Origin of the sequence: Phytopseudomonas punonensis, assembly GCF_900142655.1 — a bacterium.
Taxonomy (GTDB): Bacteria; Pseudomonadota; Gammaproteobacteria; order Pseudomonadales; family Pseudomonadaceae; genus Aquipseudomonas; species Aquipseudomonas punonensis.
The window spans coordinates 1-57,457 of record NZ_FRBQ01000012.1; the positions used below are offsets into that span (position 1 = coordinate 1).

General features: G+C 61.8%; 49 protein-coding genes. 28 read left to right on the forward strand and 21 right to left on the reverse strand.

Annotated features, from left to right (window positions below):
• On the forward strand, positions 1–909 hold a 909-nt coding region (locus BUC40_RS20645), incomplete at its 5' end, for a calcium-binding protein (RefSeq protein WP_139272217.1).
• A gap of 348 nt (positions 910–1,257) precedes the next feature.
• On the opposite strand, the gene BUC40_RS20650 is transcribed toward BUC40_RS20645, so the two are convergent.
• Positions 1,258–1,611 carry an NADH:ubiquinone oxidoreductase gene (locus BUC40_RS20650; protein ID WP_073268361.1) on the reverse strand — a complete coding sequence of 118 codons (354 nt, stop codon included), beginning with the start codon at positions 1,609–1,611 and terminating at the stop codon, positions 1,258–1,260.
• Between the two features lie 153 nt (positions 1,612–1,764).
• Here BUC40_RS20650 and BUC40_RS20655 point away from each other — a divergent pair, with 153 nt between their 5' ends.
• A complete protein-coding gene (locus BUC40_RS20655; protein WP_073268363.1) occupies positions 1,765–2,724 on the forward strand; it encodes a CobW family GTP-binding protein in 960 nt (319 codons plus the stop codon).
• Between the two features lie 19 nt (positions 2,725–2,743).
• Here the strand turns inward: BUC40_RS20655 and BUC40_RS20660 are convergent, their stop codons facing one another.
• The 3 genes from BUC40_RS20660 to BUC40_RS20670 all read right to left on the reverse strand — a co-directional run bounded on the left by BUC40_RS20660 (position 2,744) and on the right by BUC40_RS20670 (position 5,670).
• Positions 2,744–3,178, reverse strand: a complete 435-nt coding sequence (locus BUC40_RS20660; RefSeq protein WP_073268365.1) for a DUF3301 domain-containing protein — start codon at positions 3,176–3,178, stop codon at positions 2,744–2,746.
• A gap of 100 nt (positions 3,179–3,278) precedes the next feature.
• On the reverse strand, positions 3,279–5,003 hold the full coding sequence (gene ybaL / locus BUC40_RS20665; protein WP_073268367.1) for a YbaL family putative K(+) efflux transporter: 1,725 nt from the start codon (positions 5,001–5,003) through the stop codon (positions 3,279–3,281).
• A gap of 184 nt (positions 5,004–5,187) precedes the next feature.
• A complete protein-coding gene (locus BUC40_RS20670) occupies positions 5,188–5,670 on the reverse strand; it encodes an acyl-CoA thioesterase (RefSeq protein ID WP_073268369.1) in 483 nt (160 codons plus the stop codon).
• A 154-nt stretch (positions 5,671–5,824) separates the two neighbouring features.
• On the opposite strand from BUC40_RS20670, the gene BUC40_RS20675 reads away from it, so the two are divergent.
• Entirely contained in the window at positions 5,825–6,568 is a 744-nt protein-coding gene (locus BUC40_RS20675; protein WP_073268371.1) for a tetratricopeptide repeat protein, read from the forward strand.
• Positions 6,569–6,850: 282 nt separating this feature from the next.
• Positions 6,851–8,614, forward strand: coding sequence for a cation:proton antiporter (locus tag BUC40_RS20680; RefSeq protein WP_073268373.1), 1,764 nt, complete (start codon positions 6,851–6,853; stop codon positions 8,612–8,614).
• Positions 8,615–8,819: 205 nt separating this feature from the next.
• Here the strand turns inward: BUC40_RS20680 and BUC40_RS20685 are convergent, their stop codons facing one another.
• The 4 genes from BUC40_RS20685 to uvrD all read right to left on the reverse strand — a co-directional run bounded on the left by BUC40_RS20685 (position 8,820) and on the right by uvrD (position 14,384).
• Entirely contained in the window at positions 8,820–9,227 is a 408-nt protein-coding gene (locus BUC40_RS20685) for an SMI1/KNR4 family protein (RefSeq protein ID WP_073268375.1), read from the reverse strand.
• A gap of 276 nt (positions 9,228–9,503) precedes the next feature.
• Complete coding sequence (locus tag BUC40_RS20690) at positions 9,504–10,361, reverse strand: Tim44 domain-containing protein (protein ID WP_073268377.1); 858 nt, start codon at positions 10,359–10,361, stop codon at positions 9,504–9,506.
• Between the two features lie 326 nt (positions 10,362–10,687).
• Entirely contained in the window at positions 10,688–11,785 is a 1,098-nt protein-coding gene (locus BUC40_RS20695; RefSeq protein ID WP_073268379.1) for a TRAP transporter substrate-binding protein, read from the reverse strand.
• A gap of 397 nt (positions 11,786–12,182) precedes the next feature.
• Positions 12,183–14,384 (reverse strand): DNA helicase II, encoded by a 2,202-nt coding sequence (gene uvrD / locus BUC40_RS20700; RefSeq protein ID WP_073268381.1) that lies wholly within the window; start codon positions 14,382–14,384, stop codon positions 12,183–12,185.
• A 356-nt stretch (positions 14,385–14,740) separates the two neighbouring features.
• Here uvrD and BUC40_RS20705 point away from each other — a divergent pair, with 356 nt between their 5' ends.
• The 7 genes from BUC40_RS20705 (at position 14,741) to BUC40_RS20730 (ending at position 28,462) form a co-directional block, all read left to right on the forward strand.
• On the forward strand, positions 14,741–16,432 hold the full coding sequence (locus BUC40_RS20705; RefSeq protein ID WP_073268383.1) for a ShlB/FhaC/HecB family hemolysin secretion/activation protein: 1,692 nt from the start codon (positions 14,741–14,743) through the stop codon (positions 16,430–16,432).
• Positions 16,433–16,458: 26 nt separating this feature from the next.
• On the forward strand, positions 16,459–23,538 hold the full coding sequence (locus tag BUC40_RS23270; protein WP_073268385.1) for a two-partner secretion domain-containing protein: 7,080 nt from the start codon (positions 16,459–16,461) through the stop codon (positions 23,536–23,538).
• 5 nt (positions 23,539–23,543) lie between these two features.
• Positions 23,544–24,368, forward strand: coding sequence for a hypothetical protein (locus tag BUC40_RS22825; RefSeq protein ID WP_139272218.1), 825 nt, complete (start codon positions 23,544–23,546; stop codon positions 24,366–24,368).
• A 179-nt stretch (positions 24,369–24,547) separates the two neighbouring features.
• A complete protein-coding gene (locus tag BUC40_RS20715; protein WP_073268387.1) occupies positions 24,548–25,006 on the forward strand; it encodes an SMI1/KNR4 family protein in 459 nt (152 codons plus the stop codon).
• A 910-nt stretch (positions 25,007–25,916) separates the two neighbouring features.
• On the forward strand, positions 25,917–26,474 hold the full coding sequence (locus BUC40_RS20720; protein WP_244160672.1) for a hypothetical protein: 558 nt from the start codon (positions 25,917–25,919) through the stop codon (positions 26,472–26,474).
• A gap of 308 nt (positions 26,475–26,782) precedes the next feature.
• The gene (locus tag BUC40_RS20725; RefSeq protein ID WP_073268388.1) at positions 26,783–27,457 is read left to right on the forward strand and encodes a hypothetical protein; all 675 of its coding nucleotides are present in this window, start codon (positions 26,783–26,785) and stop codon (positions 27,455–27,457) included.
• A 363-nt stretch (positions 27,458–27,820) separates the two neighbouring features.
• Positions 27,821–28,462, forward strand: coding sequence for a hypothetical protein (locus BUC40_RS20730; protein WP_073268390.1), 642 nt, complete (start codon positions 27,821–27,823; stop codon positions 28,460–28,462).
• A 285-nt stretch (positions 28,463–28,747) separates the two neighbouring features.
• On the opposite strand, the gene BUC40_RS20735 is transcribed toward BUC40_RS20730, so the two are convergent.
• From BUC40_RS20735 to BUC40_RS20750, 4 genes are all read right to left on the reverse strand, one after another.
• Complete coding sequence (locus tag BUC40_RS20735; RefSeq protein ID WP_073268392.1) at positions 28,748–29,896, reverse strand: aldose epimerase family protein; 1,149 nt, start codon at positions 29,894–29,896, stop codon at positions 28,748–28,750.
• A 251-nt stretch (positions 29,897–30,147) separates the two neighbouring features.
• Entirely contained in the window at positions 30,148–31,218 is a 1,071-nt protein-coding gene (locus BUC40_RS20740; protein WP_073268394.1) for a hypothetical protein, read from the reverse strand.
• The gene (locus tag BUC40_RS20745; protein ID WP_073268565.1) at positions 31,215–31,868 is read right to left on the reverse strand and encodes a hypothetical protein; all 654 of its coding nucleotides are present in this window, start codon (positions 31,866–31,868) and stop codon (positions 31,215–31,217) included. Before BUC40_RS20745 ends, BUC40_RS20740 begins: the two co-directional genes overlap by 4 nt.
• A 232-nt stretch (positions 31,869–32,100) precedes the next feature.
• Positions 32,101–33,057: a hypothetical protein gene (locus BUC40_RS20750; RefSeq protein ID WP_073268396.1), complete on the reverse strand. Its 957-nt coding sequence runs from the start codon at positions 33,055–33,057 to the stop codon at positions 32,101–32,103.
• 191 nt (positions 33,058–33,248) lie between these two features.
• On the opposite strand from BUC40_RS20750, the gene BUC40_RS20755 reads away from it, so the two are divergent.
• Positions 33,249–33,797, forward strand: a complete 549-nt coding sequence (locus BUC40_RS20755) for a YcxB family protein (protein WP_073268398.1) — start codon at positions 33,249–33,251, stop codon at positions 33,795–33,797.
• On the opposite strand, the gene BUC40_RS20760 is transcribed toward BUC40_RS20755, so the two are convergent.
• Positions 33,764–34,093 carry a hypothetical protein gene (locus tag BUC40_RS20760; RefSeq protein ID WP_073268400.1) on the reverse strand — a complete coding sequence of 110 codons (330 nt, stop codon included), beginning with the start codon at positions 34,091–34,093 and terminating at the stop codon, positions 33,764–33,766. The genes BUC40_RS20755 and BUC40_RS20760 overlap by 34 nt on opposite strands.
• A gap of 29 nt (positions 34,094–34,122) precedes the next feature.
• Positions 34,123–35,025 (reverse strand): alpha/beta hydrolase, encoded by a 903-nt coding sequence (locus BUC40_RS20765; protein WP_073268402.1) that lies wholly within the window; start codon positions 35,023–35,025, stop codon positions 34,123–34,125.
• Positions 35,026–35,231: 206 nt separating this feature from the next.
• Between BUC40_RS20765 and BUC40_RS20770 the strand changes: the two genes are divergently transcribed.
• Entirely contained in the window at positions 35,232–36,482 is a 1,251-nt protein-coding gene (locus tag BUC40_RS20770; RefSeq protein ID WP_073268404.1) for an MFS transporter, read from the forward strand.
• 103 nt (positions 36,483–36,585) lie between these two features.
• On the opposite strand, the gene BUC40_RS20775 is transcribed toward BUC40_RS20770, so the two are convergent.
• The 3 genes from BUC40_RS20775 to betC form a co-directional block, all read right to left on the reverse strand.
• Positions 36,586–38,151, reverse strand: coding sequence for a SulP family inorganic anion transporter (locus tag BUC40_RS20775; RefSeq protein ID WP_073268406.1), 1,566 nt, complete (start codon positions 38,149–38,151; stop codon positions 36,586–36,588).
• 358 nt (positions 38,152–38,509) lie between these two features.
• Complete coding sequence (choX, locus tag BUC40_RS20780; RefSeq protein ID WP_073268408.1) at positions 38,510–39,439, reverse strand: choline ABC transporter substrate-binding protein; 930 nt, start codon at positions 39,437–39,439, stop codon at positions 38,510–38,512.
• A 241-nt stretch (positions 39,440–39,680) separates the two neighbouring features.
• Positions 39,681–41,189 carry a choline-sulfatase gene (gene betC / locus BUC40_RS20785; RefSeq protein WP_073268409.1) on the reverse strand — a complete coding sequence of 503 codons (1,509 nt, stop codon included), beginning with the start codon at positions 41,187–41,189 and terminating at the stop codon, positions 39,681–39,683.
• Between the two features lie 110 nt (positions 41,190–41,299).
• On the opposite strand from betC, the gene BUC40_RS20790 reads away from it, so the two are divergent.
• The 4 genes from BUC40_RS20790 (at position 41,300) to pbpG (ending at position 44,656) form a co-directional block, all read left to right on the forward strand.
• Positions 41,300–42,253 (forward strand): choline sulfate utilization transcriptional regulator, encoded by a 954-nt coding sequence (locus BUC40_RS20790; protein ID WP_073268411.1) that lies wholly within the window; start codon positions 41,300–41,302, stop codon positions 42,251–42,253.
• Positions 42,250–42,609 (forward strand): DOPA 4,5-dioxygenase family protein, encoded by a 360-nt coding sequence (locus BUC40_RS20795; RefSeq protein ID WP_073268413.1) that lies wholly within the window; start codon positions 42,250–42,252, stop codon positions 42,607–42,609. Before BUC40_RS20790 ends, BUC40_RS20795 begins: the two co-directional genes overlap by 4 nt.
• 54 nt (positions 42,610–42,663) lie before the next feature.
• Positions 42,664–43,527, forward strand: a complete 864-nt coding sequence (locus tag BUC40_RS20800) for a carboxylate/amino acid/amine transporter (protein ID WP_073268415.1) — start codon at positions 42,664–42,666, stop codon at positions 43,525–43,527.
• Positions 43,528–43,750: 223 nt separating this feature from the next.
• Positions 43,751–44,656 (forward strand): D-alanyl-D-alanine endopeptidase, encoded by a 906-nt coding sequence (gene pbpG, locus BUC40_RS20805; RefSeq protein WP_073268567.1) that lies wholly within the window; start codon positions 43,751–43,753, stop codon positions 44,654–44,656.
• A 3-nt stretch (positions 44,657–44,659) separates the two neighbouring features.
• Here pbpG and BUC40_RS20810 read toward each other — a convergent pair whose 3' ends face one another.
• Positions 44,660–45,562: a LysR family transcriptional regulator gene (locus BUC40_RS20810; RefSeq protein ID WP_073268417.1), complete on the reverse strand. Its 903-nt coding sequence runs from the start codon at positions 45,560–45,562 to the stop codon at positions 44,660–44,662.
• Positions 45,563–45,701: 139 nt separating this feature from the next.
• On the opposite strand from BUC40_RS20810, the gene BUC40_RS20815 reads away from it, so the two are divergent.
• Complete coding sequence (locus BUC40_RS20815; RefSeq protein WP_073268419.1) at positions 45,702–46,313, forward strand: NAD(P)-dependent oxidoreductase; 612 nt, start codon at positions 45,702–45,704, stop codon at positions 46,311–46,313.
• 80 nt (positions 46,314–46,393) lie between these two features.
• On the opposite strand, the gene trpA is transcribed toward BUC40_RS20815, so the two are convergent.
• Together trpA and trpB are read right to left on the reverse strand one after the other, a co-directional pair.
• Complete coding sequence (gene trpA, locus BUC40_RS20820; protein ID WP_073268421.1) at positions 46,394–47,206, reverse strand: tryptophan synthase subunit alpha; 813 nt, start codon at positions 47,204–47,206, stop codon at positions 46,394–46,396.
• Entirely contained in the window at positions 47,203–48,414 is a 1,212-nt protein-coding gene (trpB, locus tag BUC40_RS20825) for a tryptophan synthase subunit beta (RefSeq protein ID WP_073268423.1), read from the reverse strand. The genes trpA and trpB overlap by 4 nt, the downstream gene beginning before the upstream one ends.
• 351 nt (positions 48,415–48,765) lie before the next feature.
• Here trpB and BUC40_RS20830 point away from each other — a divergent pair, with 351 nt between their 5' ends.
• The 10 genes from BUC40_RS20830 to BUC40_RS20875 all read left to right on the forward strand — a co-directional run bounded on the left by BUC40_RS20830 (position 48,766) and on the right by BUC40_RS20875 (position 56,708).
• Positions 48,766–49,611, forward strand: a complete 846-nt coding sequence (locus BUC40_RS20830; protein ID WP_073268425.1) for a transporter substrate-binding domain-containing protein — start codon at positions 48,766–48,768, stop codon at positions 49,609–49,611.
• A gap of 10 nt (positions 49,612–49,621) precedes the next feature.
• Positions 49,622–50,278 (forward strand): amino acid ABC transporter permease, encoded by a 657-nt coding sequence (locus BUC40_RS20835; RefSeq protein WP_073268427.1) that lies wholly within the window; start codon positions 49,622–49,624, stop codon positions 50,276–50,278.
• 11 nt (positions 50,279–50,289) lie between these two features.
• On the forward strand, positions 50,290–50,925 hold the full coding sequence (locus BUC40_RS20840; protein WP_244160674.1) for an amino acid ABC transporter permease: 636 nt from the start codon (positions 50,290–50,292) through the stop codon (positions 50,923–50,925).
• 4 nt (positions 50,926–50,929) lie between these two features.
• Positions 50,930–51,736 (forward strand): amino acid ABC transporter ATP-binding protein, encoded by an 807-nt coding sequence (locus BUC40_RS20845; protein WP_073268431.1) that lies wholly within the window; start codon positions 50,930–50,932, stop codon positions 51,734–51,736.
• Positions 51,733–52,965: a M20 family metallo-hydrolase gene (locus BUC40_RS20850; protein WP_083593655.1), complete on the forward strand. Its 1,233-nt coding sequence runs from the start codon at positions 51,733–51,735 to the stop codon at positions 52,963–52,965. Before BUC40_RS20845 ends, BUC40_RS20850 begins: the two co-directional genes overlap by 4 nt.
• A gap of 27 nt (positions 52,966–52,992) precedes the next feature.
• Entirely contained in the window at positions 52,993–53,703 is a 711-nt protein-coding gene (locus BUC40_RS20855; protein ID WP_073268433.1) for a DUF1989 domain-containing protein, read from the forward strand.
• A gap of 143 nt (positions 53,704–53,846) precedes the next feature.
• A complete protein-coding gene (locus tag BUC40_RS20860; RefSeq protein WP_073268434.1) occupies positions 53,847–54,455 on the forward strand; it encodes a cupin domain-containing protein in 609 nt (202 codons plus the stop codon).
• A 98-nt stretch (positions 54,456–54,553) separates the two neighbouring features.
• Positions 54,554–55,222, forward strand: coding sequence for a DUF3592 domain-containing protein (locus BUC40_RS20865; protein WP_073268436.1), 669 nt, complete (start codon positions 54,554–54,556; stop codon positions 55,220–55,222).
• 1 nt (position 55,223) lies between these two features.
• Positions 55,224–56,117, forward strand: a complete 894-nt coding sequence (locus BUC40_RS20870; protein ID WP_073268438.1) for a LysR family transcriptional regulator — start codon at positions 55,224–55,226, stop codon at positions 56,115–56,117.
• Between the two features lie 96 nt (positions 56,118–56,213).
• Entirely contained in the window at positions 56,214–56,708 is a 495-nt protein-coding gene (locus tag BUC40_RS20875) for a DUF3060 domain-containing protein (RefSeq protein ID WP_073268440.1), read from the forward strand.
• Positions 56,709–56,740: 32 nt separating this feature from the next.
• Here the strand turns inward: BUC40_RS20875 and gloA are convergent, their stop codons facing one another.
• Entirely contained in the window at positions 56,741–57,268 is a 528-nt protein-coding gene (gloA, locus tag BUC40_RS20880) for a lactoylglutathione lyase (RefSeq protein ID WP_073268442.1), read from the reverse strand.
• Between the last annotated feature and the right edge of the window lie 189 nt (positions 57,269–57,457).

A 57,457-nucleotide genomic window follows, 5' to 3' on the forward strand; every position in this document is an offset into this window, starting at 1 on the left:
CTGGCCAACGTACTGGATGGCTCACAGAACAGCGCAGCCAACGAACTGCGAGGTCTGGGCGGCAACGACACCTATATCGTCGGAGCGGGCGACACGGTGATCGAAGAGGCCAATGGTGGCATCGACCTGGTGAAGGCCTACGTGAGCTACACCCTGGGCAACAACCTGGAGAACCTGAGCCTGCTGGGCAGCGACCACCTCACTGCCACCGGCAACGCCCTGGCCAACGTCATCACCGGCAACGACGGCAACAACGTCATCGATGGTGGTGCTGGCGTGGATACGTTGCGCGGTGGCAAGGGCGATGACACCTATATCGTCGACCTGACGGCCAGCAATGTGCTCCAGGATCGCGTCCTCGAAAACGCCAATGAAGGCATTGACACGATCCTCTTGCGTGGAGGCTCCATACTGCCTAAGGCCGCTACCATCGTGTTGGCCAATAACATCGAGAACATGGATGCGAGTGGAACAGGCAGTATCGCGCTCAACCTCACGGGCAACGCCGCGAATAATCTGCTGATCGGTAATCAGGGCAACAACACCCTTAATGGTGGTGACGGTAACGACATCCTTGTTGGTATGGGCGGCTTCGATACGCTGACCGGTGGCCGCGGCGCCGACACCTTCCGTTTCGACCTGAGCTGGCTTGGCCTGAATGACGGAGCTGATGCTCTAATCACCGATTTCCGCCGTCTGGATGGCGACAAGATCCAGTTGCAGGGCGATGGGGCGCAGAGTTTCAGCTTCGTCGGCCAATCATTCAATGCGGGCTCTGCCAGTAGCCATCAACTGCGTTTCGATGCTGGCACGCTCTATGGTTCCGTCGACGCGGGGGCGAGCAACGCCTTTGAAATTCGCTTGCTGGGAGTGAGCGAACTGCGCCAGGGCGACTTCCTCTTCGGTTGATTGAATCCCGGGAAATGGGTGTGCTCAATGGCAGCCTGAGCTATGGTGGCACCGCTGAGCACGCCAGGCGGCGGGCAGTTGGAGCAGCCGGTGAGATAGTATGCGAAACCTGCAGTCCACGTTGCCCATCGTCTTGGCGAATAGCGAGACCTTGCAACTGAGCATTCTGGGCGACCCGATGGGGGTCAATGATTGATTTTCGCAAGAACGCTTGGTGCTGGCAGTGCAGCGCTTAGGCAGCCGCAGACAAAAATGCTGCGCTTAAGCGCAGCAACATCGCCACCGGGCCTGTCCGGCAGCCAAGAGAGACTGTATTTACGCCGATAAAGATGACGATTGAATGACGGCTCAGTAGGCCATCCACACGCCCTTGCTCTGGCTCTCGCAGAAGGGCTTGAGGTAGGCGGCGTCTTCGGCGACGCCGTAGTAGTGAATGTCCTGCTGATACGGTGTGCCGCCGACCCGGGCGTTGCGACAGACGCCAAAGGCGCCGACCGGGCACTGCTCGACGAAGCTGACATCGACCTTTTGGCCCTTGAGCTCGGGCTGGCAGAAGCCGGTACGGAACAGGTTCGGCGGAATGCTGCGGTTCTGCTGGCAGACCTTCACGTCCAGCCGCTCGGCCTGGCTGTGCACCACACAGGCTTCGCCCCAGGCCAAGCCGGACAGACCACACAACAGCAGGGGCAGCAAACGGCGCATCGGTCCAACTCCAGAAAAGGTGCGGCGATTTTAGGGGCTGTTGACGTTTCGCGGCAACGCGGCTCGCGTTGAAACTTCAACATACTCTCGCTTGCCGCTCGATCAGCGCAAGCCGGGCTTTTCCCCGCGCTGCAGAGGCTTCACCATAGCGTCATGCTCAAACAGATACCCACCCATCTGATCGCCGGCCCGTTGGGCGCTGGCAAGACCAGCCTGATCCGTCAGCTGCTGGCGCAACGACCTGCGGATGAGCGCTGGGCGGTGCTGATCAATGAGTTCGGCCAGATCGGCCTGGACGCGGCTCTGCTGGCCCGGAACGAAGATGGCCTGAGTTTCAGCGAAGTGGCCGGTGGCTGCCTGTGCTGCGTCAATGGCGTGCCCTTTCAGGTCGGCCTGGGCCGGTTGCTGCGCAAGGCCAAACCGGATCGGCTGTTTATCGAGCCGTCCGGCCTGGGTCATCCCCTGGCGCTGCTGGAGCAACTGAGCCAGGCGCCTTGGGAAGGCGTACTCGCCGTGCAGCCGCTGCTGATGGTGCTCGATGCTGCGGCGCTGGCTGCCAATCAGCCGCTGGCCGACACCCAGCGTGACGCCTTGGCTCACGCCGGGCTGCTGGTGCTGAACAAGAGTGAGGGGCTGGATAAGGCGACACGCGCGCGTCTCGAATCAGGCTTTCAGCGAAGCTGTCACTGGACGAGCCAGGGCGCATTGCCGTTCAGCCAGCTACCGAAGGCTTCTGCGACAGCCGATGTTGCGGCTGGCCGCTCTCTGCCAGACGGCCCACCGACGCCGGCCATGGTGTGGCGTAGCACCGACGAGCCGATTTGTCTGATTCAGGATCAGCACGAAGGCTGGAGCATTGGTTGGCGCTGGCATCCCAGCCAGGTTTTCGACTTGTTGGCGATCCAGCAATGGCTGGCGACGCTGCCCTGGCGGCGCGCCAAGCTGGTGTTGCACACCAACGCCGGCTGGCTATCTGCCAATGCCCTGGAAGGCCAGGCGCTGCATTGGCAGAACAGCGAGTGGCGCAAGGATTCGCGGTTGGAGTTGATCTTTACCCATGCTCAGGACAAGACGATGTTGTGTGCCGGTATGGCCGCTTTTCTGGATTGCTGAGTGCAGCTTAGACCCTGTCTCAGTCCCGCGAAGTGGGGTGGTCGCGGCGCCATTGTTGCAGTTCGATCACCTGGCCGGATTGCCGTGGCGCCGGCGCCGGTGCTGCTTCGACAACTGGCGGTAGGGCAACTGGCGGCTCACGGAACGGGTAGGGATCGAGCTCGATATTGCCTAGATGCCCGCCGAACATGACGACACGCCCGCTATGGCGTTGTTCGCCGGTAACGGTGAACTCGAACCCGTAGACCCGCGCAAAACGGCGGTTGCCACGGCCATCGCGGACGAGGCCGAAACGCTGAAAGGCCACGTTGCCATCGAGCAGTTCGATATCCAACTTGGTGCAGTGCTGCTTGACCCGGGTTAGCGCGCGCTCGCGAATGCCGTGGCCATGCCACAGCCAGGCAGCACCGGCGGCGAGCAGCATCAGGATGAACAGGTTGCCGAGGGTCAACATGGCAGGCGAACTCGTGACGAGGAGCGCTCAGCTTACCCGATCCACGGTGACAGTTGCCGCCGTGAATCAGGTCCCGGGCTGCTTATTGCTCGCCGCCGTATCAGCTGGCCAGGCCATGCGGGTTGATGGCCAGTGGCGCGACTGGCGCGGGCGCCTGCAGGCCGAGACGTTCGAACATCACCCGGGCGATTTCTCGCTCGCCCATCACCACCAGATCGGCTTCGTGGGTCTGCAGGTAATCGACTTCATCGTCGAAATGGGCGCGGGCGATGATGTCCAGATCGGCATTCGCCTGGCGGCCGTGAATGGCGATCTGCCCGGCTTCCAGGCTGTTGGGGATGGCGATCATCAGCCAGCGCGCCGAGGTCACGTTGGCCAGTTCCAGCACCTGGGTGCTGGCGGCGTTGCCGAGCACCACGCTGAAGCCTTCCTCACGCAGTTCCTGAGCGCGGGTGCGGTTGTCATCGATGATCACCAGCGGCACGCCTTCGTCGCGCAGGCGCCGACTGATACGACTGCCCACCCGGCCATGGCCGATCAGGATGGCGTGGCCGGTTTCGGTGATTGGATGCAGGTCGTGGTCTTCGTCCGGCTCCACCACGGCCAGGTCGGCCGGCGTGGTTTTCTCGCGGCGGTCCAGCCAGGGCTGCAGACGGTCGATCATCAGGAACAGCAGCGGGTTGAACAGGATCGACAGGATCGCACCTGCCAGCACCAGATCGCGGCCTGCTTCGGGAACCAGGTTCAGACCGATGCCCAGACCGATGAGAATGAACGAGAACTCGCCGATCTGCGCCAGGCTTACCGAGATGGTCAGCGCGGTGCTCAGCGGTTTGCGGAAGGCCAGCACGATAAGCATCGCCGCCAGCGACTTGCCGAGCACAATGACCAGGAAGGTGCCGAGCACCAACAGCGGCTGCTCGAGCAGGATCGCCGGGTTGAACAGCATGCCCACCGATACGAAGAACAGCACCGCGAAGGCATCGCGCAGCGGCAGCGAATCTTCGGCGGCCTTGTGGCTGTACTCGGACTCGTTGAGGATCATCCCGGCGAAGAACGCGCCGAGGGCGAACGACACGCCGAACAGCTGCGCAGCGCCGTAGGCGATGCCCATGGCGATGGCCAGCACGGCGAGGGTGAATAGCTCCCGCGAGCCGGTGCCGGCACTGCGCTCAAGCAGCCAGGGGATGACCCGGCGGCCGACCACGACCATCAGCACCACGAAGGCGCTGACCTTGCCAAGGGTGATCAACAGCTGCATGCCGATGCTGCTGGAACCGTCGCCCTGGGGAATGCCTCCGAGCGCGCCAGACAGCGCCGGCAGTAGCACCAGGGCCAGCACCATCACCAGGTCTTCGACGATCAGCCAGCCGACGGCGATCTTGCCGCGGCGGGTATCGATCAGCTGGCGTTCTTCGAGGGCACGCAGCAGCACCACGGTGCTGGCCACCGAGAGCGCCAGGCCGAATACCAAGCCGGCGCCCCAGCCCCAACCCATCGCCCACGACAGGCCCATGCCCATCAGCGTGGCCACGGTAATCTGTACCACGGCGCCGGGAATGGCGATGTGTTTGACCGACATCAGGTCTTTGAGGGAGAAGTGCAGGCCTACGCCGAACATCAGCAGGATCACGCCGATCTCGGAAATCTCGACGGACAGCTCTTTATCGGCAACGAAGCCGGGTGTGAAGGGGCCGACGATCACGCCAGCCAGCAGGTAGCCTACCAGTGGCGACAGGCGCAGGCGGTTGGCCAGGCTGCCGAACAGGTAGGCCAGCACGAAGCCGGCAGCGATCGTCGCAATCAGGGGGGTGTGATGCGGCATGCGGTCTCCTTGGTGAGAGGGCCTGGCATGCCTGCGCGGCAGCGGATACCGCGCAGAACAGCGTAACGGCCAGGGTCGAATTGCTCGACCATAAAGACCGATAGTTTATATTAAAATACTACTTATAACTAAAAGGTCTTTATACAGGATGTGTCGAAGTGTGCCTGGCGTGTTGTGAGCCGCGTCACGCCTCGCCTTTGAGGGCTCGGTAGCGGCTTTCCAGCTCCTGGCGAATCTCCCGACGCTGACGGCCCTGCTCGAAACGCCGACGCTCCTCGGAGCTCTCCGGTTGACGCGGCGGTACTTCAATGGATTTGCCGTTTTCATCGACCGCCACCATGGTGAAGAAGCAGCTGTTGCTGTGGCGCACCGAACGCTCGCGGATGTTTTCGGTGATCACCTTGATGCCGACTTCCATGGACGTGCGGCCGGTGTAGTTGACCGAGGCCAGAAAGGTCACCAGCTCGCCGACATGCACCGGCTCGCGGAAGGTCACCTGGTCCACCGACAGGGTGACCACGTAGCGACCGGCGTAACGGCTGGCGCAGGCATAGGCGACTTCGTCCATGTACTTGAGCAGCGTACCGCCGTGTACATTGCCGGAAAAGTTGGCCATGTCCGGGGTCATCAGGACGGTCATCGACAGTTGCGCGTTTCCGGGTTCCATAACGTCTGGCTCATCAGGTTGATTTGGGGCGTGATTGTCAGCCGTCTGCGCGGCCTTGGCCTGTCGATTGTGCCTATGCACTCGATTGCTGCAACGTATGTACCGGCATTTCACTCCTAGAGCCATAGCTTATTCACTCATTCAGGACGATCTCATGAAGCGCACCTTTGCCTGCTACGCCCTGCTGCCGCTTTTGGCCGGCGTTGCTAATGCGGCGCCGCAGCCCTGCGACAGCGTCAGCCTGTGCAACGCCGCCGGCACCGCCGCCTATCAGGCGGGCCGCTACGACGATGCCGCCGAAGCCTTCGAGCGGCAGCTGCGGCGCGCCGAGCAGGAGCAGGACAGCAGCGCCGCTCGTGAGCTGGCACTGAACAACCTAGTGGTGACCAGCCTGCGCCTGGGACAGCCCGGCCAGGCACGTGCCTGGTTGAACCTCGCGCTGGTCGATGGCATGCAGGGCGCCGCCACCCGCAACAACCTGCGAACGGTGGCCGCGGCGGTGGACTACCCGAAACTGGCGGCCAGCCTCGAGGGCCGCTATCTGCGTTACGCCGGTGCGGCGGTGTGGAGCAGCCTGGACATCACCCGCCAGGCGGACGGCAGCTATCGGGCGAACTTCGCGCCGCTGCGAGCAGGTGGCAAGGTTGAAGAATATGGCCCGGCGGCCATTGGTAACCTGCAAGGCACACTGCAGGGCGACAAGGCCTACTTCCAGCTGACTGCAGCGGATTTGCCAAAGGGCTGCTCGGTGGCGCTGCTGCACGAAGGGCTGGATATCCAGGTGCTGGAGGTGATCGATCCGAGCTGCCAGGCGTACGGCGGTTTCGGTATCAGCGTGGCGGGAGGCTACCTGAAGGTCAGTGCCGAGCCACAGGCTCCACAAGCCCCCATTCAGTGATCGCAGTGCGGGAAGCGTCGTGGATTGCCGCCAACTGGTGACCCTGACGAGATACCCGGCGTCTTTTCCCTGTAGCGCTGTAACACGCACCGCCTCGCGGTTTGCGGCAAATATTTCTGAATATTTCCACGCCGCGACGTGTCTGGCCCGGATGTTAACCTGCGTTCAATGTGGCCCAGCAGCGGGCCGATCTTCCCCCATTCCAGCAGGCTTCAACGAGCCATCGAGCAGCCGCCCGCGCGTGTTCGTGCCTGCCTGCCCAAAACAAGGAGTAGTTCCGTCATGCATGCCATCAGCTTCATCCAGGATCTAGCGGTGATCATGCTGGTAGCCGGCGTGGTTACCGTGCTGTTCCACCGCTTCAAGCAGCCGGTGGTGCTCGGCTACATCCTCGCCGGTTTCCTGATCGGCCCGCATACGCCGCCGTTCGGCCTGATCCACGATGAAGAGACCATCCGCACCCTCGCTGAGCTGGGGGTGATCTTCCTGATGTTCTGCCTGGGGCTGGAGTTCAGCCTGCGCAAGCTGTTCAACGTAGGTGCCACGGCGTTCATCGCCGCGTTCCTGGAAATCATCCTGATGATCTGGATCGGTTTCGAGATCGGCCGCTACTTCGGCTGGAGTACCATGGACTCGCTGTTCCTCGGCGCGATCCTGGCGATTTCTTCGACGACCATCATCATCAAGGCGCTCGGCGACCTGAAGATGAAGAACGAGCGCTTCGCCCAGCTGATCTTCGGCGTGCTGATCGTCGAGGACATCCTCGGCATCGGCATCATCGCGCTGCTTTCCGGTATCGCCCTGAGCGGCAGCGTGGAAACCGGCGAGGTGTTCGCCACCGTCGGTAAGCTGTCGCTGTTCATGATCGTCGCGTTGGTCATCGGCATTATCCTGGTGCCACGTGTGCTTGCCTATGTCGCGAAGTTTGAAAGCAACGAGATGCTGTTGGTCACGGTGCTGGGTATTTGTTTCGGCTTCTGCCTGCTGGTAGTCAAGCTGGAATACAGCATGGTGCTGGGCGCCTTCCTGATCGGTGCGATCATGGCCGAGTCGCGCCAGTTGGTGCAGATCGAGCGCCTGATCGAGCCGGTGCGTGACATGTTCAGCGCGATCTTCTTCGTCGCCATCGGCCTGCTGCTCGATCCTAATGTACTGGTCGAATACGCGTGGCCGATCGCGGTGATCACCGTGGCCGTGATCGTCGGCAAGGTACTGTCGTGCAGCGTCGGCTCCTTCATCGCCGGCAATGATGGGCGCACCTCGCTGCGCGTCGGCATGGGTCTTTCGCAGATCGGTGAGTTCTCTTTCATCATCGCCACCCTGGGCATGACCCTGCAGGTGACCAGCGACTTCCTCTACCCGGTTGCGGTAGCCGTTTCGGTGATCACCACCCTGACCACGCCGTACCTGATCCGCTCGGCCGATCCGCTGGCGGTGAGCCTCGGCAAGGTTATGCCGCAGCGGGTATCGCGGGTGTTCTCGCTGTATGGGGAGTGGTTGCGCAGCATTCAGCCGCAAGGCCAGGGCGCGATTCTGGCGGGGATGATCCGCAAGATCGTCCTGCAGGTGCTGGTCAACCTGGCCTTCGTGGTGGCGATCTTCCTTGGCATCGCCTTCTTCGCCACGCAGATCGGCGCCTGGCTGGCCGAGTGGATCGATCAGGAGAACCTGCGCAAGGCGGTAATCTGGGGCGCCGCGCTGATCCTTTCGCTGCCGTGCCTGATCGCCGCGTACCGCAAGATCAAGGCACTCTCTATGTTGCTCGCCGAGATGGGCGTGCGCCAGGAGAAGGCCGGTCGCCATACGGCGCGGGTACGCAAGGTGATTTCCGAGGTGATCCCGCTGCTCTCGCTGGTCGGCATCATGGTGCTGCTGACCGCGCTGTCGTCGAGCATCCTGCCGTCCAACGACATGCTGCTGCTGGTCGGCGTGGTCGCGGCCGGTGTGGTAGCCGTGCTGTGGCGCTGGTTCATCCGCGTGCACACGCGCCTGCAGATCGCCTTGTTCGAGACACTCGACAAGCCCGAAACACCTGGGCATCACTGAAACGACGAGGGCGCCAATCGGCGCCCTTCTTGTATCCCTTTTCGTAGCCTGTGGCATAGCGACCTTTAGGCGCTCCCCGGGTATCGCTGCGCTCGACCCGGGCTACAGAGAGCAGCCCGTAGCCTGATGTTGAGCGAAGCGATACCCAGGGCAGCATTTCTCGGGTATCACTCTGCTCAACCCAGGCTACCAAGGCTGACCGGCATTACTCCTCCAGCCAGACTTCCCGCACCCAGTGCCACACCGAGTCCCAGCTCTCGTCGGTGAGGTCTTCTTCTTCGCCGTCCCAGAGCAGCACGGTGCCGTCCTGCTCGACGCAGTAGTAGTTGCCCCGATCTTCACAGATCGGCACCAGCTCGCGCGGCACGCCCAGCGACCAGGCCACCGAGGCCACTTCCGGCAGGTAGGTGTGCGATTGCGGGTCGGTCACGGTGACCGGCTCCAGGCGGCCGTACACCACATCGCTGACCTTGAGCAGGAATTCACGCAGCTCGAACGGCAGGTTGATGAGGATCTGCTCCTCGATCTCCACCAGCAGTTCCTCGTCGGGCAGCTCCAGCGGCACCGGCACCGGCTCGTTCAATTCACGCAGTTGTTCGATGACTTCTTCCACGGCGGCTCCACCTGAGTTCGGCGATTCTCATCAGATTCTGGAAAGCACGAAGCAGACGGGCGTTCGATTGGCCGCCGTCTACTTTACTGCTCCTTGATAACGCAGCTTTTTACGCTGAATGGAAAATAGTCACAAGCGGCGAAAAGGCAAAAAGCCATCTCCAGCCTGCGACCTGCTGCTCATCGGTTTGGGTGCTGCGCCCGGCATAGGTTCCAAAAGTCGAATACGCAAAAAACAAAACCCGGGCAAGCCCGGGTTTTGTCAGTGCGTAACGGATCAGCCGTTCTGGCGGATACCGGCGACCAGCCAGGGCTGGTTCTCGCCAACGGCACGCTCCAGGCGCCAGCTTTCGCTGAAGGCCTCGCCCTGGTCGAAGCGCGAGGTCTTCGAAACACCGCTGAAGGTCAGGGTGGCGATGGTCTTGTCGGCGTGGTCGTCGACACCGTCCAGCTGCACGTCGAGGTTGTCGATGTAGGTGGACTGGAAGCCGTCACCCAGGTCGGCGCGCTCGCGCTTGAGGAACTCCAGCAGTTGCGGGGTCACGAACTCGGCGATCTTGTCCATCTCGTTCGCGTCCCAGTGCTGCTGCAGGCTCAGGAAGTGCTCGCGACCGGCGTTGACGAAGTTTTCCTCGTTGAACCAGGCAGGTGCGTTGATCACCGGCTTGATCGCCGCGGCGCTGCTGCCGCCGAAGATCGACGGCTGAGCCGGCTGCGGCTGGCCATGGGCCTCACGCTGGAACGGAGCACCACCGGCAGCGGCGACGTTCGGCTGCTGCTTCTGGCGACGTGCGGCCAGGAAGCGGAACAGCAGGAAGGCGATCAGGCCGAAGATCAGCATGTCCATGATCTGCAGGCCTTCGAAGCCGTCACCCATGAACATGGAGGCCAGCAGGCCACCGGCGGCCAGACCGGCCAGTGGGCCGAGCCAGCGCGACGCACCGCTGGCGGCAGCAGGCGTGCGGCCTGGGGCAGCGGCATTGGCATTAGGTTGGGATGGCGGCGTGGCCTGACGGGTCTGGTGGCTCGGCGCGGCGCCAAAGGATTTGCCGCCGCCCATACGCTTGGCGTCGGCAGTCAGGCTGAAGGACAGGCCCAGGCAAACTACCAGGGCGATGCTGAGGAAACGCTGCATTATCGGTTTTCTCTTGGTTATTGAAACACTGACGGGCATCTTGCCCGTGGCAGGTCGGCATGACCAGCAACAGAATGTTTCGAGCTTTTGCCCAACGAGGCGGCTTGCGCTGCGCCAGGGCGATGGAGGTGGGAGGTGAAACGGAACCAATAGTTTCCGTTTCAGTGCTTAGCGGCTAGTGCCTTAGAGCCTGTTCACGATCTACTGCGCGTCGGCCCTACTGCGTTAAAAGCAGGCTCGGAATGCTCATTTACAGCTCGTAAACTCCGCTTCCTCGCCTGCTTTTGCCTTGTATGGCTCTAGCTCGCGAGATCGTGAACAGGCTCTTAGCGCCAGTTGTAGAGTTCTTTCTCGGTCACTTCGCCCATCGGCGTGGCTTCGTCCTGGAAGGTTTTCATGGATTTCCAGATGCGCCCATTGAGGTCGTTCTGGCTAGCCAGGTCTTCGAGTACGGTTTGCGACTCACGCTTCATCGCCGCCAGTACCTCGTCGGGGAAGCGCTTGATCGTCACGCCCTGTTCCTTCAACTGGGCCAGGGACTTGGCGTTGTGGAAGACGTAGTCGTCCATCATGTCCAGGGTCGCGGCGCGGGCGGCTTCGACGACGATGGCCTGCAGGTCGGCCGGCAGGCTGTCGAAAGCCTTCTGGTTGACCATCGACTCGACCACCGCTTGTGGCTCCTGCCAGCCCGGGAAGTAGTAGTACTTGGCCGCTTTGTGCAGGCCGAAGGCCAGGTCGTTGTAGGGGCTGACCCAGTCGGTGGCATCGATCACGTGGGTTTGCAGGGCGGTGAAGATTTCGCCGCCAGGCAGGTTGACGGTGATGGCGCCAAGCTTGGTCCAGACTTCACCACCGAGGCCCGGCATACGGATCTTCAGGCCCTTGATGTCGTCCAGCGAGTTGATTTCCTTGTTGTACCAGCCGCCCATCTGCATGGTGGTGTTACCCGCCGACAGCGGCTTTACGCCGAAGGGCGCGTAGGTTTCATCCCACAGGGCCTGACCGCCGCCCTTGCTCAGCCAGGCATTCATTTCCAGGGTCGACAGGCCGAACGGCACCGACGAGAAGAACTGTGCGGCCGGCACCTTGCCTTTCCAGTAGTACGGCGTGCCGTGACCCATTTCCGCGGTACCGCGGGACACGGCGTCGAACACTTCCAAAGCCGGCACCAGCTCACCGGCGGCATAGACCTTGACGGTCAGACGGCCGGCGCTCATGGCGTTGATGCGATCGGCCAGGCGTTCAGCGGCGGTGCCCAGGCCTGGGTAGTTCTTCGGCCAGGAGGTGACCATCTTCCAGTGGAAGGTCTCGGCTTTTGCAGCGGTGGCGCCTTGCCCGGCAGCGGGTGTTTCTTCCTTGCAGCCGGCCAGACCGATGGCAGCGAGCAGCGCCATAGCGGCACCGAACAGATTGCGGCGGTTCATGGTGTTCTCCCTTGAGTGTCGAGCAGCGTGCCCTGATTGCTTTTGTTATTGGCAGCCGGCCGTAATGGCGGCTGCCATGGTTGTAATCGTTGAGCTACTTACAGCCTGTTCACGATCTTCATGTCAGGCTTTATCCAGTTTTGCCTGCAACGCGACAGAAGCAGCCATTCGTAGGGTGGATGGCGCTTCATTCATCCACCGTTTTGCAATCGCAATGGTGGACAAAAAGAGCGTTGTCCACCCTACCTCACTGCTTTTGTGGGAGGGGCTTTAGCCGCGAGCCTTTTACGCCTAGATAGGCACAATCGGGGCTAAAGCCCCTCCCACGAGTTCGCGATCGGCCGCCCCCACCATATAGCTGCCGTACACATACCCCGCAGGATCGTGAGCAGGCTCCTTAGATAGCCTCGAGCTTGGCGTACGCCAACATCAGCCACTTGCTGCCTTCGCTCTCGAAGTTCACCTGCACCCGCGCCTGGGGCCCCGAGCCCTCGAAGTTGAGGATGGTGCCTTCGCCAAACAGTGAGTGCTGCACGCGCTGGCCGAGGTTGAATGGCGTATCCGGCACGGCGCTGCCGGCGAACAGGCTGCTGCCGCTCATGCTGCGGCTGCCACTGCCGTACGGGCGACTGACGCTGTTCGACAGACGCACTTCCTGCACCAGGTGCGGCGGCACTTCACGCACGAAGCGCGAGACCTTGTTGTAGGTCTCGTTGCCATACAGGCGACGGGTTTCCGCGTAGCTGATCACCAGATTGCGCATGGCTCGAGTGATGCCCACGTAGGCCAGGCGGCGTTCCTCTTCCAGGCGGCCGGGCTCTTCCAGGCTCATCTTGTGGGGGAACAGGCCTTCCTCCATGCCGACCAGGAACACCCGCGGGAACTCCAGGCCCTTGGCGCTGTGCAGGGTCATCATCTGTACGCTGTCTTCATGCTCGGCAGCCTGGGTATCACCGGCCTCCAGCGAGGCGTGGCCGAGAAACGCAGCCAGTGGCGTTTGCTCCTCGTCACCTTCTTCGCCCTCGTAGGAGTCGAACGCACGCGCGGCAGACACCAGTTCCTCGAGGTTTTCTACCCGAGCCTGGGCTTTCTCGCCCTTCTCGTCGCGGTGATAGGCCAGCAGGCCAGACTGCTCGATGACCAATTGCGCCATGCTGTGCAACTGCATGCCCTCGACCTTCAACGCCAGGGTATCGATCAGCTCGACGAAGCCGTTCAGTGCGCTGGCGGCGCGGCCGCTGATCACCTTGGTGCCGACCGCTTCGTGCAGCGCGGCCCACATCGACAGGTCGTTGGCGCGGGCGAACTGGCGCAGGGTCTCCACCGTTTTCTCGCCGATGCCGCGGGCCGGCACGTTGATCACCCGCTCCAGGGCCGCATCGTTGCCGCGCTGGTGGATCAGGCGCAGGTAGGCCATGGCGTTCTTGATTTCCGCGCGCTCGAAGAAGCGCTGGCCGCCGTAGATGCGGTAGGGAATCTTCTCGCGCAGCAGGGCCTCTTCCAGCACCCGCGACTGGGCGTTGGAGCGATACAGGATGGCGATGTCGCTGCGTCGCAGGCCGTCCTTGCGCAGGGCGTCCTCGATGGTTTCCACCACATAGCGCGCTTCGTCGTGTTCGTTGAAGGCGGCGTACAGGCTGATCAGGTCGCCATCGCCGACATCGGTGCGCAGCTCCTTGCCCAGGCGCCCTTGGTTGTTGGCGATCAGTGCGTTGGCAGCGTTGAGGATGTTCGCCGTGGAGCGGTAATTCTGCTCCAGGCGGATGATTTCCGCGTCGGCGAAGTCGCTGTCGAACTGCTGGATGTTCTCGATCTTGGCACCGCGCCAGCCGTAGATCGACTGGTCGTCGTCGCCCACCACCATCAGGCTTTCGCCGCCCATGGCGAGAAAGCGCAGCCAGGCGTACTGCACGGCGTTGGTGTCCTGGAACTCGTCGACCAGGATGTGCCGGAAGCGCTTCTGGTAGTGGGCCAGCAGGCCGGCGTTGTTGCGCCAAAGGTCCAGGGCGCGCAGCAGCAGTTCGGCGAAGTCGATCACCCCGGCACGGGCGCAGGCGGCCTCGTAGGCTTCGTAGATGCTGCGCATGGTGGCCAGGAACAGGTCGCCGCTGGCCTGGATGCCGGCCGGGCGGATGCCCTCGTCCTTCTGGCCGTTGATGAACCACTGCGCCTGTTTGGCCGGCCAGCGTTGTTCATCCAGGTTCAACTCGCGGATCACCCTTTTGATCAGGCGCTGCTGGTCGTCGGAATCAAGAATCTGAAAGTTCTCGGCCAGGTTGGCCTCGCGCCAATGGGCACGCAGCAGGCGATGCGCCAGGCCGTGGAAGGTGCCGACCCACATGCCGGCCGGGCTCTGGCCGAGCACGTCCTCGATGCGGTGGCGCATCTCGGCAGCGGCCTTGTTGGTGAAGGTCACCGAGAGGATGCTGTGCGGCGAGACGTCCAGGCGCTGGATCAGAAAGGCGATGCGGTGCACCAGCACACGGGTCTTGCCGGAGCCGGCACCGGCCAGCACCAGTTGATGGCCAGGCGGCGTGGTAACCGCGTGGTGCTGGGCTGGGTTTAGAGAACTGAGTCGCTGATCGAGGTCATTTTGCATCGCGGCATTCTAGGGGGCCGATGCAGGTAGGGCAAACGCTGGTGACGGCGACGTGACTAGCCGCCGGCCTCGGCCATCGCGAGCCCGTGAACAGTGCTCCGGCTGGTTGGCGAAGATGCTTGCCAGCACCTGGTCGAGCTTGCGCAGGTGTGCTTCGGTTAAGCCCTCGACGCTCCGGCAATTTATTGAAGCAACGAGCCCTCTTGGAGCATGTGCCGATGAAATTCTATTGCCATTAAATTGATATTTTTTTGCCATAAAAATCGACCGTTCAGCGATTTTTTTGAACATTTTGGAACCCTGTCGGTATCGAGCCGTCGTAGCGACGAATCAGTTTTTACGACGGGTATGGATGCATGGTGGTACGCAACGGAGCTGCGGTTGTAGGGTTTTGTCTGGTTGTTTTTCCTGTCTTGGCGGTCGCTCAGACCCCTGGTGAACGTGAGCTGTATCGCGACAGACAGGAGCGTTTGCTGCAAGAGCAGCAGCAACGTTTGCGGGAGCTGCAACAGCTCCCCGGCCGCGAGGCACAACAGCCTGCCGAGCCTGAACCGGGCGACGAACGCTGCTTCGCCATCGACGACATCGAGATCAGCGGTGCCAGCCTGCTGTCGGAGGCCGACCGCGCCGCGATCCTCGCGCCGTTCGCTGACGATTGCCTGGGCGTCAGCCAGCTCAACGCGCTGCTCAAGGCCATCACCAATCACTACATCGACCGCGGCTATGTCACCACCCGTGCCTACCTGCCGCAGCAGGATCTGTCTGCCCGCACCCTGAAGATCACCGTGGTCGAAGGCCGCCTCGAAGGCCTCGACAGCTCCGCTCTGGCCAGTGATCGTGAGCTGGCGATGAGCTTTCCCGGCAAGACCGGCGAGGTGCTCGACCTGCGCGAACTGGAGCAACTGGTCGAGAACCTCAATCGCCTGCCATCGCGCTTCGCCAAGCTGGAGCTGGTGCCCGGCGAGCAGGTGGGTGGCAGCCGCGTGCAACTGCAGGGCGAGCGCAGCAAGCCGTGGCGCGCCAGCCTGTCGCGCCACAACGATGGCCAGCTCAGCACCGGCGAGCAGCAGTGGGGCGTTGGCCTGGACTGGGACAGCCCGCTGGGCCTGGCCGACCAGCTGAGCCTGCGCGCCAGCCGTGATGCGGTCAGCGACAGCTACCGTCATTCGCACAGCCAGAGCCTCTACTACAGCCTGCCCTACGGCTGGTGGACCTTCAGCTACAACTACGGCCAGTCCTACTACCGCAACAAGACCGATTTCAACGGCTTCCTGGCAGAGACCGATGGCGACTACCAGAGCCATAACCTGTTGGCAGAGCGGGTGCTGCACCGCGACAGCGTCAGCAAGACTGCTTTCAGCACTGGCCTGAGCCACGTTCGCACCAATAACTTCATCGAAGACAATCGCATAGGTATCTCCAGCAATCGCCTTAGCGAATGGCAGTTGGGCTTCAATCACGGCCGTCGTGTGGGCAGCGCCTTCGTCAACGCCGACATCGGCTGGCAGCGCGGCATCGGTGCCTTCGACGCCCAGGGCAACGGCCATCCCCGTGGCCAGGACCCGGTCGCCCGCTACAACAAGTACACCCTGACCCTCAGCTACCTGCAGCCCTTCAACCTGGGCGGCGAGCGCTTCAGTTTCGAGAGTCTGGCCACCGGCCAGAAGAGCGAAGACCAGCTGTTCAGCCCGGCGCGCATCAGCGTTGGTGGTTTGAATTCGGTGCGCGCCTACAAGGATCAGTCGCTGTCCGGCAATAGCGGCGGCTACTGGCGCAACCAGCTGCGCTGGACGCGGCCGGTGACCTGGGCGCCGCTGCAGCCTTTCGTGCAGCAGTACGGCGCCGCCCTGGCCTATGACGTCGGCGTGATCAGCCATGACGACCACAACAACGGCGCCAGTGGCCGCCTGAGCGGCCACGCCCTGGAGCTCAGTGCCCGTGGTGAGCACCTGGCCGCCAGCGTGACCTTCGCCCATTCCCTGGAACGCCCCGCCGCCTTCACCGAGGGTGAGCGACCGGTGTACTTCCGCCTCGATGTGTTCTTCTGATTTCAACGCGTAACGGAGATAGTCACATGGACGTTCGCAGCCCCCTGAACCGTGCCATCGCCCGCATCCTCATCGGCGTCATGCTGTTCGATCCGGTCAAGGCGCTGGCCGCCGACCTGGCGGTCGACGCCGCAGCCGGCGGCAACACCAGCATCGGCCAGGCCGGCAATGGCGTGCCGGTGGTGAATATCGCCACGCCCAATGGCAGTGGCCTGTCGCACAACAAGTTCACCGACTACAACGTCGGCCAGCAGGGGCTGATCCTCAACAATGGCGCCCAGGCCTTCGTGCCGAGCCAGTTGGGTGGCTACATCAACGGCAACCCGAATCTCCAGGGCGGTGCCGCGGGCGTCATCCTCAACGAAGTGACCGGCAGCAACCGCAGCCAGCTCAAGGGTTACACGGAAGTGGCCGGGCAGGGCGCCCATGTCATCGTCGCCAACCCCCATGGCATCACCTGCGATGGCTGCGGTTTCATCAACACCCCGCGCGCGACCCTGAGCACCGGTGCACCGCAGATTCAGGATGGCCGCCTCAAGGGCTTCGACGTCGACGGCGGCGACATCGCCATAGAAGGTGCTGGCCTCAACGCCAGCAACGTCGACCAGTTCGACCTGATCACCCGCACGGCTAAGATCAACGCCGATATCCACGCCAAGCGCCTGAACGTCATTGCCGGCCGCAACGAAGTGGACGTTGCCACCCTGCAAGCCACCGCCAAGGCCGACGACGGCAGCGAAAAGCCCCAGGTGGCCATCGACAGCTCGGCCCTGGGCGGCATGTATGCCGGGGCGATCAGCCTGGTGGGTACCGAAGCGGGCGTGGGCGTGAAGCTGGCCGGCGACATGGCGGCCACTGCCGGTGATATCCAGATCGATGCCGGCGGCCAGCTGACCATGAACCGCAGTGCGGCCAGCGGCAATACCACCCTGGTGGCCGATAGCGTCGATCTCAAGGGCGATACCTATGCGGGCGGCACCGCCCGTGTCGAGGCCAGGCAGGTTGACGTGCGCGAGAGCCTCGCCGCCGGTGAGCAGGTCAAGGTACAGGCCGAGCGGCTGAACAACGCCGGTGCCATCGAGGCCGGCGTGCGCGCCGACGGCAGCACCAACAGCGCCGGGCATTTGCAGTTGGACGGCGGCAGCGTGCGTAACGACGGTCAGCTCGTCAGCCATGGCTCCCTGAAAACCGACCTGCAGGCACTCGACAATGCCGGCGGCCAGATCGCCGCGGCAGGCAGCGCCACGCTCAAAGCCAAGGAACTCGACAACCAGAAGGGCCAGGTCGTCGCCCAGGGCAACCTGACCCTCGACACCGATACGCTGGACAACCGCCAAGGCAGCGCCCTGGCGGGCCAGGCCATGGAGGTCAACGCCCAGGCTGTGGATAACCGCGCCGGCACCCTGGCGGCCGGTGGCACCATCACCGCGAAGGCCAGCAACGCACTGAACAACGACGGCGGCCTGGTGGAGGCCGGCGGTCATCTCGATATGCAAGCCGACAGCCTGAGCAATGCCGGTGGCCGCCTGCGTGCCCTGGGCAGCGGCGGTGAGAGCCGCTTCGCCATCGGCACCGCGTTGAATAACGACGGCGGCGTGCTGGAGGTGGCCAGCGCGGCATTGACCTTCGACACCCCGGCCCTGAGCAACAAGGGCGGTGTGGTGCGTCACCTCGGCAGCGCCGGGCTGAATCTCGACATGGATCTACTCGGCCAGGCCGGTGGTGAGTTCATCACCAACAGCGCGGTGAGCCTGAGTGCCGAAGAGTGGGTCAACAACAGCCTGCTGCAGGCCGCCTCCATCACCCTGGACATCGACCGCCTCACCCAGACCGCCGGCGGCGGCCTGCTGGCGGTCAACAGCCTCAGCACCACGGGTGAAAGCTGGATCAACGATGGCCGTATCGAAACCAACGGCAATCTCGACCTGCGCCTGAGCGGTGATTACCGTGGCAACGGCAGCCTGCTGGCGCTCGGCAACCTCGACCTGCAGGCCGGCAACATCGGCTTCGGCGCCGACGCCCAGGTACGCAGCGGTGGCTATGGCCGCCTGGCGGCACGGGGCGAGTTGGTCAGCCAGGGGCGGATGACCGCTGGCGCCTGGCTGAGCATGGCGGCGCAGAAGATCGACAACCGCGGCAACCTGGGTGCGGGCGCCGACCTGCTGTTGCAGGCCAGCACTATCCGCAACGATGGCGGGCTGATATTCAGCGGCGGCAACCTGCAGCTGCTGGCCGACCGTTTCACCAACCGTCTCGCGGCGCTCTACAGCCTGGGCCACCTGAGCATCGCCAGGGATGCCCAGGGCAGCCTCGCCAGTCTGATCGAAAACCGCTCCGGCACCTTCGACAGCGCCGGCGACATGAGCCTGCGCGCCGCCGTCATCGCCAACGTGCGCGACGAGTTGCAGACCGAGCAGGGCAAGTACGATGCCGTGTTCACCGAGCTGGCCTGCCGCGGGCCCTATAACCCCGGTGGCGACTGCAAACTGGGCGGCAACGGGCGCAAGGTCGGGGTCTGGCAGCTCAAGGAATACGATCGCCTGATCGTCACCGCCGACAGTGGCGCCTCGCATATCACTGCCGGCGGCTCGCTGAACGTGCTGGGCGACAGCCTGACCAATAGCAGCAGCACCATCGCCTCGGCTGGCGACCTGCAGATGCAGCTCGGCAGCCTGGACAATATCGGCCTGGAAACCGGCGAGGTGCACACCACCCGGGTGCTGGTGTCCGGCCGCAAGCCTAGCTACTACTACTATCGGGGCCTGGTATACGGCTTCAACGACAAGCATGCCGGCTCGCGCAACCTCGATACGCTGGAATCGGATCTCAACCGCGTCATCGGCGCCATGGAGCGCGAGTACCTGCCGGCCAATACCGTCGAGCGGGTCAATGTCGACGGGCAGACCTACGCCGCGGTCATCCAGAGCGGCGGCAATGTGCGCGTCGACACCCGCGACGATTTCGACAGCCGGGTCATTCGCCCCAGCTATGCCTACCTCGGCGGCGGCACGCGGGTCGACACCACCACGCCCGGTAGCGATATCGCCACCGCCATCACCCTCAACCCGCAACTACCGCCGGATCTGGCTCAGCAAGCCGTCGACCCGCTGGGGCTGCCGAGTTTCAAGCTGCCCACCGGCCAGAACGGTCTGTTCAGCCTCAACACCAATCCCGATCACCCCTACCTGATCGAGACCGATCCGCAATTCGCCGAGCTGGGCAACTTCCTCAATTCCAGCTACCTGCTCGGCCAGCTCGACTACGACCCCGATCACGCCCAGAAGCTGCTTGGCGACGGCCTCTACGAACAACGCCTGATCCGCGATGCAGTGCTGGCCCGCACCGGCCAGCGCTTCCTGGCCGGGCTGAACAGCGACGAGACGCAGTTCCGCTACCTGATGGATAACGCCATCGCCAGCCAGCAACCCCTGCAGTTGTCCGTGGGCGTCGGGCTTTCCGCCGAGCAGGTCGCCGCCCTGACCCATGACATCGTGTGGATGGAAGAGCGCGAAGTGAACGGCCAGAAGGTGCTGGCACCCGTGCTCTACCTGGCACAGGCCGAAGGCCGCCTGGCGCCGAATGGAGCCCTGGTCCAGGGCCGCGACCTGACCCTGATCAGTGGCGGTGGCCTGAGCAACGCCGGCACCCTGCGCGCCTCGGCCAACCTTGGCATCCAGGCCGAGTCCATTGGCAATAGCGGGCTTATGCAGGCCAATCAGCGCCTGCAACTGCTGGCCACCGAAAGCATCCGCAACGCCCAGGGCGGCATCATTGCCGGTCGCGACGTCAGCCTGCAGGCCGGCAGCGACATTATCAACGAGCGCAGCGTCGCCACCCACCAGTCCGCCAATGGCAAGGCCTACGAGCACCAGCGGCAGATGGCCGACAGTGCCGCACGTATCGAAGCTGAAGGTGAGCTGAGCATGGCCGCAGGGCGTGACCTGCTCAATGTCGGCGGCGCCCTGTCCGCCGGCGGCGATGCCAAGCTGCAGGCCGGCCAGGATCTGCTGCTTGCCAGCCAGCAAACCGAGAACAGCACCTCGCGCTATTACGACGCGCGCAACTACAACAATCGCCAGCAGATCGACCAATACGGCAGTGATGTAAAGGTCGGCGGTGACCTGCAGGCCGCTGCCGCGCGAGACATAGCCATCGTCGGTAGCCAGGTCGCGGCAGAGGGCGATATGGCCCTGCAGGCCGGTGGCAGCATGACCATCGCCTCGGCGGCTAATGAGTACCACTATGACGCCAAGCGCAAGGGCGGCGGCAAGAAGGTCGAGGCCGTACAGGACAGCGTCACCCAGATCGCCAGCGAGCTGAGCGCTGGCGGCGACTTCCGCGCGGTGGCCGGCCAGGACATGAACCTGAGCGCCAGTCGCATCGACGCGGGCGGCTCGGCCTACCTCTACAGCGGTGGGCAACTCAACCTGCTGGCTGCGCAGAACAGTGACTACTCGCTCTACGACAAGCAGTCCAAGGGCTCCTTCGGCGCCAAGGCCACGCGCCGTGACGAAGTCACCACCATCCGCCATATCGGCACCGAGATCACCACCGGCAGCGACCTGACCCTGGCCAGCACCGGCGACCAGCTCTATCAGCGCGTGCGCCTGGACAGCGGCGCCGACCTGACCCTGCAAAGCGGCGGTGGCATCACCTTCGAAGCGGTGAAGGATCTGGATCAGGAGAGCCACGAGAAGAGCAGCAACAGCCTGGTATGGACCTCCGCCAAAGGCAAGGGCACCACCGACGAAACTCTGCTGCAGACCCAGATGATCGCCCAGGGCGAAATCGCCATCAAAGCGGTGGAAGGCCTGAACATCGACATCAAGCACGTCGACCAGCAGACCGTCACCCAGACTATCGACGCCATGGTCGAAGCCGACCCGCAGCTGGCCTGGCTGAAAGCCGCCGAACAACGCGGCGATGTCGACTGGCACCGGGTGAAGGAGATCCACGACAGCTTCAAGTACAGCCATTCGGGGTTGGGTGGCGGCGCTGCGATCGTGATCGCCATTATCGTGGCGTATTTCACGGCTGGGGCGGCGAGTGGGTTGGTAGCGAGTGCCGGATCTGCGGCAGGGGCTACAACTGCAGTCGGAACAGGAGGCGCATTGGCTGCAGGAACCGGTGCGTCGCTCGCCGGCGCGGGCTGGGCCAACTTGGCGGCGACTGCGGTACTCACCGGGGCAGCGGGCAATGCGGCAGTCAGCACTATCAACAATCGTGGCAATTTGAGCGCTGTCTACAAAGACATCACCTCTAGCGACGCCGTGAAGGGCTACGCAGTTGCGGGTGTCACGGCGGGCTTGACCGCAGGGCTTTATGACGGTTGGACAGGCACTGAGACTACCAACAGCAGCGCAGGTAATGCAGTAGGCGCCAATACACCGCTGAGCAACTCCGGCACTGTAAGTGTTGCGGGCTCGGGGTCAGGTTTGAGTACCTTGCCAGGCATAGGCCGGTTCGCGGCCAATCAGGCCCTTCAGAACACCACCTCCGCGGCTCTGAGCAAACTCGTCGGCCAGGACGGCAGCTTCAGCGATGCATTGCAGAGCACCTTGGCCAACACCTTTATGGCAGCCGGTTTCAACTGGATTGGCGATAACACGGCTCCAGGCGCCAAGCTGGAACTGGAAGATGGCAGCCTCACCAAAGCGGGCTTGCATGCCGTAATGGGCGGCCTCACCGCCGAAGCTATGGGCGGAGACTTCAAGACTGGTGCACTGGCGGCTGGGGTGAACGAGCTACTGGTCGAGAAGCTGGATGCCCAGTACCAGAAGATGGGCATAGAAGACCGCAAAGCGCTGCTGGTCATGAACTCGCAACTGGTGGGCGTGTTCACCGCTGGGGTGCAGGGTGGAGATGAACAGAGCCTGCAGGTGGCTTCGGCTGTGGCGGGTGGGGCTACTGCATATAACTTCCTTGGCCATGAATCTCGAGAATCAAGAGACAAAGCACGTAAAGAGGTTAGTGAAAATCAAAATGTTGAAGCCGCTTCCAAGCTGATTTCGCTCGAAAAGCAAGATCAGCGGAGCGATTCTTTGTTGGATAAGTACTTGAACGATAAAGGTTCTCTTACTCCCTCAGAGCAAATAGAACTAAATCACTACGTTGGTCTATATTTCGAGGAACAGTCCGCTAAGTACGGAAGTGAAACAGCACAAAACTTGGTAGATGCACTGCTCAACGAGAAAGACACAATTCGTGACTATTCGTATAGCTATGCAGCTGATGAGGACATTAAATCTAGGCAAGCATCTTTCAATAGAGAACAAAGTAGCGGCTTAGGCAGTATTTTTTGGAGTCGCACAAAAAGCGAAAATGAAGAGATTTATCAAGACGCGGTAGGGCTTGTTAAAAATCATAATGTGCAGCAAGGGCAGGCAAATATTGGCAGTCCGGCGCTTTATGTTATGTCCGGTCCCGTAGGATTAGGAGTTAGAAGCGCCGCAGCTATTAATGGAGCTGGCCAATTTGGTTTCGGCATTGGGCAACTCGGCGAAGGTCAAGGATGGAATGGAGTTGGAAATATAGCACTCGGCTCGCTGGATATGCTTGGACTGCATATGCCAGTCCGGGGAGTAAGCGGCGCGGCGACATTGCCAGTTCAAAAAAATGCGGCTGATTTTATAAGTGTAGATATTAATAGCGGTTTTGTTTATAAAGCATCCCCCTCAGATTTTGGTACGTCAACTATCGCTGATCGACCGGAGCTGCTAACGATGTGGAACGATGCAATGCGTAGCGCTGCTGGCTCTCTGAGACCAAACGGATATACTCGCTATCTCTCGGCTTTAGAGCGTGGCGAGAGCCCGGATAAAGTCATGCTTGAAAATGCGTTTAAAGCAGTTAATGACCGCTTCTTAAATACGGCCCGTAAAGCTGGAAATGAAATATCAGAAGTGCACCATTGGAATTTCAGCAAGTCTGAGTTTCCGACGCAAATTGTCGACCCTCGGCACCTGGTTCCTATTGACTCTAGGAGGACTCATGAAGAAATTCACAGGGCCACTAGCTCAACTAGAAATATTTGGGTGGGACCTATAGCTCCAGAACATGTTATTAATATTCCTGAGTGGTCAACTCCTCTGCCGCCGCGAGATTAAGTTCTATGAGTTATGTAAAGGTTTTAAAAAAACTTTGTCTGCCCGACGCAGTTGTTGCTCTTGCATCGGGTGAGCTTCAGATGCCTGTAACTGGTTTTGATGCTCCTGCAAAGTGGTTTGGCTACCCTCCAGCTCTAATTCCTATATTGAGTGATAGTTCAGGGCCATCCTATCTCGGGTATTGGAAACATTGGTTTGTAGAGCGCGAAAGCTCCTTCGTTAAGATGTATGTCGACTCTGGTCGGACGCTACTGGAGATTGCGAGAAACTCTGAGCAATTTTTTGGTGTGATAATAATTGATGCAATCTGTCAATTTGATGGTTTGAGCCAAGAGGTAAAGACCTTTGCTGAAGAAGTAGGCGAAGAAACTGGTGGCGTAACGTTATCCGATTATGATCGAATCTCCCTGGACACTGGTGATGACTTAAAAGGGCTTCATAGTGTTGAGGTTTTCAAAATAAACACGCCACTGGCAGTTATACAAGATCAGGCCAAGTACACTGGTGCTTTTCCCTGTGCAGTAAATATTGCGAAAGGCTTTTTAAATCATAGCTGTCCGTTTGAGTTGAATAACGGGCAAGCTGAAGCTTTAGTAACTGGGGAGTTGCCCAGTTGGTTTGTGTCGCTGGATAAAGAGCGGTTGTTTTATGAATATGTATCTGACTGTGCTTTTGATAAGGCGTGGCTTACATTGAATTCACCCGGTTGGTCTGTCCGGAGTGCGCGGCGTGCTATAAAAGAACTGCAAGCTTATTCGAAGGATGAGGCATTCGATTTGCTTGTTGAGGCATGGTTAGATATTGCAACTGAGGACGCTGGCGGGTACTAGAGTAAAAGGAAAAGAGGAACAGGAAACAGATTTAATGGTACTTACTTAACCCTCCTCAGAGAAAAGGCAATAGAAAAGGGGACAGATTTATTTTTGGCCGTCGCAATGGCTGAATAAATAAATCTGTCCCCTTTTTCGCTCATTGGAAGTTGCGGGTTAGAGATTGGGAGTAGTCAGGCGTGGATTATTCGAGAATAATTAACCTTATTGAAAAATCGGATTTCGTTGAGTTTGCTGACTATGGTGACGGGATTGCCGATGAATGGATTTATAAAGCTGAGGCTCGTCTTGGGTTGAAGTTGCCTGATAGCTATAAATGGTGGCTGAAGTATTATTCTGGCGGGGAAATATCTGGAGAAGAGATCTATAGTATCTACGAAATGGATTTTGATAGCGTAAGGGGTGGTGATATAGTTTATATGTCAATCGTTAATGGCCGCAATGGGTTGTGTGGGAAGGAGAAGCTATTTATCTGTGAGCCGCCGGGTGCGGGGGAGTCATTTTATTTTGCCACGGATGATGGTCTTAATGATGGGGAGTATCCTGTTTATAGGCTTGATCTTTCGAATAAAGCTTCCAGTTTGTATGCGGAAAATTTTATTGATTTCTTAGAAAAAAGAATAATTTCTTTCAGTTGAATAGAACAATAACAATAGAGGACACCTATTAGCCGGCTCTGTGTCAAGACTCAAAGCCACCCGCTCTGCTTTTTAAGAGCAGAGTTTTCCAGCGCCGAACCTGATGGGTTGATCCGGTCGAGCACGTTTCCTCGTTCTTGGAATCTTGGGGGCAGAGTCATTGATTAGGAAATACAGCTAAATCAATGACTCTGACCCATCGATTTCCTAAAACTGTCGGTTCGACTACTATAAAATTCAACAGGTCTGTTCCAGATTCGCCAAGGCCAGATACATTATCTGTGATGTATACGATTGATGGGAAAACCAGGACTAGAATTTTTGAAAATGAAGCTAATAAAGTTCCGAAGAATCACTAATGATTACTGAAGATTTTACGCTAGTTAAGGAAATTTTTTCGATCATAGATGTCGGTATAATCGAGGGGTATGATTCCTTCTGCTTTGAGGTTGAGGTTGGGGGATTGAGAAAAGGGGACAGATTATTTTTGGCCGTGGCAATGGCTGAATAAATAAATCTGTCCCTTTTTTCGATTTTAGGTGTAGGCGGTAAAGGTTACGATCTAGGGGATAAGGTTAATGAGGGGCCGAAGAATGAAAATTAATCTTAATCCTACTAGGCTTTTATTGTGGTTTGCGACGGCGATAATTGTTTTTGGGATTTTCATGTTTTTCGTGTTTTTTTTAGTGGGCTTATAATGGCGGTTTTTAAAGTAAGGGACGAAGTTGTCTTGACTGTCCATGCTTTCTTCTCACTACCATTGTCTCTCGTTTTGACAATATGGTTTATGGTAGTTAAGCGAGATACGCTTGCTTTAGGAAAAGGGGACTAGGAAAAGGGGACAGATTTATTTTCGGCCGTGGCAATGGCTGAATAAATAAATCTGTCCCCTTTTCTTCCCGAGGCAGGGATGCCCTATGCGCATCCTGTAGGTCAAAAAGGGCCGGTGCAGGTTATCCCTGATGCAATCAGTCCTCCCAAGTTCAGCCAGGTTGAGGACCTGTTTGGGCAGATATTTGAAAGTATCCCGCTGTCGCACCTTCCCAATTGGAAGACTGGTTCACGTGTAAATGATGGGGTGCTGGGCGAGCAACTGGCCCTGCAAACCCTTAACGAGAAAACCGGCCTCAATTTCAAACCTCTGCACAATACTAGCAACCACGGTTGCGATGGCTGCGCGGTGGCGATCGATGGCGATACGATTACCGTGGTGGTGATGGATGCGAAGTCTTCGGTGAATGGCGTGAGTAAGGCCGGTACGCCGCATGGGGACCCGAGGACGCGGTTGGAGGGTTGGCTGGGTAATAGATCAATTGCCGACTCTGATCCTGCTTTACGCGATGCTTTGCGAGCAGCGTTGGATTCAGGAAAAGCCAAGGTTCAAGGTGTAACAGTCAAAGTCGGTGTTCCCGCCCCCAGTAAAACAGGTGTAGCAGAATTTAAAGTGGAACCATGGACCAAGAAGTAATTCAGTGCGAGCGCTCGGGCGTGAACCCGAAATGGCCTTCCTACAAAAGCGTGCTGGGGCGCATAGCCAAGGGGCCACACGTCTCAGATGAATACGAGTTGAATGGCATCCGTGAATATGTTGAGCGCGGCGACGCATTTGCGAAGCCATCAATGCCTGTACCGAATAGTGACAACGTTACGCGTAGTAGCTCCGAATGGATGGCCGTCACACGAGCCCACAAGGTATTGGCAACCGCCCAAGATAACCCACAATGGCTTCTAGAATTGGCCCATTGGTTGCGCTATTACCAAGTAGGAATTTGGCAGTTGTTCTTCTGGGCGGGCCAGTTCGACATTATTGCCAAAGCGGCAGGCAATGATCGACGCCGCCAAAACTACAGCATCCAAACCGCCACCAATATGATGGCCGCCATGGCGATCCTAGGCTGGAAGGATGCCGTCATCCATCAGGGCTATCTCACCCATGCGGCTCTCAATCGTGGGCATCAATTAGTGATTGAGTACGAAGAGCAACACCGCCGCGCCCAAGCCTTTATGATGCGTGTGTTTGCCGATTGGATGGGCGATGTCTCGCATCAATGGCCTGCTTATGCTTACGACGAACCCATCTACGAAGCCTTGTTGGCCAAGTGGCGCACTCCCAGCCCCGACGACCTGATGCCGTGTCTGTTGGCCGCGTGTGACCGCCACACGTGGCAAACCGGCAAAGAGAGCCAGAAGAAGTCCTACGACTTCAATCAGGACTGGCACTTGGAGCGCGTCCCGGTGGAAATTCTCTATATCCTACGCCTGCGCCAGTGGGAAGGTTTAGCCAATCCGCAGAAGATTGATCATCCACTGCTGGCCGCGCCCTTTGACCAATTGCCTCCCGAGCAACCAGTGCCTGAGTTGGACGAGTTGATGCAAGGTGTGCTCAAACGCGCGAGGGAAGACTGGCCACAGTACGATGAAGTGTTGTCGTTGCCAGCATTGAAGAGTTGAAACTTGGAATCGATAGGTTCAGAGTCATTGATTTAGCTGTATGCTCGAATCAATGATCCTGACCCCATCAACTATACCAGCCGAACAGGTCCCCCATCCATTGCCCGCATCGGGCGTTGCTGCTGATCAAGTTGCCAGTGCTACGTACCAAACTGGAAACCATCTCCGGGAAAAGGGGGGCAGGTTTATTTTCGGCCGTGGCAATGGCTGAATTAATAAATCTGTCCCCTTTTCGAAGAGGCTCCCCTTGATTGTTACGCCGAAGCCTCCACCCACGGAAACTTGCAGCAGTTGATATCAGGGCCTCACCTCCGAGCTTGGCCTTTTCTTACCGATGGAGCGCTTTACAGCTCAAGGACGTTCATGAAAAAAATCAGTTTTATCCTATTGGCCGGTGCGCTCGCAGGCTGCAACAGCATCTCCTCCGTCCCGTACGTAGAACCGAGCCCGTCTGCCGATACCGCCAAGGTTCGGGTGATCACGAATTCGAGCGTCTACGGCGACAGCCTCACCGAAAACTGCATTCCGAAGATCCGCCAGAAGATGGCGGTGTCTGGCCGGCAGTATGAAAGCGGACGCATGCACGAGACGTATCCCCAGTTTCCGCTGCAGCCGAAGACGGTAGAGGGAATGCCGAAGCGTATGGCGCCGAAGATGATCGATCTGAAGCCCGGCATCCGTATGGCGGAAGGGATGTACGTTGAAGTCGCTACCGAGTATCTCGTGCCGACTAACGCCCCCTTCATGATCTCAACCCTAGGCGCGGTGATGGGCAGCTACGGCAGCACCCAGCCGAGTTGCCCTATGGATGCGAAGGTCTTCGACCTTGAGGCGGGAAATAGCTACGAGGTCTTCGTGGGCATGGGGCCAGGGCAGACCCCAGAGGGAACGAAGCTGTTCTGTGCCCTGGCTGTGCGGAAGATGCTACCAATCGGGAACACTGGAGAGGCGTTGCCTTTAGTGGTCGAGCCCAAGCCGGCGCCGAAGGCGAAGTGTAAAAGTTAATCGTCGAGCCCCGCCATTGTGCGGGACTTTTTTACTGATCATCTATTACGTAGAGTTTGTAACAACTCAACTTGGAGGGCCAATAAGGGACAGACCACGTTTATAGCTCTAGGTAAAAGGGACAGATTTATTTTGGCTCATGGAAAATGCTGAATAAAGTCCAGTGGATTCGAATTAGACGCTACTTGCCCGCCTGCTGCCGCTATATCGGGTTGAACATGGGATCGAGCCGAAAATAAAGGGGCAGATCTAGATCTGCCCCTTTTACATTATAAACGCCTATTCTCACTTCACCGAAAACTTGAACACCGTGTTCTGCGTATAAGTCTGCCCCGGATCCAGCCGTGTTGAGGCGAACGTCGGCTGGTTCGGTGCGTCCGGGAAATGTTGGGTTTCCAGGGTGAAGGCGCTCCAGTGGGCGTAGGTCTTGCCGGCTTTGCCTTTTACCGAGCCGTCCAGGAAGTTGCTGGTGTAGAACTGTACGCCCGGCTCGGTGGTGTAGAGCTGCAGGAGGCGGCCGGAGGCGGGGTCGTGGACTTCGGCGGCGAGTTGCTTGATGTCGCCTTTGGTATCCAGTGCCCAGTTGAAGTCGAAGCCGCCCTGTTTGGCTTCGGCGAATTTGAGCTGCTCGTGGTCGTCCTTGATGTGCTGGCCGATGGGCGTCGGTTTGCTGAAGTCCATCGGTGTGCCTTTGACTGGGGCCAGTTCGCCGGTGGGGATCAGCGTCTTGTTGACCGGTGTGTAGTGGCTGGCGTGCAGGGTGGCGACCTGTTTGAGCATGTCGCCGTTGCCGGCCCCGGCAAGGTTGAAGTAGCTGTGGTTGGTGAGGTTGACCACCGTGGGCTTGTCGGTGGTGGCCTTGTAGTCGATGTGCAGTTCGTTGCTGTCGGTGAGGCGGTAAGTGACTTCGGTTTTCAAGTTACCGGGAAAGCCCATCTCGCCATCCTTGGAGAGGTAGGTGAGGGTCACGCCGACCGAGTCCTTATCCTTCACCGGTTTGGCTTCCCAGACCTTCTTGTCGAAGCCCTCGGCGCCGCCATGCAGGGCATTTGGCCCGTCATTGAGCGGCACCTGGAAACGCTTGCCATCGAGTTCGAAGGCGCCGCCAGCCAGGCGATTGCCGAAGCGGCCGATGGTGGCGCCGAAGAACGCGGTGCCGGCCTCATAGCCCTGCACGTCATCGAAGCCCAGCACCACGTCTTCGACCTTGCCGTTCTTGTCCGGCACCTCCAGGGCCTGCAGCACGCCGCCGTAGGTGATGATGGTGGCCTGCATGCCGTGGCTGTTACGCAGCTGATACTGCTCCACGGGCGTGCCATCGCGGGTCTTGCCGAAGGGCTTGTGTTCGCTTGTCAGCCCGGCAGCGTTGGCGCCTGTGCTGGCGATCGCCAGGGAGAGGGCCAGGCCGGACAACAGATGGTGAGGGTGGGTCATGGTCGAACTTCCTTTTATTGTTGTGAGAGTCGTTCTAACGAGCAGGGCCTGCAGCAGCGAATGCCAGGCCGAATAATCTTGATACGAAAAACAGGTTAGCTGTTATCTGACCACCGGCTAGTCCATTCGTCTCGGTGTGCTGGTCTGGCATGAGGTGCCGTGGAAGGCAGATGGCCTGAGCCCGGGTCCGGGCCGTGTGGCGAAGGGGGCACGTAACGACCAATCTGTCGTTACGTGCCTTGGTGCAGCGGTTACTGAGGTGTTTGGCCTGCAGCCGCTCTCTGCTGCTTCACGCCTTCGTGTACGTACTTCCAGTAATCGGCCTGCGGGTCGGCGCGGCACTGCTCGATGATCCACGGTAGTGCGCGTGCGAAGGCCTTGTCGACTTCCGTCGCGGACGCACTGTCCTGCTGACGCAGTTCGGCAAGGAACAGCAGTGCCGAGGTCTGTTGGAAGGTCGACAGATCGCTGACAGGTTTGCCCGGCGACGCTTGCTCGAAGGCTTTCAGTTCCTGGGTGACCTGGGCGCAGCTCTGTTCCTGCGTGCGCACCAGGGACTGTGTCTTGAGGATTATCGGTCGGCTGGTTCGTTGCGTCGCCGGTGCCTCGGGGCTGGGCGTCCAGGGCTCGTACTGCCAGGCGCGCACCGTTTCCATGACGGCCGAACGGGCAAGCTCGGGGGCATCGCCGGCGACCGTCACGTCGCTCACCGAACCATCGGCGTTTACCTGATAGCTGACGATCAACGCGATGTGCTGTTGCAGAGTTGCTGGCGCTACCGGCATCGGCGTGTGCACGGGCTTCAGTGGGGTGAGCTTGAACAGCGCCGCATCGGCCTGAACCCGGGCGGCGAAGCTGTTGATGATGCGGCGGATGTTGTCGCCGCGGCCATCGGGATGTACGAACAACCCGTTGTAATGGGTGGTCTTGTTGTCGACTCGGTACGTGGCCACCTCTTCCTGGCCGCGGGTGACCCGGAACGTCATTTCCGTCTCCCAGGACACGGAGGCCGGGATGATGAACAGGCTGAAAGCGCTGAGGAACTGGTTGGGAATGTTGCTGAAGCCGTAGTAGTCGCCAAGCGACACCACCTGGATGTTATAGCCGCCAGGGTCGAAGCCTTCGCGAACCTGCTCGAAGACGCCGGTGCTACGCAGGTGATTACGGATAAGCGGGCCGGGGACCGACCCCAGGGTTTGCACGCTTACCTGTGGCAGCGTCAGTTGCTGATTCAACGTGGGTTCGGGCAGGGTGTGGTTGACCTGGCAGCCGCCCAAAAGCCCCAGCACGGCAATGCTCAGGACGCGCAGTAAGTTGTTCATTTCGCTTGCCCCGACAGAATCGTTTTGTAGACCGCGGCATTCTCGGCTTCGCTGTCGAGCATGATCGGGTAGGCGCCCTCCATGTGTTTCAGCTCCAGTTGCTGGAGCGGCGGCAGTTCGGGGTGTTTGCCGGTGGTCAGGGCCTGGTCTCGTTTCAGGTTGTAGCTGTGGATAAAGGAGCAGTGGCCGTCGTAGTCGATGCAGGCCGCGCGGAAGTCGCCGATGTAGTAGGCCTTGCCGGGCTCAAGCTGCAGGGGAATGGAGAAGTCCTCGCGCCTCCAGGCCGTGGTGCCTTCGCTGCGTTTGAACAGAACGTTGTACAGCTCGTATTGGCCGGGCTTGAGCGGCATGACGAACAGCGTACCGATGCCACGGCGGCCATCGCGGATGTCCCGTGGTGTGCGCAGGTGAACGTTGTTGCGCAGGCGTGCCGAGGCGGAGCCGCCACCGCCTTTCTGGCGCAGCAGGAGGCTTTGTTCGTGGAGCGAATACTTGGCGTCCGGCCAGACGCCGACCACGCCCACCAGATAGCTGGTGGCGCCGTCTTTGGCGGGGCGGATGCTCTTGTCGATATCGACCGGCGACAGGCTGTAACAGCCGGCCAGATTGAGAAACAGCAGGGCGCAGCAGAGATTGCGGAGCAGGGGCATCGGAACACTCGCGTGCAGGCAGCGCCACCGAGCACGAAGGCTGGCGGGGCCGATAATGAACACAAGGTGTGAAGCGAGGGGCATAGCACACCAATCCTTGGCGACATCGTTGAAATGTAGCGGGGCGTGATTATAACGAGGTGCGCCCGTTGAGGGGCGGGTAGCGATCTGAACCACGACACGCATCCCACTGTGGGCGCCAGGCGAAAAAGGGGGAGGAGAGCAGTAGCGCTCAGGGCGCTGCCTTGAACCGCCCCACAAGCGCCGCGCGCACGCATCCCCAGGCGATCGCGCCGATGATCACCACTTCGGCATAGCCAACCAGCAGGTTGAACGAGAACACCAGGGGTTGTTCGCTCCAGTAGAAGCTGTGCACTCCCGTTCGAAAGCCGCTGACACGCAAGCGGCCAGTAAACAGCGCAGGCAGCAGCGTGGTGAGGTGGCTCAGTTCGAATACCGCCAGGAAGGCGCCCAGTAACGCGCAGAACGCCCGTGCTGGAGCGCTGATGGTCTCGGCTGCCTTGGTCAGTGGTGCTGATTCCCGTTCGGCACTCTGCCTCGCACTCTTGGCGCGCCTGCGGTTTGGGGCGGGCATTGGCTTGTAGATCACCGGCGCTTTGACTGTCGCCGGATCGATGATGGCCGTCGGCACCTCAAGTTGCAGATACTCGGCCAGTTCTTGCAGCCAGCGGTCGGTGCGTTGGCTGCCGGGTATGACCGGCACGTTGTTGGTGGTCAGCCGGTGTTCGCTGCCGTCGCGCATCACCAGCCACAGCTGGGTGCGGGCGGGCTCGGCGTCTTGGCGGCGGCGCAGTTCGAGGCGTTTGGCATTATCGATTCGGAATACGTCGTGTATCCGCTCGCGACGGCCAAAGAAGTTTCGCGTGCGGCGTTTGCCTTCGCCGTCGAGGCGTGACAACAGCAAGGTTTCGCGCATGCCGGTGTAGACGGTCACGACCAGGCCAAGGGCTGGAAACAGCAGCAGCCCGAGCATGATCAGCAACATCGTCAGTGGATCCAGGCTGGCCGATGGCGAGGAGTCGCTGGCAACCGCGATGGCCACGAATGCAACCGGGGCGGCAAAGGCGATCGCGCCCATCAGCGGCGCGACGATGTTCATCACCCCATTGTGTGAGTGAATGTGCAGGTCGCCCTCTGGGGTGCGCTCGTAGCGATAGCCAATCAGCACGCGAAATCCCTGTGCGCTGCGATGCGCGCCGTGTGGTCAGCTGCGCAGAATACCTGAGGCCGAGCGCGCCGGGCTGCTCGCGAACTATTTGCGCCAAGCACGCCACTAAGGGTGATCGCGACGTCTGTCAGTTCGCCCCGCGAGAGAAAGGAACGGCTCATGGATACAGCGACAGTTAGGAAGAGGGCTTCATGAACGACAGATTATTGAATGCCGAGTCGAGAGTGGTGGTGATCCAGTTATGCCCCGAGGATCTGGCGTTGGCCCAGCGTCTGCACTTCTGGCAGCACGTGCGCAGCCGTGGCGGCATCATTCGCTTGTCGATCCTCTGTGTGGTGGCCACGGCTCTCTTCGCCGGCCTGCTATGGCTAGCGGGGAGCGGTAGCGATGCCGTGGTGCCGGTGCTGGCTTTTGCCCTGGCCACGCCGTTCGCCATACTGGGTTTTCCGTTCCTGATCACCCATGTGCTGGGCGGCGTCGCGGCGCGCAGAACCTTCAGGCAGCAAAAGACCTTGCACAAGCCCGCCACGTTGGCGTGGACCGAGCAGGGCGTGGTGCTGCAGAGTGATTACGGCGATGCACGCGTGCCCTGGGCGGACTTCCGCAAGGCGCGTCAAGATGAGCGGATGATTCTGCTCTATGAGTCGGATCGCCTCTATCGAGTGATCCCCAAGCGTTGTCTGTCAGCCGTGCAACTGGCGGATCTTCAGTCCTGCCTGGTGGCCGCTCCGCCGGGCTGATCTTGCGCCTGCCATTCGCGGATCGCTTGCAGCACCTGATCGTCATAGCCGCGCAGCTTGCGCGCTTTGTAGGGCGAGGTGCTGATGGCCAGGATCGGCGCACTGTGATGAATGGCTTGGGCCAGGCGATCCAGGTAGGCGTGGCCATCGCGGCGGTACTCGGCAAGCTCCTCCTCGTTAAGGCGGATCAGCACGCTGCAACTGACGGCGCTGTGATGGCATTCCAAGTCCAGCAGCAAGCCGCTGTCGTCTTCCAGCAGAAACCAGGCGTGGGGTTGGTGATCGATGACCTGCATGGGACTGTCCTCTGCCGGGCTAAGCGCGATCAGCCCTTGCCGATCATCTGCTGGGAGAACAGCGTGCGAATCGCCTCGCGGTATTCGCGGCTGCCGGTACGCATGCTGTTGTTGTGGTTGCCGCCGTCGATCAGCAGCAGACGCTTGGGCTGGTTGGCCGCCTGGTAGAGGCTTTCGCTAAAGCGCGCCGGCACGTAGCGGTCGCCGGTGCCGTGGGCGATCAGCACCGGTACCTTGATGTCACCGATCTTGCTTAGTGAGTCGAATTTCTGCGACAGCAGCCAGCGCACCGGCAGCGAGGTGTACTCGGACGCCACCTCGGTGGCGGCATCGGCCAGGTTGGTGAAGGTCGATTCGATGATCAGCCCGGCCAGCGGCGGCGTGTGGCGATCACGACCCAAGGAGTCGGCGAGGTTGACCGCTACCGCGCCGCCCAGAGAGTGCCCGTAGATAAAGCGTTTGGCAGGATCCGGCTGCAACTCGGTGAGGCGTTGCCAGGCGATCTCGGCGTCTTCATAGAGGGTGCGCTCGGAAGGCAGCTCGCCGCGGCTCTCGCCAAAGCCGCGGTAGTCGATGGCCAGCACCGCAAAGCCCATGGCGTGCAGCTGTTCGATGCGAAACAGCTGGCCGGTGAGGTTCCAGCGCGAACCGTGCAGGTAAAGCAGGGTCGGCGCGTCCGCCTTGCGGGCCGGCCACCACCAGGCGTGGATGCTCTGGCTGTCGCCGAACTCCGGCACGCTGAGGGTCATGTCTTTCACGCCGGCCGGCAGGCCATGGAACCAGCTGGCGGTGCCTGGCTCGATGCGAAACACCAGCTCGCGCTCTTTCTCTTCCAGTTTGGTGCAGCCGACCGGCAGGCCGACAGCCAGGAGAGCCAGCAAGCCGATGCTCAGCCAGCGGCGACGCAGTGTGTGGATAAGTGAAGTGGCCATGGCTCTCCGCGGGCGTTGCAAAGGTGGCGCGCTGCGCTTCGCTCATGGGCGGCGCAGGGGCGAGGGAAGGTGATAGGCGAATAGACCGAAACGCCACGGCTGCGTTCGTCTGCGCCGGTGCTTTCGGGTATCGAGTTGTAACCGCAGCCTGCTGGCGCTTTCAAGCCTGCGCTATGCTGCGTCGCTGAATTTTCGCGGACATTGCCATGTCGCCCACTCCTGTCGATTTGCGCCGCCCGGCCGGTGCCACCCTGGTGCTGCTGGCCTCACTGTATTGCGCCCAGGGGTTGCCGTCGGGGCTGATCGCCCATGCGCTGCCGGTGCTGCTTCGCCAGCATGGCGTGGACCTGGCCGTGATCGGGCTGCTCAAGCTGCTGGCGTTGCCCTGGCTGCTCAAGGTGCTATGGGCGCCGTGGGTGGACCGCCTGTCGTCGCGGCGCCTGGGCCATCATCGCGGCTGGATTCTGCCGCTGCAGGGCGCGGTGGTGATGATTCTGCTGGCCCTGGCGCTGCTCTCGCCGGATGCGCTGTTCGGCGCGCACCTGCCATTGCTGCTTGGCCTGCTGGTGCTGGTAAACCTGGCGGCGGCGACCCAGGACATTGCCACCGACGGCCTGACCGTGCGCCTGTTACCCGAGCGTTGGCGCGGCCTGGGCAACAGCCTGCAGGTGGGCGGTTATAAGGTGGGGATGATCGTCAGCGGCAGCGGCCTGTTGCTGGTGATCGACCGCGTTGGCTGGAACCTGGCTCTGCTGGCGCTGACCCTGCTAGTCGCCTTGATGCTGCTGCCGGTATGGCGCTTTGCCGAAACAAAACAATTGCTGCCTGCCAACGCCTCGGCCGAGCCACTGGGCGTCGGTCTGCTGTGGCGCCATTACCGCGGCCTGCTGGCGCTGCCGGGCATGGGCCTGTGGCTGGCGATGGTGCTGACCTTCAAGCTCGGCGACGCCCTGGGCTCGCCGATGATCAAGCCGATGCTGGTAGACCAAGGTTGGAGCAATGCCGAGCTGGGGCAGCTGACGTTGATCAGCAGCCTGGTCGGCATCGGCGGCGCGCTGCTGGGCGGCCTGCTGTATGCGCGCTTTGGCGTGCTGCGTGCGCTGCTAACCTTTGGTGCGTTGCAGGCGTTGAGCCTTGCTGCATTGGCGCTGCTGGTCAGCCGTGGTGGCGATGCATCGCTGGTGTATGCCTTGACCCTGAGCGAGCAGGCGGCCGACGGGTTATCCACAGTCGCGCTGTTCGCCGCAATGATGCGCCAGTGCCGCCCCGGTCACGAAGGTGCGGACTTTACCCTGCAGGCCTCCACGCAGATTTTGCTTGGCGGCTTCGTCGGTGCGGCCAGCGGCGTGCTGGCCAAGGCGCTGGGTTATGACGGGTTATTCGTGTGTGCCGGGGGGCTGGGACTGGCGGCATTGCTGCTGGTGTGGCGTTACTTTCGTCGGCACGGCTGGCGGTAGCCTGCGGATCGTTCGTAGCCCGGGTCGAGCGCAGCGACACCTGGGATTCCTGGGTATCGCTGCGCTCAACGCCAGGCTACGGGTATGGCCAAGGTGCTGCGGCTCATTCCTCGAACTGCACCGGGCAGGTGGCGCCTTCGAGCTTCTGGATTTCTTCGATCACGTGGGGGCGGGCGTGGCGCAGCACCAGCTGGCGGTTTTGCGCTTGCAGGCGGCGTGCCTCTAGGTGAAGCATCTCCACGCCGGCGTAATCGATGAAGTTGATGTGCCGGGCATCGACCACCACCCGTTCGCCGTGGCTTAGCTGCAGGATCTGCTGCACGTAATGGCAGGCGCCGAAGAAGATCGAGCCCTCCAGGCGCAGCAGTTCGTCGTCGCCGTCGCGGGTGTACTTGAAGCGCGGTTGCGAGGTGCGCTTGAGGTAGAAAAACAGCGAGGCCAGAACGCCGGCGTAGATAGCGGTCTGCAGCTCCAGCACCAGGGTGGCGAGCAGGGTCAGCAGCATCACCACGAACTCTGCGCGGCTGACCCGCAGCAGCGCGCGCACACCGGCGACATCCACAAGCCCCCAGCAGATCAGCAGGATCGCCGCGCCCATGCTGGGCAGGGCGATATGGGAGATCAGTGGCGCGCAGAACAGCGCGAAGGCGGCCACCAGCAGCGCCGAGAACACCCCGGCCATCGGCGAGGTGGCGCCACTCTGCAGGTTCAGCGCCGAGCGGGTGAAGGAGCCGGCTGACAATGAGCCGGAGAACCACGGGCCGATCATGTTGGAAAGGCCCTGGGCGCGTACTTCCTGGTTGGCATCCAGCAACTGCTGGGATTTTGCCGCCAGCGAGCGTGCGATGGACAGGCTGGTGACCAGCCCGAGCATGCCGCAAGCGATGGCTGCGGGCAGCAGTTCGAGCAGGCTATTGATCTCGAAGTGCAGCAGAGTAAACGGCGGCAGGGTGCCCTCGAAGGCATCGACTAGGCGGATGCTGGCGAAGAAGCCGGGGAGGGCGGCGACCAGCAGGCTGCCGGCGGCCACACCGATCAGCAGCGCCGGTGGGCGTGGCCACAGGCGCCGGCAGAGCAGGCTGACCGCCAGGGTGACGGCAGCGACCAGCATGGAGTGCCAGTCGGCTTGGCCTAAATGTCGGCCGAGGTCGAGCAGGGTCGCCACGGCGGTGCGCTGGCTATCGACTTCAAGACCCAGCAGGTTGGGCAGTTGGCCAAGAGCGATCACTAGCGCGGCTCCCAGGGTGAAGCCGAGGATCACCGACGGCGAGACGAAGTTGACCAGGTTGCCGAAGCGCAGCAGCCCGAGCAGCCACTGGAACAGCCCAGCGAGAAAGGTCAGCACCAGCACCAGGGCGACGAACTCCTCGCTACCCGGCCTGGCCATAGGGCTGACGCTGGTGAACAGCACGATGGAAATCGCCGCCGTCGGCCCGCCGATCAGGTGCCACGACGAGCCCCACAGGCAGGCGATGATCACCGGCACGATGGCCGCATACAGCCCGTACTCGGCCGGCAACCCGGCGATCAGTGCATAGGCGATCGATTGCGGCAAGGCGAGGATGGCGCCGCTCAGCCCGACTAGCAGATCCGTACCCAGCGTGCGCCGGGTGACATTTGGCCACCAGAGCAGAGAGGGGAACAGGCTGTAACGGCTGGGTAGACGCATGCGGCTTTTTCGTTAAGTGGGCTGGGTGGTGGGCAGGGTAGCAGAGGTGTTGGTCATCACGTCTGCGGCTTGAGAAAGTCAGGAACTGGCAGTTGCATAACTTATGGAAGGGCCTTTAGTCGCGAGCTCTTTACGGCTAGGCAATTCGTAGGATGGGTGAAACCCATCAATGGCCGATGGGTTTCACCCATCCTACAAACTAAAGCCCCTCCCACAAAAGCCACTGGTAGGGTGGACAACGCTTTTTTTGTCCACCATTGCGAATCGCAGAGCGGTGGAGGGATCGGGCCGCGCAGGCAAGCGTCGGCTACGCGCCCCGATCCACCCTACGACAGGTCACTATCGCCTTCTAACAGGCTTACAACTTGGCCTTTACCGCCGCCATTGCATCGCCGCCCTCGCGGGTGGTGACGCCCTTGAGCCAGCCGTCGATCACCTCGGGGTTGGCCTTGAGCCAGTCTTTCACGGCCTGATCGTTGCTGGCCTGTTTGCTTAGCACCTTGTCCATGATGGCGTTCTCCATCTCCTGGGTGAACTTGAGGTTGCTCAGCAGCTTGCCGACGTTCGGGCACTGCGCCGCGTAGCCCTTGCGGGCCAGGGTGTTGACGCTGCCGCTGTCGCCAAAGTACTTCTCGCCACCCTTGAGGTACTTCATGTCGTACTGCACGTTCATCGGGTGCGGCGTCCAGCCGAGGAAGGCAACAAACTCGTCACGCTTCACCGCCCGGCCAACCTGCACCAGCATGGCCTGCTCGCTGGACTCGACCAGTTTCCAGTCCTTCAGACCGAACTCGTTGGCGGCGATGATTTCCTTGATCGATTCGTTGGCCGGCGCGCCGGAGGCGATGCCGTAGATCTTGCGGCCGAACTTGTCGGCGTGTTTTTCCAGGTCGGCGAAGGTCTTCACGCCGGCCTCATAGGCGTAGGTCGGCACGGCTAGGGTGTATTCGGTGCCGCTGAGGTTCTCGGCGACTTTATCCACAGTGCCGCCCGCGACGAACTTGTCGTAGTTGGCCTGCTGCGCCGGCATCCAGTTGCCGAGGAACACATCGACCTGACCCTTCTGCAGGCCGGCGAAGATGATCGGCACGCCCAGGGTCTGGGTCTTCACCTCATAGCCCAGGCCATCGAGCACAAGGCTGGCGATGCCGTTGGTCACGGCGATGTCGCTCCAGCCTGGATCACCAAGTGTGACGGTGGCGCAGCTGGCGTCTTCGGCGTGGGCCTGGCTGGCCAGGGTGGCGGCCAGGAGCAGGCTGCCCGCGACGGCTTTCTTGAGTGTATTCATGTCTATTTCCTCAAGGGCACCTCTAAAAACTACCTGCGTTGTCAGCGCAGCGTTAAAAACAGGCTCAAAATGCTCATTTACAACACGTAAACTCCGCTTTTTCGCCTGTTTTTGCCTTGCGCTGGCTACCTCGCCAACGTTTTTAGAGGTGCCCTTATGTTGGTTTTCTGTTGGGCAGGCTATGCGACGCAAGCGAGCGCACCGGGTTCCCGCTTTCTGGCGGGTCACCCGGTTTGCGACGTCACGGTTGGGGGAAGCGGGCGCGGCGCTCCAGGTCGTCGAGGTCGATGTGGTTGCGCATGTATTGCTCGCTGGCATCGACCAGCGGTTGGTGATCCCAGCTCTTCAGTTTGCCCTGGGTCAGCGCCTCGGCGACCAGGCGGCGACGGCGCTGGCTGGCCAAGGTGGCGCCGTGGATGGCGGCCATGTCCCAGCGGCTGCGCGCCTCGGCGAGAAACGCCTCGAGCTGCTCGCGATGATCCGGCGAGGCGGCGAGGTTTTCGCGCTCTTGCGGATCGTTGGCCACGTTGAACAGCAGCAGCGGGTCTTCCTCGGAGTAGACGAATTTCCACTCGCCACGGCGAATCATCATCAGCGGACTGGTGGTGCCTTCGGCCATGTATTCGCCGAGCACTTCATCATGGCCGCCGTTGCCTTGCAGATGCGGCAACAGTGAGCGGCCATCGAGCGCCAGGCCCGGCTCGACCTGGCCGCCAGCCAGCTCCACCAGGGTTGGCAGCAGGTCGACGGTAGATACCGACTGGCTGACTCGATGCGCCGCGAATCGCGCTGGCGCATGCACCAGCAGCGGCACCCGGGCAGCCATCTCGAACCAGTGCATCTTGTACCAGAGGCCGCGCTCGCCAAGCATGTCGCCGTGGTCGCCGGAGAACACGATGATGGTGTCGTCGGCCAGCTTGCAGTCCTTGAGCGTCTTGAGCAGTTTGCCGATGTTGTCGTCGATGTAGCTGCATGCACCGAAATAGGCGCGCCGCGCGTCGCGAATCTTGTGCTCGGGCAGCGGCTTGTCCCACAGGTCGATGACCTTGAGCAGGCGCTGCGAGTGCGGGTCCTGCTCGGCCTGGTCGATCACCTGCTGCGGCAGCGGAATGTCCTCATCGCTGTAGCGATTCCAGTATTCCTCGGGGATGGTGTAGGGGTCGTGGGGGTGGGTCATCGACACGGTCAGGCAGAACGGCTGGTCGGGCGTCACCCGCACGTGGTCGTAGAGGTATTGCTGAGCCTTGAACACCACCTCCTCGTCGAAATCCAGCTGGTTGGTGCGCACGCAAGGGCCGGCCTGCAGCACCGACGACATGTTGTGGTACCAGCTGGCGCGTACGTCGGGCTCGTCCCAGTTCACCGCCCAGCCGTAGTCGGCGGGGTAGATGTCGCTGGTCAGGCGCTCTTCATAGCCGTGCAGCTGGTCCGGGCCGCAGAAGTGCATCTTGCCGGACAGCGCCGTCCGGTAGCCGAGGCGACGCAGGTAGTGGGCGTAGGTCGGCACGTCAGCCGGGAAGTCGGCAGCGTTGTCGTAGGCGCCGATCTGGCTGGGCAACTGGCCGCTGACCAGGGTGAAGCGCGATGGCGCACACAGCGGGCTGTTGCAGTAGGCGGAGTCGAACAGCACGCCTTCGGCGGCCAAGCGCTGCAGGTTCGGGATTTTGATCGGTGAGTTCGCGTCGTGCAGCGGTAGCAGCGGCGCGGCCATCTGGTCGGCCATGATGAAAAGGATATTGGGGCGTTTCATGGCGGCGTATTCCATATCGTTGTTTTATGCGAAATTGATCAACTGATGATCAAGGCTCGATGAGCAGGGGTAAACCCGGATGCAGCACATGCCTCGGATAAGCAGCACTTATGTTTGAAGCGATCGCCGGCATCTCTCTCGACACGCTGCGGGTGTTCGAGTCGGCGGCGCGCCACCTGAGTTTTACTGCCGCAGCGGCGGAACTCGGCAGCAGCCAGCCGGCGATCAGCCAGCAGATCAAACGGCTGGAGGCGCAATTGGCCACCCGCCTGTTCGACCGCGTGTACCGCGGCATCGTGCTAACTGATGCCGGCGAAGCGTTGCTTGCGCCCGTACAGGAAGGCCTGGCGGCCATCGACGTCGGGCTGGCGACGGTGGTCGGCCGCCAGCAGCATGAGGTGCTGCAAGTGGCGACTGACTTCGCCTTTGCCGCCTACTGGCTGATGCCGCGTCTGCAGCGTTTTCACCAGTGTTACCCGGACGTCGACGTCAGCCTGATCACCAGTGAGCGCGACCTGGCCAGCCTGCCGGCGGAGATCGACGTGGCCATCTCCTTTGGTGACGGGCGCTTCAAGCATGGCGAGCAGCACCTGCTGTTCAGCGAGGAGGTGTTCGCCGTGTGCAGCCCGCTGCTGCTCAATAACCTCGAGAGCTCGCCCGGCGAATTGCTGGCGCAGTTGCCCTTGTTGCATCTGCGCCCGGAGAGCCGCTCGCGCTGGTTCGACTGGAGCGGCCTGTTCCGCGCCCTCGGCATTGCCGAAGTGCCGAGTCCCGGCAGCCTGCGCTTCGACAACTACACACTGCTGATCCAGGCAGCCATCGCCGGGCGTGGGGTGGCCATCGGCTGGCGGCATCTGGTCGACGAGCTGATCAACCAGGGCCTCTTGGTGCGCGTCGACTCGCGCTCGGCCACCTCGCGTTTTGGCTATTACGTGGTGCTGCCGACGCGCAAGCGACGCATTCGCCTGGTGGAACATTTCGTCGCCTGGCTGCAGGATGAACTGCAGCGCGAACCCCTGCCGGAGCGGCCGGGCGGTATCGACCCCAAAGGACTGGCCCTATGAGTGAAAGCAGCATCCGCGGTTACCACGCCCACGTGTACTTCGACGGCGGCAGCCTGCCCCAGGCGAGGGTGCTGTGCGAAGCTGCTGCCGAACGCTTCGCCCTGAAGATGGGCCGTATGCACGAGAAAACGGTTGGTCCGCACCCGCAGTGGAGCTGCCAGCTGGCGATGCGCGCCGAGCTGTTCGGCGAGGTGATTCCCTGGTTGATGCTCAACCGCGGCGAGCTGGTGGTGCTGGTGCATCCGATCACCGGCAACGACCTGATCGACCACCGCGACCACGCCTTCTGGCTGGGCGCCCCTCGGCCGCTGGATCTATCGGTGCTGTCCGGCGGACCGCTCACTTTCGAACTCTGACGCGCAAAGCAAGGCAAGGTATGATCCGCGCCTGATTTTCCGAGAGCCCGCGCCATGCCCTACCTGCTCGCCGTCACCGTCCTCTGGGCGTTTTCCTTTAGCCTGATTGGCGAATACCTGGCGGGCCGGGTGGACAGCGACTTCGCCGTGCTGGCACGGGTGGCGGTGGCGGCGCTGGTGTTTCTGCCCTTCACCCTTTGGCGCGGCTTGCCGCGGCGTTTGCTGGCCGGCTTCTGGCTGGCCGGGGCGCTGCAGTTCGGCGTCACCTACCTGTGCCTGTACCGCAGCTTCCAGGTGCTGACGGTGCCCGAGGTGCTGCTGTTCACGGTACTCACGCCGATCTACGTGACGTTGCTCGACGATGCCCTGGCGCGGCGCTTCAGCCCCTGGGCGCTAGTCGCTGCGCTGGTGGCGGTCGGTGGCGGCGTGGTGATCCGCTTCGAGCGCCTGGAAGGCGAGTACCTGATCGGCTTCCTGTTGCTGCAGCTGGCCAACCTGACCTTCGCAGCAGGCCAGGTGCTGTGCCGCCAGTTGCTGATGCGTTACCCGACCGAGCAGCCGCTGCATCGCTTCTTCGGGCACTTTTTCCTGGGGGCGATGGTGCTGGTGCTGCCGTCGTTCCTGTTGTTCGGTAACTCGGACAAACTGCCGAGCACCGCGCTGCAGTGGGGCATCCTGCTGTGGATGGGCCTGTTCGCCACGGCGCTGGGGCTGTTCTGGTGGGTCAAGGGCAGCGTCAAAGTCGATGCCGGCACCCTGGCGGTGATGAACGAGCTGCACGTTCCTGCCGGCTTGGTGGTAAACCTGCTGATCTGGAACCGCGACGCCGACATTCCCCGCCTGGCCCTGGGCGGAGCGATCATCCTCGCCTCGCTGTGGCTCAATCGCCTTGGCCGGCGGCGCCTGGCGACGGCTTGATCCATTTATCGGACAATAGGAACCTGCCTTGACGGGTGCTAACATCGCACCTTCAATTGCAAACGCAATTAGCTGTTTTTAAAACCCTATTTTCCAGGGCTTTATAAAAGTTACCGAGCGAAGGTCTGCGCGGCGCTTTTATCGAAGCTCAAGGGTCACGGACGAAGTTCTTTCACCGGCACGGAGCGCCTTTTCAGCCATCTCTTGCCCAGTGAATCCCATCGTGAATATTCGTCGCCCCTTCGCCAGCCTGGCCCTGGCCTGCCTGTTCATCGTTTCTCCGCTGGTCGCCACGGCAGCCGCCCCCGCCAAGCAGGAGCTCGCCTCCGGCAGCGCCCTGCTGGTCGACCTGAACACCGACAAGGTGCTGTATTCCAGTAACCCGAACATGGTGGTGCCGATCGCCTCGGTGACCAAGCTGATGACCGCCATGGTCACGCTGGATGCCAAGCTGCCGCTCAACGAAGAGCTGCCGGTGATCATCCGTGACGTGCACGACATGCGCGGCGTGTATTCCCGCGTGCGCATCGGCAGCGAGATCAGCCGCCGCGAGATGCTTCTGTTGACCCTGATGTCGTCCGAGAACCGCGCCGCCTCCAGCCTCGCGCACCATTACCCGGGCGGCGTTACCGCCTTCGTCGCGGCCATGAATGCCAAAGCTCGCGCGCTGGGCATGACCCAGACCCGCTACGTCGAACCGACCGGCCTGTCCGAGCACAACGTATCCACCGCCAATGATCTGGTGAAACTGCTCAAGGCGACGCGCAGCTATCCGCTGATCGGCGAGCTCAGCTCCACCCCGGAAAAGACCGTGGCCTTCCACAAGCCCAACTACACCCTGGGCTTTCGTAACACCAATGGGCTGACCCGCAAGGAAGGCTGGAACGTGCAGCTGACCAAGACCGGCTTCACCAATAGTGCCGGCCATTGCCTAGTGATGCGCACTACCATGGCCGGCAAGCCCGTGGCCTTCGTGGTGCTCGACGCCTTTGGCAAGTACACCCACATGGCCGATGCTGCACGTCTGCGCAAATGGGTGGAGACTGGCAAGGTCACTCCGGTGGCTCCGGCGGCGCTGGCCTACAAGCAGCAACGCGCCTCGCAGCGTCAGTTGCAGGCGGCGCAGTAAGCGCTAGCGCGTTTGCCAGAGCGGATCGGCAGCCAGCCGCTCGGCGATGAAATCCAGCAAGGCTCGCAGCGCCGGCAGCATCTGCCGGCGTGACGCGTAGATGGCGTGAATGCCCAGCGACTGCGGCTGCCAGTCGGGCAACACGCGCAGCAAACGCCCCTCTTCCAGTAGTGGCGCCGCCGCATAGAGCGGCTGCATGCAGATGCCGCCACCACCCACCGCCGCCTCCAGCAGTACCGCCGTATCGTTGCTGCTCAGGTTGCCATCCACCGGCACCTGTACGGCTCCCGGCTGGCCGCTGAACCGCCAGACGCTACGCCCGAAATAGCTGTAGGTCAGGCAATTGTGCCCGACCAGCTCGTGTGGCTCCTGCGGTGTGCCGGCCTTTGCCAGGTAGGCCGGCGCGGCGCAGACCACCGAATGACAGTCGCCCAGATGGCGGGCAACCTGGTTGGGTTCGAGCTGGTTGGTGATGCGTAGCGCCAGGTCGATACGCTCTTCGACCAGATTCACCGCCTGACTATTTACCAGCACATCGACCGAGGTATTCGGGTATCGCGCCAGGTACTCGAGCAGCACCGGCGTCAGCCAGGTTTGCGCAAACGACTGGCTGGTAGCGATACGCAAATTGCCGCTCGGTCCGTCCGTGGCCTTGATGCCCGTGGCGCGCATCATCTCGGCGGTGTGCAGCATTTCCCGACAGTGCGGCAGCAGCTCGTTACCGACCTGGGTCAGGCTCAGCTTGCGCGTGGTGCGGTGCAGCAGGCGCGCGCCGACCCAGCCCTCCAGCTCGGCCAGGTAGCGCGAGACCATGGCCCGCGAGAGATCCAGGTGCTCGGCCGCCGCGGTCTGGCTGCCGCGATCCACCACCTCGACGAAAACGCGGGTTGCCGTGAGTCTGTCCATAATTAGCTCGATTCATGCAACTGAGATGCTGCGATTATGCGGCTTTTTGTGGCGCTATACGCGGGTAAGCTCATGCCTCGTTCATCGGTGCGCGGCAGTGCCCGCCGATGCCTCCTTGCCTGTCACAGCGGAGCCTCACATGAAAGTCGTCATTCTTGGTATCAGCGGTCGCGCCGGTTCGCGCCTGCGTGATGAACTGTTGCAGCGTGGTCATGAGGTCACCGGAATCGCCCGCGACGTGAGTAGCGTGCCGACCCAGGCAGGCCTGACTCTGGCCAGTGCGGACGTAGCCGACAGCGAACGGCTGGTGCCGCTGCTCAAGGGCCATGATGCGGTGATCAGCACCACGCGCTTCGTTGGCAGCGATGCCCCTAGCCTGATCGGTACGGTGCAGGCCGCCGGCGTGCCGCGCCTGCTGGTGGTTGGCGGCGCTGGCAGCCTGGAAGTGGCGCCTGGTGTTGCGCTGATCGACACGCCTGAGTTCCCAGCGGCCTACAAGGATGAAGCGGGGGCGGGGCGTGACTTCCTCAATGTGCTGCGTGGTGAAAAGACCCTGGACTGGACCTTCCTGTCGCCCTCAGCGCTGTTCGAACCGGGCCAGCGCACCGGCAAGTTCCGTGTCGGCAAGGACAGCCTGTTGATCGATGCCGACGGCAACAGCGCGATCTCCATGGAGGACTACGCCATCGCCCTGGTCGACGAGCTGGAGCAGCCCAAGCATTCGCGTAAGCGCTTTACCGTCGGCTACTGACAACGGCTGAGTCGTCTCGCCCATAAAAAAACCGCTGCACCCGAACTGGGGCAGCGGTTTTTTGTTTTGGTGCAGGGTGCTTAGCGGCGAGCGCTGCGCACGCCTTCGGCCAGTTGGCTGCACAACTCCAGCACGCCGTCGATGGCCTGCTGATCATTGCCGGCCGCCTTGGCGATCTGGTCGATCAGCGCCGAGCCGACCACCACGCCATCGGCCAGGCGAGCGATGGTCGCCGCGTGTTCCGGGGTACGGATGCCGAAGCCGATGCTGATCGGCAGGTCGGTGTGGCGGCGCAGGCGGGTGACGGCTTCCTGCACATGCTCCACAGTCGCCGAGCCGGCACCGGTAACACCCGCCACCGACACGTAGTAGACGAAGCCCGAGCTGCCGGCGAGTACGGTCGGCAGGCGCTTGTCGTCGGTGGTCGGTGTGGTCAGGCGGATGAAGTCGATACCCGCAGCCTGGGCCGGGTCGCACAGGTCGCGGTTATGTTCCGGCGGCAGATCGACCACGATCAGGCCGTCGACGCCGGCTTGCTGGGCATCGGTAATGAAGCGCTCGACGCCATACTTGTGGATCGGGTTGAAGTAACCCATCAGCACCAGCGGCGTGGCCTCTTCGGTTTCGCGGAATTCACGGACCATCTGCAGCGTCTTGGCCAGGTTCTGCTTGGCTTCCAGGGCGCGGATGTTGGCCAACTGGATCGCCGGGCCGTCGGCCATCGGATCGGTGAACGGCATGCCCAATTCGATCACGTCAGCGCCAGCTTTCGGCAAGCCCTTGAGGATCTTCAGGGAGGCATCGTAGTTCGGGTCGCCGGCGGTCACGAAGGTCACCAGGGCGGCGCGGTTCTGTTGTTTCAGCTCGGCGAAGCGCGTCTGCAGGCGGCTCATATATGTTCTTCCTGTTCGTCGAAGTGGTGCATGACGGTCTGCATGTCCTTGTCGCCGCGGCCCGAGAGGTTGACCACCATCAGGTGATCCTCTGGCAGCGTTGGCGCGCGCTTGAATACTTCAGCCAGGGCATGGGACGACTCCAGGGCCGGGATGATGCCTTCCAGGCGGCAGCACTGGTGGAAGGCGGCAAGCGCTTCCTTGTCGGTGATCGAGGTGTACTCGACGCGGCCGATGTCGAACAACCAGGCGTGTTCCGGGCCGATGCCGGGATAGTCGAGGCCGGCGGAAATCGAGTGGGCGTCGATGATCTGGCCATCGTCGTCTTGCAGCAGGAAGGTGCGGTTGCCGTGCAGCACGCCCGGTACGCCGCCATTCAGGCTGGCGGCATGCTTGCCGGTGGCCACGCCGTGGCCGGCCGCTTCGACGCCGATGATCTGCACCGACTTGTCGTCGAGGAACGGGTGGAATAGGCCCATGGCGTTGGAGCCGCCGCCGATGCAGGCGACCAGGCTGTCCGGCAGGCGGCCTTCCTGGGCTTGCAGCTGGTCGCGGGTTTCCTTGCCGATAACGGCCTGGAAGTCGCGCACCATCGCCGGATATGGATGCGGACCGGCCACGGTGCCGATGATGTAGAAGGTGCTGTCGACATTGGTCACCCAGTCGCGCAGGGCTTCGTTCATCGCATCCTTCAGGGTGCCGGTGCCGGCGGTGACCGGAATCACTTCGGCGCCGAGCAGCTTCATGCGGAAGACGTTGGCCTGCTGGCGGTCGATGTCGGTGGTGCCCATGTAGATCACGCACTGCAGGCCGAAGCGCGCCGCCACGGTAGCAGTGGCCACGCCATGCATGCCGGCGCCAGTCTCGGCGATGATGCGCTGCTTGCCCATGCGCTTGGCCAGCAGGATCTGGCCGATGCAGTTATTGATCTTGTGCGCGCCGGTGTGATTGAGCTCTTCGCGCTTCAGATAGATCTTCGCGCCGCCGCAGAACTCGGTCAGGCGCTCGGCGAAGTACAGCGGGCTCGGGCGGCCCACGTAATCACGCTGGAAGTAGGCCAGCTCCTTGGCGAATTCGGGATCGGCCTTGGCCTTCTCGTACTCGGCGGCCAGCTCATGGATCAGCGGCATCAGCGTCTCGGCGACGTACTGGCCGCCAAAGCTACCGAACAAGCCGGTGGCGTCTGGGCCGTTGCGTAATGAAGTCATGGGGTTCTCCTGTGAACTCAGAGGTCGGCGGCAGGTGCCGCCCGAGCGCTGCTCGTAAAGGCTGATGGCATGCAGACTAACGCTACCTGGGCACTTGGAAAAGCGAGTAGTTTGATTGAATTGGTGAGTAAAACTCACGTATTGGTATTTCTAGCTCGATCTCTCCTGCTGGCTTGCTGGCGCACCGGGGCGGAACATGTTTTCTGTCGGCGCCCATAAAGGGTGCAGAATATTTTATCCACAAGCCTTTATCCGCAGGATTTACCGGTCGAATTGGCTGGCACGCTTCATGCTTTTGTACTTTTATTCAAGTTACTTGAATAAATATCCAAGCATTCAAGAGGCCTCGCCATGAACCGTCGTGCCGTGAAAAATCTGTCACTTGCGCTCGCCACCGTGTTTGTCAGTTCCCTGGCCCAGGCCGGCGATCTGCTGCAGCGCATCACCCAGGAAAAACAGATCACCGTCGCCACCGAGGCGCGCTTCGCACCGTTCGAATCCGTGGAGAACGGCAAGATCGTCGGTTACGGTGCGGATCTGATGAATTACGTGTTGGCCGACCTGCCTGGCGTCAAGGTCAAGCAGCTGGACCTGCCCTTCCAGGGCATTCTCCCGGGCCTGGACACCGGCAAGTTCGATTTCGTGGTGACCTCGGTAACGGTCAACAAGGCGCGCTTCGAGCAGTTCGCCTTCACCGTGCCGATTGCCGAATCCACCGTGGCGCTGCTCAAGCGCGGCAACGACGATTCCATCAACAGCCTGAGCGACCTCAACGGCAAGGTCGTCGGCTCGCAAAGCGGCTCGGGCCAGCTGCAGATCCTGCAGGCCTATGACCAGAAACTCAAGGATGCAGGTCAGCCGGGGCTCAAGGCCATCCGTCAGTACGTCAGCTTCGACGAAGCCTATGCCGACCTCGCGTTGGGGCGCCTGGATGGCGTGGCGCAATCGCTGTCCAACCTTGGCCCGCTGATCAAGTCGCGCCCCGGCATGTTCACCACCCTCGACGAAATGCTGGGCCCGAAAACCTACTACGGCTGGGTCGGCCGCAAGGATGCCGACAGTGCCAGCCTGGTGAAACTGTTCAGCGACGGCATCGCCCGCGCCAACCGCGACGGCACCATGAAGACCCTGCAGGAAAAATGGTTCGGCTTCACCATGGACGTGCCGGCCGACGCCATGCCCGCGCCGAGCATCTGAGCCGCCGACCATGACTGATTTCGGCGACCGCCTGGCGCTCTACTGGCCAGCCCTGCTCGACGGTGCGCTCACCACCTTGTGGCTGTGCCTGGCCGGCATGCTGCTGGGCTTCGCCCTCGGCGTACTGATCTACCTGCTGGGCAGCAGCCACAGCCGTGGCTGCGTGGCGTTCGCCAGGGTCTACGTGAGCTTCTTCCGCGGCACCCCGATGCTGGCGCAACTGCTGCTGTTCTTCTACCTGCCGGCCGGGCTGGGCATGGACGTGCCGGCACTGGTGGCGGCAGCCCTGGCATTGGCCCTGAATACCGCGGCCTATCAATCGCAGATCCTGCGCAGCGGTTTCGCCGCCATTGCCGCCGGGCAACTGGAGGCTGCGGCGGTGTTCAGCATCGGCCGCTGGCAGACGCTGCTGCATATCCAGTTGCCGCAGGTGGTGCGTCTGACGCTGCCCGCGCTGATTTCCGAGCTGATCGATGTGATCAAGGTGTCGGCCGTGGTCTCGGTGATTTCCATCACCGACCTGATGCGTGTCAGCCAGCAACTGGTCTCGCAGACCTACCGGCCGCTTGAGGTCTACCTGGTCGCGGCGCTGTTCTACCTGGCGCTGACCAGCCTGCTGGCCCTGCTCGGGCGGCAGCTGGAGCGTCGCTGGCAGGCACGCAGCTGATGGAGAACTGGATGAACTACCTTCCCGATTTCGGCCAGGCGCTGCTCGTCACCCTGGGCATCAGCTTTGCCGGCGCGGCGCTGGGCCTGCTGCTGGGCTTTGCCCTCAATGCGCTGCGTCTGGCTGTGCCTGGTTTCATCGGCCTCTACCGGCTCTACGTCTGGTTGATACGGGGCACGCCGTTTCTGGCGCAGCTGCTGCTGATCTACTTCGGCCTGCCGGTGTTGGGGCTGACCCTGGATGCCATCGAGGCAAGCATTCTCGCCCTGTGTCTGTACAGCGCAGCATATTTCGCCGAGCTGCTGCGCTCGGCCTGGGCCAGCGTGCCTGCCGGGCAGCTGGAGGCGGCGCGGGTACACGGCCTCAGAGGCCTGCAGACGTTCTGGCACATCCAGGCGCCCCAGGCCCTGGCGTTTGCCCTGCCGCTTCTGGGCAACCAGGTGATCCTGACCATCAAGGAGAGCGCGGTGGCCTCGATCATCACCGTGCCGGAACTGACCATGACCGCCGGGCAGATCGTGTCCAGCACCTTTTCCTACGTCGTGCCCTATGTGCTGCTGGTGCTTTCGTACTGGCTGCTGACGCTGCTGGTCGGCTTTGCCGCTGCCGCGCTTGGCCGCCGCGCAACCCGCTACCAGCGAGGATGACCTGATGAGCAATCGTCCCCTTCTTGAAATGCGCGGCGTGGGCAAGTCCTACGGCGCCAATACCGTATTGCAGGGTTTTGATCTGAGTGTGCGAGCCGGCGAGATCGTCTCGCTTATCGGCCCTTCCGGCTCCGGCAAGACCACCGCCCTGCGCTGCATGAACTTCCTCGAGGCCTACGACCAGGGCGAGGTGTGGATCGATGGTCAGCTGCTCGGCTACAGCGGCAGTGGCCGGCGCCCGGCCGACCAGGACAGTGCGGCCAGCATCGCCGAGGTGCGGCGGCCACTGTCCATGGTGTTCCAGCAATTCAACCTGTGGCCGCACATGACCGTGCTGGAGAACGTCATGGCGCCGTTGCTGCTGGGCAAGCGCCTGAACCGCAGCGAGGCGCGTAGCCTTGCCGAATCGGCGCTGCAGCGGGTTGGCCTGGCTGCCAAGCTGGGCGCCTATCCGGCACGTCTTTCCGGCGGCCAGCAGCAGCGCGTCGGCATCGCCCGGGCGTTGGCGGTCAAGCCGCGGTTGATGCTGCTCGATGAGCCGACCTCGGCCCTCGACCCGGAATTGGTCGAGGAGGTGCTGCAGGTGATTCGCGGCCTGGCCAACGATGGCATGACCATGGTGATGGTCACCCACGAAATGAGTTTCGCGGCGCAGATATCCAGCCAGGTGGTGTTCATGGAGGCCGGGCAGGTGGTCGAGACCGGCGAGCCGGCGACGATGTTCCAGGCGCCCGCTACCGACCGCCTCAAGCAATTCCTCAAACCCTGGTTCAACCGCAGCCTCACACCGCGTCAGGAGGTCAGCCCATGAAGGCCGAGAAGGTGATGGCGGCGGTGCGTGGCGGGCGGCTGCACGGCCTGCTCGATACCCTGGCCGGTTTTGGCGCGCTGCCGACTGGTGGGATGAACCGTCAGGCGCTTTCCGACGAGGATTTCGCGGCGCGTGCCTGGCTGATCGGCGAGGCGCAGCGCATCGGTTGTCGCGTGTGGACCGATGCCTGCGCCAACCTGTTCATCCGCCGCGACGGCCTGGAGGATCTGCCGCCGGTGATGACCGGCAGCCACATCGATACCCAGCCCAGCGGCGGCCATCTGGATGGCTGTTACGGTGTGATGGCTGGTCTGGAGTGCCTGCTGGCGCTGCACGATCAGGGCCTGCGCACGCGCCGGCCTATCGAGCTGGTGGTGTGGACGAACGAGGAGGGCAGTCGTTTCAGCCCCGGCGCCATGGGTTCCAGCGCGTTCGTCGAGCCGCAGCGCATGAGCGCTTATCGCGACAGTCGTGATGCCGCCGGCGTCAGCGTCGCCGAGGCGCTGGACGCCCATGCCCGGCGTTTCGCCGAGTTGCCGCTGCGTGAACGGATCGCGGCGCATGCCTTCGTCGAGCTGCACATCGAGCAGGGGCCGGTACTGGAGCGCGCCGGCGTGCCGCTGGGCGTGGTGTCCGGCGTTCAGGGCGTGCGCTGGTATCAGGTGCGCTGCCGCGGTGCTTCGGCCCATGCCGGCACCACACCGATGGACATGCGCCAGGATGCACTGCTGCTGGCCACCGGTTGTCTGCCGGCCATTGATGCCTTGGCCGAGCGCCTGGCCGGCGCCGACAAGCGCCTGACCTTCGGGCGCTGGCAGGTGTTGCCCAACTCGATCAACACGGTGGCGGGCGAGGCGACCTTCACCATTGACTTCCGACACGCCGACCCCGCGGTGCTGGCGGCCTTCGACGCCGAACTGCCCGCTTGCCTGCCCGATGCCGCCGACCTGCAGCCGCTGTTCAGTCATCCGCCCGTGGCCTTCGATGCAGTCGTCATCGGCGTGCTGCAGCAAGCCGTCGAGGCCACCGGCGAAGCGTCCCTGAGCCTGCGCTCGGGAGCCTTTCACGATGCCATGTACCTGGCTACGCATTGCCCCACCAGCATGCTGTTCGTGCCGAGCCGCGATGGCATCAGCCACAACCCCAGGGAATACACCGAACCCTCCCAGCTCGAAGCCGGCGCCCGCGCGCTGGCCTGGAGCCTCGTCCAACTGGCCGATCAGGCCTGACCCGTACTTGCCCAATCAGGAGCTACCATGAGCCATTCCAACCACGCCCACGATTACCCCGCCTGCTGCCAGCCCGACAACGGTGCCTCGCTGGGCACCAACGCCACCCTCGCCGAGCCGCTGTCGGCCGACGGTACTCCGGAGCTCGGCAAGACCTATACCGTGCCGGCCCGCTGCGGCCGCGCCGTGCGCCTGAAGGCGGGCGAGGTGATCCGCATCGTCAACACCCACGGCACCCAGGTGTGCGACACCTGGCTGTTCAATGCCGAAGACCTCAGCGAGTTCCTGTCCATGGAGCACGCCCGCGCCCATATCGACCGGGTCATCCCCAAGCCGGGCGATGAGCTGTTCAGCAACCGTCGTCGCGCCATCGGCAAACTGCTCACCGACACCTCGCCCGGCGTGCACGACACGCTGATCGCCGCCTGCGACCTGCATCGCTACACCAACCTCGGTGTCGAGGGTTACCACGACAGCTGCGCCGACAACATGCGCCTGGCCCTACAGGCCATCGGCCTGCGCGCCCGCGAAGTGCCGCAGCCGTTCAACCTGTGGATGAACATCCCTGTGAAGGCGGACTACAGCATCGAGTGGCTGCCGCCAGTGTCCAAGGCCGGCGATTACGTGGAGATCGAAGCCGTGATGGATTGCGTGGTGGTAATGTCGGCCTGCCCGCAGGACATCGTGCCGATCAATGACCTGAATCCGGTGGAAGTGCACTTCTCGGTTAGTGCCTGAGGTCGCCCTGGACACTAGAGCCGGTTTGGTTGGTGTCAGGGGATTAATTACCCGTGTGCCTTCGGCGATACTGTGCGGCCAGCGGGAGAACTCGCTGCCGCACGGTTGCCTTCAATACGGGTTATCCATTCATCGAGAAACGCATGCTCAAACCTAGCCACACACCGCCGTCGAAGGCCAATCACACCGAGGGCCTGCCTAGTCTGGGAGTGCGTCTGCGCCATGCCCGCAAGGTCGCTGGTCTGACCCTCAAGCAGGTGGCTACCGTCGCCGGGTGTTCGGAAAGCCTGATTTCCAAATTGGAAAATGACGCCGCCTCTCCGTCACTGGCCATGCTCCACCGTTTGGCAGGCGCCTTGGGCAGCAACGTATCCACCCTTACGTCCGAAGAGTGGGTGTCCGATGAGCCGGTGCTGCGTGCGGGTGAGCGCCCGGTGAAGCGCTTCGTCAAGCGTAACAAGGACGGCGACATCGGCCTGGAGCGCATCACCCACCTGCAAAAGGGCGGGCTGCTGCAGGGCAATATCCACATCGTTGCGCCAGGTGTGGCCAGTGATGGTTTGATCGAGCACCCCGGAGAAGAAATGGGCTACGTGCTGGCCGGCAGCATCGAGCTGATCATCGGCGACCAGTGCTACAGCTTGGCGACCGGGGACGCTTTTCACTTTCCCAGCAATCTGCCCCATGGTTATCGCAACAGCGGCTCAATCGAAGCGCGGATTCTGTGGGTGAACACACCAGTAACGTTCTGACCGCTCGCCTTTATGTGAGCTATTCGACTGGACTATGCCGGCCGATGGCAGATAATCCCCGCCCTTGATGTGATGTTTTCGCACAGGTTGGAGGCAGGATGAAAACAGGATGGTTGTGGCTGTTCCCAGGTATCGGCGCGCTGCTGCTGGCGCTCGCTGTCGGCATTCAGGTATCGCGCATTAGCGGTGAGGCGCAGATGACGCGCGCCGAAGGCGCCATCGTGGATGTCGAGGGCGGCTGCCCGACGGTGTCGTTCACCACGCTCGACGGCACGCTGGGCGAGCATCACAGCAGCACCTGCAGCACGCCGCCGTCCTTCGATATCGGTGAGCGCGTGGCGGTGTATTACGACCCGCAGAACCCCGAGCGCGCCCACATCGACAGCTTCGAACAGAACTGGATAGGCAGCCTGATCGTCGGCGGTATCGGTGCGGTCTTTCTGGCGCTTGGCCTGCTGTTTGTGCTGCCGCCGCTGTTCGCCAAGCGCCGCGCTGCCGAGTTGCGGGTCAGCGGCACAGCGGTGCAGGCCGAAGTGGTCGACGTCGAACTCAATGGCTCGCTAAGCATCAATGGCCGCAACCCTTACCGCATCGTTGCCCAGTGGTTGAACCCGCAGACCAACAAACTGCATGTGTTTCGTAGTGACAACCTGTGGTTCGATCCGGGCCCCTATATCAGCGAGTCGCTGGTCACGGTGATGATCGACCCGAACAACCCCAAGCGCTACAGCATGGACACCCGCTTCCTGCCCGAGCTGGTGGACTGAGATGGCCCAGGATCTGCCGTCGCTCAACGCCCTGTATGCTTTCGAGGCCGCTGCGCGCTTGGGTAGCGTCAGCCGTGCGGCGCTTGAGCTGCACGTCACCCATGGCGCGGTGAGCCGGCAAATCCGTACGCTGGAAGAGCAACTTGGTGTGGCACTGTTCATCAAAGACGGGCGCGGCCTGAAGCTGACCGAAGCGGGCATACGCCTGCGTGATGTCAGCGGCGAGACCTTCACCCGGCTGCGTCAGGTGTGTGGCGAGATCCGCCAGCGGGAAGTCGACACACCCTTCGTGCTCGGTTGTCCCGGCAGCCTGCTGGCGCGCTGGTTTATCCCGCGGCTTGATCGGCTCAACGGAGCATTGCCCGAACTGCGCCTGCAGCTGTCAACCAGCCAAGGCGAACTGGACCCACGCAGCCCCCAGGTGGATGCCACCCTGCTGTATGCCGAGCCGCCGTGGCCGGCGGACATGCGCGTATTCGAGCTGGCGCGGGAATCCATCGGGCCGGTGATAAGCCCACGCCACCCGCGATTCTCTACGCTGAGCGAGGCCGCTCCCGAGGCATTGCTGCAGGAAGCGCTGCTGCACACCACCTCACGCCCTCAGGCCTGGCCCCAATGGCTGGCGGCGATGGACCTGCAGCCTGCGGACATGCGTCTAGGGCAGGGCTTCGAACATCTGTATTACCTGCTCGAGGCCGCGTCGGCAGGCCTTGGCGTGGCCATCGCGCCCTTGCAACTGGTGGCCGATGACCTCGCGGCGGGCCGATTGGTCGCGCCCTGGGGCTTCGTGCAAACCGAGGCACGGCTGTCGCTCTGGGTGCCAGAACGGCGCAACGGTCAGCGCGCCGAGAGGCTTGCCGATTGGTTGAGAACAGCGTTGCAAACCGCGAGTTGAGTCGCCTGCAGCGCAGAACCTTGTTTCTCGGGCATCGGTCATAGCATCGGCCCTCACATATATCCCGGGCCATCACTGACAGAGAGGGATGTGCCCATGAACAAGACGCTGATTGCAGGTTTTCTGCTGGCCGGCACCGCTACGCTGGCTCAAGCCGAGCCGCTGAATATCGAGGGGATCGGCCTGTCGCGCGACGTTTCCTGCAAAGGCCAGGACGTGAACATTTCCGGCAACGCCAACGTGATTCACCTCAAGGGCGACTGTGGCGCGGTGGAGGTTGCCGGCTCGGAACACAAGGTGAGGCTGGACACGGCCAAGTCGCTTAGCGTGTCAGGTGCCGAGCATGACGTGGTGGCCAAGCGCGTCAATGCACTTAGCGTCGACACCACGGATAATCAGGTGCGGGCCACGGTTGCCGGCGGCGAGCAGCCGGCGCTGGTTGAGGTGACGGGCGCCGATCAGGAGCTGGACCTGCAGTTCGAGGGGCCGGTGAAGCTGGATGTCAGCGGTACAGACCAGCAGGTGCGCTGGAGCGGCGAAGAGCCGGAAGTGCAGATGAGTGGTATCGACAACAAGGTCGAGCGCCAGTAAAGCGGGCGCCCCGGACTGGGGCGCCGTATCCATCAGTCCACGTCGGTGAACTGGATGATTTCCACCCAGTAGCCGTCCGGGTCCTTGATGAAGGCGATGTTGCGCATGCGACCGTCGGTCAGGCGCTTCTGGAAGTCCACGCCGAGATCTTCGAAGCGCTGGCAGGCCGCCTTGATGTCGGGTACCGCGACGCACAGGTGACCGAAGCCGCGAGGGTCGCTGTTGCCGCTGTGGTAGGAGAATTCCGGGTCCTTCTCGGTGCCGTAGTTGTAGGTCAGCTCCAGCACGCCGGGGATGGACTTGCGCCACTGGTGGCGGGCTTTCGGGTCGGCCGGGATCTGCGATTTGTCGGCAACCAGCGCCAGGAAGTAGAGGCTGAATTCGGCGTCCGGAAAATCGCTCTTCTCCAGCAGGGTGAAGCCCAGCACGCGGGTGTAGAAGTCCAGCGACTTCTCGAGATCCTTCACGCGAATCATGGTGTGGTTGTAGACGAAGTCCGCGGTGGCGACGTCGGGCTTGCCGGTCACGCCGGGCAGTGTGTTGAGTTCGTCGAGGGTCATGGGCGTCTCCATCAGGTGAGTGGACGATTCAAAAAGTCATGAGGTCAGTAGATGGCCTCGTGGGGCAGGTTTTTCAAGGTGGGTGGCGTTTGAAGGTGGGTCTGCAATCGGCGATCTATTGTGGGAGCGGGCCATGTCCGGGATTTTTCGCGCGCATGGCGCGCTCCCACAAAGCGATGCTTGCTTGCG

What these genes read in the sequence shown, in the direction of transcription:
- BUC40_RS20670 (WP_073268369.1), bottom strand. Translation starts at nt 5,670, where the DNA reads ATGGAACCCGGAAACGCGCAACTGTCGATGACCGTCCTGATGACCCCG.
- BUC40_RS20790 (WP_073268411.1), top strand. Translation starts at nt 41,300, where the DNA reads ATGTTTGAAGCGATCGCCGGCATCTCTCTCGACACGCTGCGGGTGTTC.
- BUC40_RS20760 (WP_073268400.1), bottom strand. Translation starts at nt 34,093, where the DNA reads ATGCAGGTCATCGATCACCAACCCCACGCCTGGTTTCTGCTGGAAGAC.
- BUC40_RS20860 (WP_073268434.1), top strand. Translation starts at nt 53,847, where the DNA reads ATGCTCAAACCTAGCCACACACCGCCGTCGAAGGCCAATCACACCGAG.
- BUC40_RS20830 (WP_073268425.1), top strand. Translation starts at nt 48,766, where the DNA reads ATGAACCGTCGTGCCGTGAAAAATCTGTCACTTGCGCTCGCCACCGTG.
- BUC40_RS20705 (WP_073268383.1), top strand. Translation starts at nt 14,741, where the DNA reads ATGGTGGTACGCAACGGAGCTGCGGTTGTAGGGTTTTGTCTGGTTGTT.
- BUC40_RS20850 (WP_083593655.1), top strand. Translation starts at nt 51,733, where the DNA reads ATGAAGGCCGAGAAGGTGATGGCGGCGGTGCGTGGCGGGCGGCTGCAC.
- betC (WP_073268409.1), bottom strand. Translation starts at nt 41,189, where the DNA reads ATGAAACGCCCCAATATCCTTTTCATCATGGCCGACCAGATGGCCGCG.
- BUC40_RS20695 (WP_073268379.1), bottom strand. Translation starts at nt 11,785, where the DNA reads ATGAACCGCCGCAATCTGTTCGGTGCCGCTATGGCGCTGCTCGCTGCC.
- gloA (WP_073268442.1), bottom strand. Translation starts at nt 57,268, where the DNA reads ATGACCCTCGACGAACTCAACACACTGCCCGGCGTGACCGGCAAGCCC.
- BUC40_RS20810 (WP_073268417.1), bottom strand. Translation starts at nt 45,562, where the DNA reads ATGGACAGACTCACGGCAACCCGCGTTTTCGTCGAGGTGGTGGATCGC.
- ybaL (WP_073268367.1), bottom strand. Translation starts at nt 5,003, where the DNA reads ATGCCGCATCACACCCCCCTGATTGCGACGATCGCTGCCGGCTTCGTG.
- BUC40_RS20735 (WP_073268392.1), bottom strand. Translation starts at nt 29,896, where the DNA reads ATGACCCACCCTCACCATCTGTTGTCCGGCCTGGCCCTCTCCCTGGCG.
- BUC40_RS20660 (WP_073268365.1), bottom strand. Translation starts at nt 3,178, where the DNA reads ATGTTGACCCTCGGCAACCTGTTCATCCTGATGCTGCTCGCCGCCGGT.
- BUC40_RS20740 (WP_073268394.1), bottom strand. Translation starts at nt 31,218, where the DNA reads ATGAACAACTTACTGCGCGTCCTGAGCATTGCCGTGCTGGGGCTTTTG.
- BUC40_RS20720 (WP_244160672.1), top strand. Translation starts at nt 25,917, where the DNA reads ATGCCCTATGCGCATCCTGTAGGTCAAAAAGGGCCGGTGCAGGTTATC.
- trpB (WP_073268423.1), bottom strand. Translation starts at nt 48,414, where the DNA reads ATGACTTCATTACGCAACGGCCCAGACGCCACCGGCTTGTTCGGTAGC.
- choX (WP_073268408.1), bottom strand. Translation starts at nt 39,439, where the DNA reads ATGAATACACTCAAGAAAGCCGTCGCGGGCAGCCTGCTCCTGGCCGCC.
- BUC40_RS20680 (WP_073268373.1), top strand. Translation starts at nt 6,851, where the DNA reads ATGCATGCCATCAGCTTCATCCAGGATCTAGCGGTGATCATGCTGGTA.
- BUC40_RS20650 (WP_073268361.1), bottom strand. Translation starts at nt 1,611, where the DNA reads ATGCGCCGTTTGCTGCCCCTGCTGTTGTGTGGTCTGTCCGGCTTGGCC.
- BUC40_RS20855 (WP_073268433.1), top strand. Translation starts at nt 52,993, where the DNA reads ATGAGCCATTCCAACCACGCCCACGATTACCCCGCCTGCTGCCAGCCC.
- BUC40_RS20690 (WP_073268377.1), bottom strand. Translation starts at nt 10,361, where the DNA reads ATGCAGCGTTTCCTCAGCATCGCCCTGGTAGTTTGCCTGGGCCTGTCC.
- BUC40_RS20655 (WP_073268363.1), top strand. Translation starts at nt 1,765, where the DNA reads ATGCTCAAACAGATACCCACCCATCTGATCGCCGGCCCGTTGGGCGCT.
- BUC40_RS20870 (WP_073268438.1), top strand. Translation starts at nt 55,224, where the DNA reads ATGGCCCAGGATCTGCCGTCGCTCAACGCCCTGTATGCTTTCGAGGCC.
- BUC40_RS20675 (WP_073268371.1), top strand. Translation starts at nt 5,825, where the DNA reads ATGAAGCGCACCTTTGCCTGCTACGCCCTGCTGCCGCTTTTGGCCGGC.
- BUC40_RS20795 (WP_073268413.1), top strand. Translation starts at nt 42,250, where the DNA reads ATGAGTGAAAGCAGCATCCGCGGTTACCACGCCCACGTGTACTTCGAC.
- BUC40_RS20755 (WP_073268398.1), top strand. Translation starts at nt 33,249, where the DNA reads ATGAACGACAGATTATTGAATGCCGAGTCGAGAGTGGTGGTGATCCAG.
- BUC40_RS23270 (WP_073268385.1), top strand. Translation starts at nt 16,459, where the DNA reads ATGGACGTTCGCAGCCCCCTGAACCGTGCCATCGCCCGCATCCTCATC.
- BUC40_RS20770 (WP_073268404.1), top strand. Translation starts at nt 35,232, where the DNA reads ATGTCGCCCACTCCTGTCGATTTGCGCCGCCCGGCCGGTGCCACCCTG.
- BUC40_RS20765 (WP_073268402.1), bottom strand. Translation starts at nt 35,025, where the DNA reads ATGGCCACTTCACTTATCCACACACTGCGTCGCCGCTGGCTGAGCATC.
- BUC40_RS20815 (WP_073268419.1), top strand. Translation starts at nt 45,702, where the DNA reads ATGAAAGTCGTCATTCTTGGTATCAGCGGTCGCGCCGGTTCGCGCCTG.
- BUC40_RS20875 (WP_073268440.1), top strand. Translation starts at nt 56,214, where the DNA reads ATGAACAAGACGCTGATTGCAGGTTTTCTGCTGGCCGGCACCGCTACG.
- BUC40_RS20745 (WP_073268565.1), bottom strand. Translation starts at nt 31,868, where the DNA reads ATGCCCCTGCTCCGCAATCTCTGCTGCGCCCTGCTGTTTCTCAATCTG.
- trpA (WP_073268421.1), bottom strand. Translation starts at nt 47,206, where the DNA reads ATGAGCCGCCTGCAGACGCGCTTCGCCGAGCTGAAACAACAGAACCGC.
- uvrD (WP_073268381.1), bottom strand. Translation starts at nt 14,384, where the DNA reads ATGCAAAATGACCTCGATCAGCGACTCAGTTCTCTAAACCCAGCCCAG.
- BUC40_RS20800 (WP_073268415.1), top strand. Translation starts at nt 42,664, where the DNA reads ATGCCCTACCTGCTCGCCGTCACCGTCCTCTGGGCGTTTTCCTTTAGC.
- BUC40_RS20865 (WP_073268436.1), top strand. Translation starts at nt 54,554, where the DNA reads ATGAAAACAGGATGGTTGTGGCTGTTCCCAGGTATCGGCGCGCTGCTG.
- BUC40_RS20835 (WP_073268427.1), top strand. Translation starts at nt 49,622, where the DNA reads ATGACTGATTTCGGCGACCGCCTGGCGCTCTACTGGCCAGCCCTGCTC.
- BUC40_RS22825 (WP_139272218.1), top strand. Translation starts at nt 23,544, where the DNA reads ATGAGTTATGTAAAGGTTTTAAAAAAACTTTGTCTGCCCGACGCAGTT.
- BUC40_RS20775 (WP_073268406.1), bottom strand. Translation starts at nt 38,151, where the DNA reads ATGCGTCTACCCAGCCGTTACAGCCTGTTCCCCTCTCTGCTCTGGTGG.
- BUC40_RS20730 (WP_073268390.1), top strand. Translation starts at nt 27,821, where the DNA reads ATGAAAAAAATCAGTTTTATCCTATTGGCCGGTGCGCTCGCAGGCTGC.
- BUC40_RS20845 (WP_073268431.1), top strand. Translation starts at nt 50,930, where the DNA reads ATGAGCAATCGTCCCCTTCTTGAAATGCGCGGCGTGGGCAAGTCCTAC.
- BUC40_RS20840 (WP_244160674.1), top strand. Translation starts at nt 50,290, where the DNA reads ATGAACTACCTTCCCGATTTCGGCCAGGCGCTGCTCGTCACCCTGGGC.